A 57,671-nucleotide genomic window follows, 5' to 3' on the forward strand; every position below is an offset into this window, starting at 1 on the left:
CAGGGTCCTGGGAGAGTAGGACGCCGCCAAGCAAATAAAACACGTCGATCTATAATAGATCGGCGTGTTTTTTTATGCCTTGAAACGTTTTTTTGTTGTAGTTACTGAAATTTCGTCATGATTGACTACGCGCTTTATCACTCTTACTTAACGTAGATTAGAGAAGATTTTCGTCTATAGTTCGAAAGAACTTGTGTTTGTCAAGTTGATTTGAGTCTAAATACGAACGTTCTAAATTGACGTTATACAATTGTTCGTGTTTTTGGTTGACATGATGAAATCAGCTTGGTAAACTGAAGAGGCAGTGAAGGAATCGGTGAAATATCGGCTAAATAACCGTTGAGAAGGGTATACCAACAAATGTGTTATTACGAATATTGCCAATTTGAATATACAATCACGGCCACTACTTGTGGCTTTTAAAAAAGCCGAAGAGCATTAGCCTGTCAGGGTGTTTTTTATCGTTCAACCTGCACCTGGGCTTTTTTGTTTGAGCATTATATTTTTACAAAATGCTATTTATAAGTTCTTGAAAGTCTCATCCATTCAGGATCAATCCATTTGTCAAGGAAGATGGTTTGCTTTAAAAAGTGGCTTAGGTTTATAAAAAGCTTTCTTAGGGCGGAAATGCTCAAACTTAGAAGGGAGTTACGGCAATGTCGATTTTGGTTGGCGTTATTATGGGGAGTAAATCGGATTGGGATACGATGAAGCTTGCATGCGGCGTACTTGACGAACTGGAAATTCCTTATGAGAAAAAGGTGGTATCGGCGCATCGTACTCCTGATTTAATGTTTGAATATGCGGAAAAGGCTGCCGAGCGCGGAATTAAGGTGATCATCGCTGGGGCTGGAGGAGCGGCTCATCTTCCGGGTATGGTTGCGGCGAAAACAGTACTCCCGGTTATTGGGGTTCCCGTGAAGTCTTCGACTTTGAATGGCCTCGATTCACTGCTCTCCATTGTACAGATGCCAGCGGGGATTCCGGTAGCAACCGTTGCAATCGGCAACGCTGGAGCATCGAATGCGGGACTGCTGGCCGCACAGATGGTCGGTGCTTATGACCCTAAGGTACAGAAGCGTGTGGCCGAACGACGCGAGCGGATTCGTAAAGAAGTGATCGAGAACGGTGAACTGACGTAAATAAGGCTTTTTGAAAGCTCATCAGTAGTACAGTCAAGATTAGAAAGCGGCAGCAGCCGTATTTTACGATAGAACGTTCTTTTCGGACGGAGACAAACATACGAAAAGGCGGTGGATGGCAAAGTGGCAGCGACAGAAGCTGATATATCAAAGAAGGATAAGGGGACGGAGCAAACGGTCATGAAGTCACAACAAACGCAAAATACCGATAACCGTGTCATTGCTCCTGGAGCCACGATCGGTGTGCTCGGAGGAGGCCAGCTAGGACGTATGATGGCGTTAGCCGGCCGTGCGATGGGCTACCGCTTTGTGACGCTGGATCCGACACCCGATGCGCCCTGCTCTCATATTGCTGACCGCCAAATCGTGGCGGAATACAGCGATGCGCAGGCGGCGAGGCAGCTGGCGGAGCTGTCCGACGTCATTACGTACGAGTTCGAGAATGTGAGCTCGGAGGTGGCGGCGATGCTGATGGAGCAGTCCTATGTACCGCAAGGCAGCGAGCTGCTGCACACGACCCAGCATCGGCTGAGAGAGAAGCGAGCGATTGAGGCGGCTGGAGTGCCGGTTGCGCCCTATGCCGAGATCAAGACCCTCAGCGACTTGGAGCACGCGATTCAGCGCTTTGGTACTCCTTGCGTATTGAAAACGGCTATGGGCGGTTACGATGGCAAGGGCCAGTTCGTCATTCGCCAGCCGGAACAAGCAGGACAAGCGTTTGAAACACTTGGTTCGGGCAAGGTTGAGCTCGTGCTTGAGCAATTCATTCATTTTCATAAAGAGATATCGGTTATAGCCGCAAGAGGTACCGATGGGTCAATCCGGACGTTCCCGCCTGCGGAGAACATACATGTAAACAATATTTTGCATCTCTCCATTGTCCCGGCAAGGATTCCGCAGGAGGTGGCGGCGGAAGCGCAAAAGCTGGCTGAAGCGATCGCTTCGTCAATGAATGCGGTGGGATTGCTGGCGGTGGAAATGTTTTTGACGCCGGAAAACAAGCTTTATGTGAACGAGCTGGCGCCGAGGCCGCATAACTCGGGCCACTACACGCAGGACGCGTGTACAGTATCGCAGTTCGAGCAGCATATCCGCGCGGTATGCGGGCTGCCGCTGCCGAAGCCGACGCTGCTTACGCCCGTTGTGATGGTAAACGTGCTGGGCGAGCATATGCAGCCGCTGCTGAATTGGTTTACGAATGGCGGCGAGCGCGAGCTGCCGGAAGGCCTGCGGGTAAACCTGCATTTGTACGGCAAAGAGGAAGCGAAGACGGGCCGCAAGATGGGCCATCTCAATATTACCTGCGACGACGTAGAAACGGCGCTGCAATGGGTACAACAATTAGGCGTATGGGAGGCGTGACGACGTATGATCGAGCGTTACAGCCGGCCGGAAATGGCCGCGATTTGGACAGAGGACAATAAATTTAAAGCATGGCTGGAAGTAGAAATTTGCTCCTGTGAAGCATGGGCGGAGCTTGGAGTTATTCCGAAGGAAGACGTACAAAAGCTGCGCGCGAATGCCGGGTTTAACATTGACCGTATTTATGAAATTGAGCAGGAAACCCGCCATGACGTAATTGCGTTTACGCGCGCGGTATCCGAAACGCTTGGGGAAGAACGCAAATGGGTGCACTACGGTTTGACTTCTACCGACGTCGTGGACACTGCACTGGGCTATCTGCTGCTGCAGGCAAACAGCATTTTGAAGAAGGATTTGCAGCGCTTTATTGATATTTTGCGCAGGCAAGCGATTCAATATAAAAATACGGCGATGATGGGCCGCACACATGGCGTCCATGCCGAGCCGACCACCTTCGGCTTGAAGCTGGCGCTTTGGTATGAAGAGATGAAGCGCAACCTCGAGCGCTTCGAGCATGCTGCGAACGGCGTCCAATTCGGCAAAATCAGCGGTGCGGTAGGCACCTACGCCAATATCGAGCCGTTCGTGGAGCAGTTCGTGTGCGACAAGCTGGGCATCGGCGCAGCGCCGATTTCGACGCAGACGCTGCAGCGCGACCGTCATGCGGAATATATGGCGACGCTGGCGCTGATCGCGACGTCGCTGGATAAATTTGCGACCGAGATTCGCGCGCTCCAGAAGAGCGAAATGCGCGAGGTGGAGGAGCCGTTCGCGAAGGGGCAGAAAGGCTCGTCCGCGATGCCTCACAAGCGCAACCCGATCGGCTGCGAAAACATCAGCGGCTTGGCGCGCGTCATTCGCGGCCACATGGTTTCGGCTTACGAAAATGTGCCGCTCTGGCATGAACGCGATATCTCCCACTCCTCTGTGGAACGGATCATTTTACCGGATGCAACGATCCTTCTGAACTACATGCTGAACCGTCTGGGCAACATTATCGGCAATTTGACGGTGTTCCCGGAAAACATGAAGCGCAACATGGAGCGCACGTTCGGTGTGCCGTTCTCGGGCCGAGTCATGACTAAGCTGATTGACAAAGGCTTCTCGCGTGAGCAGGCGTACGACACAGTGCAGCCGCGTGCAATGCAGGCATGGGAAACACAGAAGCATTTTAAAGAAATCGTGCTTGAGACTTCGGAAATTACGAGCGTCCTGAGCCGTGAGGAAATTGAGGATTGCTTTAATCCGAGCTGGCATCTCAAGCATGTCGATACGATTTTCCAAAAGCTTGGCCTGAATGAGGAAGGAGCCGCGCAATGACCGCACTGTACACGGCGTCCCATTTGGTAAAGGCGCCGCTTTTGTATAAAGGCAAGGTTCGGGAGCTGTACGATCTGGGAGAGCATTTTTTGATCGTCGTGACGGACCGCATTTCGGCTTTCGACTATGTGCTGAAGCCGCCTGTTCCGGATAAAGGGAATGTGCTCAACTTGCTCAGCCGCTACTGGTTTGAGATGACGAAGGACGTTCAGCCGAACCACGTTGTGCATACGGAGGTTGATCAGCTGGGCGATCTTGTAACGGAACCGGAGCTGCTGCGCCATCGCATCATGGTGACCCGTAAGGCCGAACGTATCGACATTGAATGTGTTGTCCGCGGATATATCACGGGCGGCGGTTGGAGACAATACCAACAGACAGGCGAGGTCAATGGTATTCCGCTTCCGGCGGGACTTCGCAAAAACGAACGGCTGCCAGAACCGATTTTCACACCTGCGGCGAAGAACGATGTGGGGCACGACGAGGACATTTCTTTTGAAAAAATGAAAGAGCTGGTCGGGGAAAAGGTTGCGGAAGAGCTAAAGGCGCGGTCGCTTCGTTTATACGAGCTGGGGCGCGCGTACTGCGAGGAACGCGGTATTTTGCTGGCGGATTGCAAGTTTGAATTCGGATTTTTAAACGGTGAAATTATTTTAATTGATGAAATGTTAACGCCGGATTCGTCGCGCTTTTGGGCGAAGGAGAATTACGGATTGGACATCGAGATCGACAGCATGGACAAGGAGCCGGTGCGGACATACTTGTCCGGAACGGATTGGGATAAAAATAGCGAGCCGGAGGCGCTGCCTGCCGAAGTGGTGGAAGCGACCTCGAGACGTTACATTGACATTTTGCGCAGGTTAACAAATGAGGGCGTTAAAGGGTAATTAGGTTAACTAGCGGTACGGTAATCCGAAAAACGATACGGGAGAGGTCCCGGAGGAGGATTTTTTAACATGTGGAAGGCAACGGTTTACGTGACAATTAAGCAAAACGTATTGGACCCGCAAGGAAGCGCGGTTCGCGGCTCGCTTCATGCGATGGGCTTCGACGAAGTGGAGAGCGTGCGCATCGGCAAGTACATGGAGCTTAAGCTTGACGCAGGAAGCCGGGAAGCAGCGGAAGAGCGCGTGAAAACGATGTGCGAAAAGCTGCTGGCAAACACGGTTGTTGAAGATTACCGTTACGAGCTGGAGGAAGTCTAATGAATACGGCGGTTATCGTATTCCCCGGCTCGAACTGCGATATCGACTGCGCGAAAGCGATCGAAACGACAGTCGGCGGAAATGTTGAGTATGTATGGCACACTTCGACGGACTTATCCAAATATGATCTGATTATGCTTCCGGGCGGCTTCTCTTACGGGGATTACCTTCGCACCGGCGCCATTGCGCAGTTTGCTCCTGTGATGCAGGAGATTGTGAAGGCGGCCGATGCGGGCAAGTTCGTGCTCGGTATCTGCAACGGGTTCCAGATTTTGCTGGAGTCGGGACTGCTGCCAGGCGCAATGCTTCGTAACGTGTCGTTGAAGTTCCGCTGTCATCCTTCGCTTCTTAAGGTTGTAAATCATCAAACGCCTTACACAACGGGTTATTCCGAAGGCGAGCTTATCAATATTCCGATCGCTCACGGCGAAGGAAATTACTACTGTGATGCAGAGACGCTTGCGAAGCTGCAGGCGAACAATCAAATTGTGTTTACGTATGAAACGAATCCGAACGGATCGGTATCGGATATCGCGGGAATTGTGAATGAACGCGGTAATGTGCTTGGCATGATGCCGCATCCGGAGCGCGCGGTAAGCGAGCTGCTCGGTTCCGTAGACGGCGTGCGGATGTTTACGTCGATTTTGAGCGCATGGAGGGAAAAACATGGCGCAGCAGTCTAATAACGTTGCAGCGGCTCCGAAAGAACCGACAGCGGAGCAAATTAAAGAGCAAAAAATTTACCGCCAATTCGGCGTTACGGATGAAGAGTACGAAAAGGTTTGCGAGTTTTTGGGCAACCGTCTTCCAAACTATACAGAAATCGGCGTATTCAGCGTCATGTGGTCCGAGCACTGCTCGTACAAAAATTCCAAGCCGGTGCTGCGCAAGTTCCCGACAAGCGGTCCTCGCGTATTGATGGGTCCGGGCGAAGGCGCGGGCATCGTCGATATCGGCGACGGACAAGCGGTTGTATTTAAAATCGAGAGCCATAACCACCCTTCGGCGATCGAGCCGTTCCAAGGCGCGGCGACAGGCGTAGGCGGCATTATCCGCGATATTTTCTCGATGGGCGCGCGTCCGGTGGCTGTGCTGAACTCGCTGCGTTTCGGTTCTCTTACCAATGAGCGGGTACGTTATTTGTTTGAGCATGTGGTATCAGGGATCGCAGGCTACGGCAACTGTATCGGCATCCCGACGGTCGGCGGCGAAGTAATGTTCGACCAAAGCTATGAGGGCAACCCGCTGGTTAACGCAATGTGCGTCGGCTTGATCGACCACAAGGACATTCAGCGCGGTGTGGCGAGCGGGATCGGCAATCCGGTGCTGTATGTCGGACCACCGACAGGCCGCGACGGAATTCACGGCGCGACGTTCGCGTCCGAGGAGCTGACGGAAGAATCCGAGGCGAAGCGTCCGGCGGTTCAGGTTGGCGACCCGTTCATGGAGAAGCTTGTGATGGAAGCTTGTCTTGAGCTGATTAAGAGCGGCATCGTGGTCGGTATTCAGGATATGGGCGCAGCAGGCCTTACTTGTTCGTCCGCAGAGATGGCGAGCAAAGGCGGCACAGGCATTGAGCTGAACCTTGATCATGTTCCGCAGCGTGAAGTCGGCATGACGCCTTATGAAATGATGCTTTCGGAATCGCAGGAGCGGATGCTGTTTGTCGTGAAGCCGGAGCATGAGGAGCAGGCGCGTGAAATTTTCACCCGCTGGGGTCTCATCTGCGCGAATGTCGGCCGGGTTACGGATGACGGCAGACTTCGCTTGATCCATAACGGCGAGCTGGCGGCGGACATGCCGATCGATGCGCTTACGGAAGCGTGCCCGATCTATAACAAGCCGAATGCGGAGCCGCAGTACTACCGCGAAAATGCCTCGGTGGACACAACGCGTTATGCTGAAGTGACCGATCTGAACGGCGCGCTGGATAAGGTACTGGCTAGCCCGACGGTAGCAAGCAAAGAGTGGGTTTACAACCAATACGACTATATGGTTCGTACGAATACGTATGTGCCTCCGGGCTCAGACGCGGCGGTAGTCGGCGTGGAAGGAACGCGTAAGGCGCTGGCCATGACGACGGATTGCAACGGACGTTTTGTATATCTTGACCCGGAAATGGGCGGACGAATCGCAGTGGCGGAAGCAGCACGTAATATTGTGTGCTCCGGCGGTGAGCCGCTGGCGATTACGGACAACCTGAACTTCGGTTCGCCGGAGAAGCCGGAAATTTTCTGGCAGCTGGAAAAATCGGTGGACGGTATGGCGGAAGCGTGCCGTGAGCTGAATACGCCGGTCATCGGCGGTAACGTCAGCTTGTACAACGAGCGCGCGCGCGGCGCCATTTACCCGACGCCGGTTGTCGGGATGGTTGGTCTGGTGCATGACCTAGACCACATTACGACGCAGGGCTTTAAGCAGGAAGGCGACGTGATCGTTGTGCTTGGCGATACGAAAGCGGAGCTTGGCGGCAGCGAATTCCAATATGTCGTTCACGGCGTAACGGAAGGACGTCCGCCGGTGGTTGACCTTGCGGTAGAGAAGAAGCTGCTCGCAGCCGTATTGAAGGCGATCCAAAGCGGCCTTGTAAAATCGGCGCATGACGTTGCTGAAGGCGGCCTTGCGGTTGCTCTGGCGGAAAGCTGTATTTCCGGCCGTGTCGGCGCATCGGTGGATTTGAATGCTAGCGGACTTCGCAACGATATTTTCTTGTTCAGCGAAAGCCAGTCCCGCATCGTGTTGAGCGCATCGCCGGAGAAGGTCGATCAGCTGCTTGCGCTGCTGGCGGAGCACGGCATACCTGCCGTCAAAGCCGGTACGGTAAGAGGCAGCGAGCTAAACATTGCAGTAAACGGTAAATCTGTCATCCAGTCCTCTGTGGAACACCTCACGAAAACTTGGAAGGATGCGATCCCATGTCTGATGAAGGCGTAAAGCTGTGGACGGGGCCATTTTACAACGCAGGACATAACCCCAGCGACGAGCTGTGGTTCGATAAATTAAAGGAAGAATGCGGGGTTTTCGGGGTGTATGGGCATCCCGAAGCCTCTTCCTTATCTTATTACGGGCTTCATGCGCTGCAGCACCGCGGCCAGGAAAGCGCCGGAATGTGCACCGTTGCCGACGATGGAGAGTTCAACTACCACCGCGGCATGGGGCTTGTGAAGGAAGTGTTTGCCGGCGATCAGCTGGCGCAGCTGAAGGGCTCGGTGTCGATCGGCCACGTGCGCTATTCGACTTCCGGGGAAAGCAAGTTGGCTAATGCGCAGCCGCTCGTGTTTAAGTACCGGGAAGGCGATCTCGCCATTGCGACAAACGGAAATATCGTGAACGCAGGCCAAATCCGCAAGGAGCTGGAGAGGCAGGGCTCGATTTTCCAAACGTCAAGTGATACCGAGGTTGTGGCGCATTTGATCGCCCGCTCGCCTTACGACGATATTACGGAATCGGTGAAGCATGCGCTGAAGCAGGTAACGGGAGCGTTCGCCTTCTTGATTATCACGAACGACAAAATGGTGGCGGCGCTTGATCCGCACGGTTTGCGTCCGTTTGTGATGGGGCGTCTCGGCGATGCGTATTTGTTCGCCTCGGAAACATGCGCGTTCGACGCCGTTGGCGGCGAGTATGTGCGCGACGTGCTGCCGGGCGAGGTGCTCACCTTCGAGGGCGGCAAGCTCGTCCGCGAAGAGAAGTACATTGAAGGACAGCGCCGCGCGGTATGCGCGATGGAATACATTTATTTTGCGCGTCCGGACAGCGACATGGACCAAATCAATATCCACACGGCACGGAAACGGATGGGCAAGCGTCTGGCGCAGGAAATGTTCGTGGATGCCGATGTGGTGACGGGCGTGCCGGATTCCAGTATTTCGGCTGCGATCGGCTATGCCGAGCAGACCGGCATTCCCTATGAGCTTGGCCTGATCAAGAACCGTTATACGGGCCGTACCTTTATTCAGCCGAGCCAGGAACTCCGCGAGCAGGGCGTAAAGATGAAGCTGAGCGCGGTGCGGAAAGTGGTGGAAGGCAAGCGCGTCGTCATGATCGACGACTCGATCGTACGCGGCACAACGTCGCGGCGGATTGTTAATCTGCTGCGCGAAGCGGGAGCGGTCGAGGTGCATGTGATGATTACGTCGCCGCCGTTTGCGAACCCTTGCTTCTACGGAATTGATACGCCGACGCGGGAGGAGCTGGTCGCTTCCTCGAAGTCGGTCGAGGAAATCCGGCAGATGATTAATGCGGATTCGCTGCATTTTCTATCGAAGGAAGGGCTGCTCGATTCGATCGGGCGCGATGGCGCGGGTCAGGAGAATCGCGGGCACTGCACGGCCTGCTTCGATAATGTGTACCCGACGGAGACGGAGTTTAACGGGGAAGAGGCGGCTGCCGGCTGTGGAATGGGCTGCGGCTAAGCCGACACGGTAGATTGTAACGACGAAGAAAAAAATCAGCAGGAGAGCCGGAAGCGGCTCTTTCCTGCATCTTACATAATCTTATTATTTTGAAGGTCAAAGGGGAGTGGAACGCGGTGGCTGACGCATACAAGCAAGCAGGGGTCGACATTACAGCGGGCAATGAAGCAGTGGAGCGGATGAAAAAGCACGTGAAGAAAACGTTCCGTCCGGAAGTGCTGACCGGCCTTGGCGGCTTTGGCGGCCTTTTTGGGCTGAATAAGGACAAATACGAGGAGCCTGTGCTCGTTTCCGGAACGGACGGCGTAGGAACGAAGCTGAAGCTGGCGTTTGCCGCCGATATCCATAACACGATCGGCATCGACGCGGTGGCGATGTGCGTGAACGACATCGTCGTTTCCGGCGCGGAGCCGCTCTTCTTCCTTGATTACCTCGCCTGCGGCAAAGTGGTGCCGGAGAAGATCGAAGCGATCGTCAAAGGCATTGCCGACGGCTGCGAGCAGTCCGGCTGTGCATTGATCGGCGGCGAAACAGCGGAGATGCCGGGCATGTACCAGGACGGCGAATACGACATCGCAGGCTTTACGGTTGGCATCGTCGATAAGAAGAAGATTATCGACGGCTCCTCGATCCGTCCGGGCGACGCGATCATCGGTCTTGCGTCGAGCGGCTTCCACAGCAACGGCTACTCGCTCGTACGCAAGCGCCTGCTGGAGGATTACAAGCTGGAGCTGAACCGCAGCTATCCGGAGCTGCTGCAGACGGATAAAACGCTCGGCGAGGTTCTGCTGACGCCGACGAAGCTTTACGTACGCTCGGTGCTCAAGCTGATCGAAAGCTTCGAGCTGAAGGGCCTGGCCCATATTACAGGCGGCGGCTTCCTTGAAAACATTCCGCGCGTGCTTCCGGCGAATGTTAACGCACAGATTGAATTCGGCAGCTGGCCGATTTTGCCGGTATTTGACCTGATCCGCCAAGGTGGGGACTACGGTCAGACCGATATTTCGTACCATGACCTGTTCCGCACGTTTAACATGGGTATCGGTATGGTAATTGTCGTTCCGGCGGAGCAGGCGGACGCGGTCATTGCAAAGGCGAACGAGCTTGGCGAGCAGGCATATCGTCTCGGCACGATTACGGAAGGGACGCAGGTTGTCGACATGCAAGGAGTTCAGCTATGAGCTTGAGCCAGTCCGTGTATCGCATCGCGGTTTTTGCTTCCGGGGGCGGCACAAATTTTCAGGCGATCGTCGATGCGGTAAAGGTAAAGGAGCTGGACGTCAGCATTGAGCTGCTCGTCTGCGACAAGCCGTCCGCACAGGTGATCGAGCGGGCGAAGCAGGCCGGTGTGCCGACGTTCGTGTTTAAGCCGAAGGATTACGACTCGCGGGAAGCGTATGAACGTGAGATTGTGGCGAAAATGCAGGAGCTGCAGATCGACCTCGTCGTGCTGGCCGGGTATATGCGCCTTGTTACAGACACGCTGCTGAAGCCGTTTGAAAACCGGATCATTAACATTCATCCGGCGCTGCTGCCTTCGTTTCCGGGGACCAAAGGCATTGCCGACGCGTTCGATTACGGCGTGAAGGTGACTGGGGTCACGATTCATTTTGTCGACGGCGGGATGGACAGCGGACCGATTATTGCGCAGCGGACAGTGCCGATATACGATAACGATTCGCTGGATACGCTCAGTGAACGGATTCATGAGACGGAGCGGGAAATGTATCCGAGGGTCATCGGCTGGTTCCGCGAGGGACGCGTGAAGCTGGAGGGACGCCGGGTTACGGTTGATTTTGAACAGGATAAACGACAGATCGGGTTTGTGAATTAATTATATTGGGAGGGGATTAAACGTGGCGGTCAAAAGAGCGTTGATCAGCGTGTCCGACAAAACAGGCATCGTTGATTTTGCAAAATCGCTGGCTGAGCTTGGGTTTGAAGTGATTTCCACAGGGGGAACGAAGTCGCTTTTGGAAAAGGAAGGGGTACCGGTTATCGGCATTTCCGATGTAACGGGCTTCCCGGAAATTCTCGACGGCCGGGTAAAAACGCTTCATCCAAAGGTGCACGCAGGCCTCTTGTCCGTGCGTGACGACGCGGAGCATGTCGGACAAATGAAGGATCTGGAGCTCGAATATATCGATCTCGTGGCGGTAAATCTGTATCCGTTCCAGCAAACGATTGCGAAGCCGGATGTAGAATACGATGAGGCGATTGAAAATATCGATATCGGCGGCCCTTCGATGCTGCGTTCCGCTGCGAAAAACCACAAGTTTGTTACGGTGGTAACGGATGCGGCGGACTATCCGGCGGTGCTGGAGCAGCTGAAGGCAAACGGCGACACCACGCTAGAGCTTCGTAAGCAGCTTGCAGCGAAGGTGTTCCGTCATACAGCGGCGTATGACGCGCTGATCGGCGACTATTTGACGAAGCAAACCGGCGGGGAGCAGCTGCCGGAGCGTTATACGATCACGTTTGAAAAAATCCAAGAGCTGCGCTACGGGGAAAACCCGCATCAGGCCGCGGCATTTTATAAGAAGCCTCTGGCGGCAAGCGGCAGCATCACAACAGCCGAGCAGCTGCACGGCAAGGAGCTTTCCTACAACAACATTAACGACGCGAATGCAGCGCTGCAAATCGTACGCGAGTTTGACGAGCCTTCGGTTGTCGCGGTGAAGCATATGAACCCGTGCGGCGTCGGCATTGGCGAATCGATTTTCGATGCGTACCGCAAGGCATATGAAGCCGATCCGACTTCGATTTTCGGCGGCATTGTAGCAGCCAACCGTGTGATTGACGGCGAAACAGCGAAGCTGCTTAACGAGATTTTCCTTGAAATCGTGCTTGCACCGGATTTTTCCGAGGAAGCGCTGACGATTTTGAAGCAGAAGAAAAATATCCGTCTGCTTCGTTTGGGCGACATTCCGCTCGTCGGCAAAAACCCGCAGCATGTGGTGACCTCCGTCGAAGGAGGCCTGCTGGTGCAGGAAAGCGACACACTTCAAATTACCCCTTCTGAGCTGAAAACGGTGACGGACCGCGCTCCGACCGAGGAAGAGCTGAAGCAGCTGCTTTTTGCATGGAAGGTTGTTAAGCATGTGAAATCGAATGCGATAACGCTGGCCCGCGATAACATGACGATCGGCGTAGGAGCGGGGCAAATGAACCGTGTCGGCGCTGCGCGCATTGCGATTGAGCAGGCTGGCGACAAGGCGAAGGGCGCGGTGCTTGCATCCGATGCGTTCTTCCCGATGGGCGATACGGTGGAGCTGGCGGCGAAGGCCGGCATAACGGCGATCATTCAGCCGGGCGGCTCGATCAAGGACGAGGAATCGATTAAAGCGGCGAATGAGCACGGTATTGCAATGGTGTTCACCGGCGTGCGTCATTTTAAACACTAATGGGTAAAGGGAGAGGGGATCTAACCGTGCGCGTATTGGTAATCGGTCGAGGCGGGAGAGAGCATGCGATCATTTGGTCCTTGCTGAAGTCATCCAACGTGGAGAAGGTGTACTGCGCACCCGGCAATGCAGGAATCGGGCAATTGGCGGAAAATGTTCCTCTTAACGAGCATCAGTTTCAGGAGCTGGCGGAGTTTGCGGTCGATCATGCGATCGATTTGGTCGTTGTAGGTCCGGAGGATCCGTTGTTCGCAGGCATCGTCGATTACATGGAAGCGAAGCAAATTCCGGTATTCGGTCCGCGGAAGAATGCGGCTGAAATTGAAGGCAGCAAGGTGTTTACGAAGGACCTGCTGCATAAGTATGCGATTCCGACGGCGGCGTACGAGACGTTCGAATCGTATGATGAGGCGCTCGCGTATGTGCGCAAGCAGGGCGCGCCGATTGTCATTAAGGCCGACGGCTTGGCGGCCGGCAAAGGTGTAACGGTAGCGGCGACGCTTGAAGAAGCGGAGGAAGCGCTGCGCGTCATTATGGTCGACAAGCAGTTCGGCGACGCGGGCAATCAGGTCGTGGTCGAGGAGTTCTTGACCGGCCAGGAGCTGTCGATCTTGGCATTCGTCGACGGCGAGACGGTGCGCCCGATGGCGGCGGCACAGGACCATAAGCCGGCATATGACGGCGACCGCGGTCCGAACACGGGCGGCATGGGCACGTATTCGCCGGTGCCGCAGTTCTCGCAGGAGCTGATCGACGAGGCGGTTCGCACGATTATTGAGCCGACAGCGAAGGCGATGGTGCAGGAAGGCCGTCCGTTCCGCGGCGTACTGTTCGCGGGACTGATGATGACGCCGCAGGGGCCGAAGACAATCGAGTTCAACTGCCGCTTTGGCGATCCGGAAACGCAGGTCGTACTGGCAAGGCTGGAGACGGATTTGATCGATATCATGATGGCGACGGTAAACGGGCGCTTGGCCGATATGGATATTCAGTGGAGCGATAGTGCGGCGGTTTGTGTCGTGCTGTCGGCCGGAGGGTATCCGGGTCCGTATAAGAAGGGCGATGTTATTACTGGACTGGACGAGGTTCAGGAGTCCATCGTGTTCCACGCCGGCACCGCGCTGAACGCGAACGGCGAGGTAGTGACGAACGGCGGACGCCTGCTGGGTGTTACAGCCGTTGGCGCAACGTTCCAGGAAGCGCGCGCGAAGGCGTATGCGGATGTAGACCGGATCCGATACGAGGGCAAGCACTACCGCACGGATATCGGCGCGAAGGCACTGTAAAGCGGGAAGCCTGCCTATGTGGAGGCGGACGATGCCCGTGTGGCGGAAGGGATGCGCTACTCTTCGTTTTCGGACGGAGGATTTGAACTGTTATAAAGCAGTTGGTTACGGTTGACGATCACGAAATATACGGCAAAAATCGTCCCGGTGATGAGGACAATGCCTATTCGATGTTGTAAAACGAATTGCATCAGCTCTTCCATCATGTTGAACCTCCTATCAAGGTGCTTTTGTAATGAAAATCATGATTAAAATATAGATTATCCAGTATGCGGAAAAGCTATGTAATCCGGAACAGGATTGCGACTGATAGCGGCTAAATGAACGTTAAAAAAGCCTTGAATCCGATGGGAATGAGGGACACCCGGCGGATCAAGGCTTTTTTTCATTGGCAGAGAAGCTTCATGCCTAATCAAGCAGCTTCAGGTTTTGTGCTGTGAAAACGGCTTGTGTGCGTGAGGTGACGCCGAGCTTATCGTACAGGCGGGATAAATACACTCTTATCGTTCCCTCGGATAAACCAAGCTCTCGAGCAATTTGCTTGTTGGCTGCACCCTGCTGCAAATAACGGAGGATGCTTCGTTCACTGTCGCTCAAGGGCTCAATGATTTCGGAAGGCAAGCTGGCTTCCGATTTGTTGCTGCGAGGAAACGATTCGATCAGCATACGGACATACTCCTCAGCTCTATCAAAAGGCATAACCTCACCGTTATTTTTTACTAGCGCTCTAAAATAAACAGATAAAAGCTCCTTCATCTTTGCGCCTTCGTCAACAAAGCTTCGAATATATCCGTTTGTTTCGCCGATCACAAGCGCCTCATGAAGAAAAGCGAATGCTCTCGAGCGTTGTCCGCGCTGATATTCGAACAAAGCCTGCAGGTTCGATATTTCTACTAAACTTGACCAAAGCTGCTCTCTCAGCGATTGGGGTTTAAGCAGTTCGAGCAGGCGCAGGGCCTCGGATTCTTTATGCTGTTTACCGAGCAAACGCGCAAGGGTGACATAAACATATTCTTGATTAAAGGTAGGCTTATCCGCGGGGGATACACCTAGCCTGGAAAATTGCTTTTTTGCTGCAGAGAGTCGATTTTCACGCAATAACAATCTAGTTTTGAAGGCAATCAAATAGGAAAGCCAATGGGGCTCGGAGCCATGATCTAGGGCAGATATTGCTTGATCAACCCGATCGTGTGCCAGCTCAGTACGCTCTTCCGTTAGATCCAGCAAAGCTCCGGTGATTGCCGCCGGAATCCATAATCCGTCGATAGGCTTGGTCACAACGACTCTTTCGATTTGCAGCAAAAGCTCTCGGCTTTCCTCGAGCCGATTCCACTCGTAAAACCCCTCGCATAACGACTGGATGACATATAAGTTGATCAGCGAATCCTGCCAGCCGTGGGACTGGAGCACACCGCTAAACATCCGGCCGATGGACTCGGTATCTTGAGATAGACTGCCTTTAAGACCAAGCGGAGTTCGTCTGACGAGCGGCTCGGTAATATTATAGTTAAAATTGTAGTAAATCGGATCTTCCGGCAGCATTTGATCCAGAATTCCCTCGATGAACGCAAACCATTTTTTGAAGTCACCGGTTAAAAACATGAGATTGGATCGAACAAAGAGAAGACCGCTTTGCAGCTGCTTCCTTCTGTCGATTTGTTCCACGGAGCCGAGAGCATGCTCGATGGTATCCAGTCTTCCCTCGGCCTGCTGCCACGCCCCCGTCTGAACGAGAATAAAAGCATACAGCAGGGAAAGCTCGGGGGTAAAAGTAAACTCCGAAGGAAAGCACTGGAACCAATGCAGCAGTGTTCTTAGTTCCCCCTGTTTAAGCACGGTCGGAATGCAGCGCTCCAAATACACCTGCATCAAATCAAAATCCCGCGCCTCATATGCGTGGTGAAGCGCCTCATCCATGAATCCCCGCTCGGCGAAGCATTGACTGGCCAAACGATTCGTTTGCAGCCATTGCTCAGGATCCTTTTTCTTAAACAATCCCTGCAGAAACTGCGAAAACAAGTGGTGGTATCGGAACCAGCAATCCTTATCGTCAAGCGGAATCAAAAATAAATTCATTGTTTTTACGGCATCCAGCAATTGATGGCTTTTTGACCCTTTCGTGACTGCATCACACATATAAGAATCCATCCGTTGCAGGATAGAGGTTTTTATTAAAAAATCGCAAATGTCAGCCGGAAGTTTAGTGAAAACCTCATGGAATAAAAAGTCGGTCACATTTCGCTGATCCCCGCTAAATTGTTGGATATACCGCTCATAATCGATTTCGGAACGAAGGGAGAGCGTGACGAGCTGTAATCCGGTAATCCATCCCTCCGTACGCAAACGAAGCTGTTCGATGTGTCGATCAGACAGCCTACTATCTACCGAATCGCGGCAAAACAGCTCCGTTTCATCCTGGTTGAATTGCAGCTGCAGCATACCGATGTCATTGCGTTCATTCTGGGCCCTCCATTTGATCGTCGGAAAGGGAGGCTCGTTACGGGACGAAAGAATGATGTGTGCAGTGGGCGGCAGGTAATCGATGAAATAGGAGAGACTATCGTGAATTTGTTGCTCATGAATGCTGTGATAGTCATCTATAATGATCGTTACAGTTTCGGATTGGGAAAAGAGTTCGTTTACAAGAGAATCGAGAAACGAATAGATTGATAGGCTCGGGAGCAAATGGGAAAGGCTGAGTATACGTTCGCGGGTAGTCTTGGGAACAACCTCTGCTAAGGAATGGACGAAATAACGCCAAAACCGGATGGAGTCGTTATCCATCTCATCTAAGGATAGCCAGGCGCAGCGCCGCTTCTCCGTATGCGCCCATTGGGCCAGAAGCGTTGTTTTGCCGAATCCGGCAGGAGCATAGACCAAAGTGAGCCGGCCTTTTATACCGGCTGTAATGGAGTCGATAAGACGTTCCCGCGGGATCTGGGTCTCTTTAGGCACAGGAATTGTAATTTTGGTCTTGAGTAAGACAGGGCTTGTCGATTCTATCATGGTTACCTCGCGGGAGCATGAATTTTTGCTGATGAATCTTTCTATGTATTCCATTATATAAAACTATGGAGCAATTAACATTTGTCAATTCATAGAAATGACATTTTTTTTTATGATTGGCTGGGGGGAAACCCGATTTTTATAGGGAGGTTATCAAATTGACAGCAAAATTATGCCAAAGGCTGATTATACTCACAGCAGTCATGCTGGTGTGCACGCTTGCCGGCTGGAATCGTCAGGCTCATGCAGCCGTAATGATGGAGGCACTGCCGGAATCAGCCAATATGCCTGAAACTCTGGAAAGTCCATACGCGAGTTTGTACTTTTTGGGCAACGATATATTGGTTACCGGCGGACTTAAAAACATGTATGGGTTTGCTTCCCATTCCTATGTCTTTCATCCGTCCACTCAGACATGGAGCGGCGGTGCCGCAGCTTTGCAGCTGGGGTATCACAGACAGTCCATGCTGAACGACGGAAGAGTGTTTGTAACCGGCGGGCAGTATTATGATCCGGCGCCGGCTTCGGGCATTTCGAATACTTATAACAATCGCTCACGGATCTACAATCCTGCTACGAACAGTTGGACGGATGCGGCAAATATCCCAAAAGCAGCAATGTTCGACAATAGTCAAAGCACGCTGAAGGACGGTCGAGTGATGATCGTAGGCGGTTCCACTGAGATGGGGAGATATGGGGAAATTTACAACAATGCGTATATCTACACCCCCTCGACGGATAGCTGGCAGGAAGTGGCGCCTCTGCCTAATGGAGTTTACGGTGCGGCACAGAGCACCTTAAACGATGGACGCGTTCTTGTAACCGGGGGAGAAGGTGGTCCATTTAATGAAGCATACATTTATGATCCCTCGAAAAATACATGGACGAAGACAGCTGACTTTCGTTTTTCGGAGCTCCTGGTCAGACATACGCAGGTGACACTGCCCAATGGCAAAGTACTGCTGATGTCGCCCACACACTTTTTTCTGTATGACCCCGAAACCGATACATGGAAAAAGGATTCAGCAATTCCAGTCAACTTAAAAGAGCGCCCGAGCCTGGTACCGGTTGGCGATAAAGTCTATGTGTTTGGCGGGTATGAGAATCTAAATTATAAGTGGAGCAACAAAGTATATAAGCTTACGATTGACTTTGACGATCCAACCGCTCCGGTGATCCATGGGGCGAATCAGGGATGGAGTACATCCGACGCTGCGATTACGTTTACACCGGGAACAGATGTGGGCTCGGGAGTAAAACATGTGGAGTATATGCTCTCAGGGGCAACGACAAAAGGTTGGACTACGTATCAGCCGGGTGAAACGATTTCCATTACGAATTCGGGGCAAACCAGTGTCAGTGCCCGGACCGTTGATAACTCCGGCAACATAAGTCCTTTGGCTACTGGAACGGTCTCTATCGATCGTACCCCGCCGACTGCTCCTGTCATTAGCCGCTCAGCAGAGTCCTGGGCCGCGAAGCATGTCACTTTTACTATATCTGCAAGCGATCCGGGAGCCTCTGGATTAAATTATACGGAATTCAGCTTGTCGGGAGCGACTACTCTTGGCTGGACAAGATATACGGGAACTACAACGATTAGTGCGGAGGGTCAGACGACGATCCGGGCACGGGCAGTCGATAAAGCGGGCAATGTGAGCAGTGAAAGTACAGCAGTCATTTCGATTGATAAAACTTTGCCTACGGTCCCCTCTTTAACCTCTTCTACAACGAGCTGGAGTAAAGAGAATGTATCCGTTACCGTAGCACCAGGTACGGACAGCGGAGGCTCCGGAGTGAATCGGACAGAATACCGATTGATTGGGGCGTCAACCTTAAACTGGACGACTTACAGTGGACCGATCACGGTAAGCGCAGAGGGATATACCACAGTCTACGCTCGAACGATAGACAACGCGGGCAACATAAGTACGGCCAGCTCTATTGCGGTGATGATCGATAAAACACAGCCTGCCGTTCCTAGCGTAATCCCGGAGGTAACGACTTGGACTTCCGCTCCCAACGTCAACGTGACGCTGGACACAGGCCCTGATTCGGGCTCCGGCATGAATCGGTTAGAATACAGTTTGAGCGGAGCGACAACCAAGGGCTGGACCGTTTACTCGGTTCCATTCCCGGTATCCGCCGAGGGTCAGACAACGGTGAATGCCCGGGTCATCGACAATGCGGGTAATGTCAGTGCAGTATCATCCGGCACGGTGAAAATAGATCGGACGGCTCCTGCCGCACCGGGAATGAGTCCTTCCGGCGGAGAATGGACGTCGTCGAACATTACTGTGACTCTGTCCCCGGGAGGCGATGCGGCATCGGGAGCATCGCGTGTGGAATACAGCATGTCAGGAGCAACTACGGAGGACTGGAAGACTTATACCGGGCCGATTTCGATTACAGCGGAAGGGAACACAACATTGTCGGCGCGTACGGTGGATCATGCGGGGAACGTCAGCGCATCCGCCGATGCGAATTATTTAATCGACAAAACGCTGCCGTCCATGCCTACAATTGGCGCGGGAACAACGGATTGGACTTCCGCCTCCAGCGTGCCATTCACAATTACACCCGGTAATGACTCTGGCTCCGGTATAAACCGGACGGAATACAGCTTGTCCGGTGCGTCGACTGCAGGCTGGACTGCTCGTCTAACAGGAGAAGTGACCGTAGAGGGTGTAACGACGATCAGCGCAAGAACAATCGATCATGCCGGAAACAGCAGCCTCGTTCGTACAGCCGTCATATCCATCGACCGAACGGCGCCAGCGCAGCCGATGATTACACCGGAGACGACGGGAACGACGTCTGCTGCAGCTGTTTCCGTATCCATAGATGGGGGATCGGATGGCGGATCGGGCTTTAAGCAAATAGAATACAGCCTATCTGGGGCCAGCACGCTTGGATGGACGCCGTACAGCGCTCCGATTTCCATCACCTCGGAAGGGCTCACCACAGTAAATGCCAGGGCGGTTGACCTTGTGGGCAACGTCAGCTCCGTTTCCATGGCAGTGGTGCAAATCGACCGTACCGCGCCTGCGGTTCCGGTTATCGTAACGCCGGTTCAAGGCGGGACTACGGGGAATAACAAGCCGGCTATTCAAGGGACGGCGGAAGCGGGAAGCAGCGTCACGCTTCGGCTGGACGGTAATTTGCTTTCTCCGCTGGCCGCTGGCGGCGGGCAGTGGTCTTATACGCCGTCTTCCGCATTGGCGGATGGCGTGCATACGGTCACGGCTTTTGCCAAGGATACCGCAGGCAATGAAAGTCCGGTAACTGCGAGCGTATCCTTTACGGTGGATACGACGGCGCCGGCCGCCCCGGCGATCCACTCACCGGCGAACGGCGCTGTATTGAACAAGGCAAAGCCGGTTCTTACGGGGCAGGCGGAAGCTCTTTCGGTCGTGAAGCTTTATATTGATGCTTCGTTAATGGGTACGGCCGCTGCCGATGGCAGTGGAGCTTGGAGCTTCGTATTGACCACTCCGTTGGCGGATGGGGCGCATACGTTGAAAGCAGAAGCGGAGGATGCGGCAGGAAATGTGGGTCCGTTGTCATCCGAGGTTACGTGGAAGCAGGATACCGTGGCGCCGGGAGCCCCTCTCGTGCTGACACCGCAGAGCGGGAGCTTCACATACGAAACCCGTCCGGTCATATCGGGTACCGCTGAAGCGGGGGCTGCCGTTTCCATCCGTCTGGATGGCAACGATCTGGCGGTGGTCACTGCTGACGGAAGCGGGAATTGGTTGTATACACCGGCTGCCGCGCTGGCCGATGGAGTTTATAACATTGAAGCGGACGCAAAGGATGCGGCGGGCAATGTAAGTCCGGCGTCGGGGGCCGTTCGTTTTACGGTGGATACAGCGGCTCCGGCGGCTCCGACGATTACTAGTCCCGCGAAGGCGGCGCAGCTGAATCTAGATCAGCCGACGATTCACGGACTTGCCGAGGCGGGCGCTGCTGTCCGTATTACGCTGGATGGCGCAGAGGCTGCTGGAACGGTGATGGCTGACGACAGTGGCAGCTGGAGCTTTACGCCGAGCAGCGCACTGACGGATGGCCTACATACCGTCAAGGCGGCGGCTGTAGATGCGGCGGGCAATGTGGGACCGGCTTCGGAGGGTGTGGCGTTTACGGTTGATACGACAGCGCCTGCAGCTCCGGTAGTGGTTTCCCCGGCGAAGGATACCGCAACGGCGATGGCCGAGCTTTCCATCTCGGGAACCTCGGAAGCAAGTGTAACGGTGAGCGTATACCTGGACGGTACTCTTGCGAATAAGGTGCAGGCGAACGGAAGCGGCGCGTGGAGCTTCACGCCTACCGGTGTGCTGAATGTCGGCCCGCATACCGTTCAAGTGCAGGCTGTGGATGCGGCGGGCAATGCGAGCGAGCTTACAGATGAGCATTCGTTCCGCATCGTGTCCGATAATGCCGGACTTGGCATGCTTAAGCTGAGCGGCATCGAGCTGAACGAAACGGTAACAAGCTCGACATACTCCTACACGGCGAAGGTCCCGTATTCGTTGTCGAGCACTGTGATTACTGCAGCGGCGCTGGATCCGAATGCATCGGTACGTATTTTGCAGGACGGTCAAGGTGTGACAGGTCCAGTCGGTCTGCTTGTCGGCAAGCAAACCTTCACGGTTGAAGTGACGGCGCAGGACGGGAAAACCGTTGGGCGTTATACGGTAATGGTCGAGCGAAGTCCTTCAAGTGTTGTCAGCTTGAGTGAACTTACGGTTAGTCCGGCTGCGCTGCTTCCGGCTTTTGATGAAGGGATCACGGAATATACCGCCACGGTGGCGAACAGTGTATACAGAGCAACGATCAGCGCAAGAGCAACCAGTGCTGAGGCAAGGATCGAAATAAACGGCACTCCTTTTGCCGGACCGGAAGGAGCGCTGCCCGTCGACTTATCGGTGGGAAGCAATCCGATTACGATCCTTGTAACCGCGCAGGACGGCGTATCGACGCAGAAGTACGAGGTCGATTTGAATCGGGCGCCGAGCTCGAATGTGCTGCTGAACGGATTGGACTTGTCTGCGGGAGCGGTTGAGCCTGCGTTTGACAGCGGCATCGTTCGCTACAAAACGAAGGTTAACTACGGAACGGCCAGCACGACGGTAACGGCGTCCGTCTACGACCCGAATGCGACCTTGGCCGTAAACGGTGTTCCGCTGCTAAACGGGCAGCCGTCCCAGCCGATTGCGCTGGAAGTAGGCGTCAATCCAATATCCGTCACGGTAACGGCGCAGGATCGCGTGACCACTCAAAGCTATGTGGTCGAGGTCACCCGAAAGCCGATCCCTGATGTGACCTTAACCGGCCTTGAGCTGACCGATGGCAGACTGGCCCCTGCTTTTACCAGCGGTGTCACATCGTATACGGCATGGGTCAGCTACGAGACGGAGCAAACGACAGTAACGGCTGCGGTTTACGATCCGGCAGAGGTGCGGCTTAGCATAAACGGGAAGGCGGCGGTAAGCGATCAAGCGGTTGAGCCGATCCCCCTTCAGGTTGGCGCGAATACGATCAACCTGACAGTTACGGCTCTGGATGGAACAGCGGAGAAGACGTATACCGTTGTGGTGAACCGGATGGATGACTCCGACGACGATTCATCCGATTCCCCGATCGAGGTGCCGCTGCCTGAGGAGGCTGCTCAACCTGAACCGGTTCGCCCCGAAGCACCAAAGCCTGAACCGGCGAAGCAGCCGAAGGGAGAGCTAGGATTTAGGGGATGCGAGCAGGATTCCGGTACGCAGGACTCCGCGGCATCGTCCGGCGCTTTTGCCGATATGCAGGGGCATTGGGCGGAAGATGTAGTTGTCGAAGCCAAGGAATGCGGCATCGTCAGTGGTTACGTCGACGGCACATTCCAGCCGGATGAAGCGATAACGCGTGTTCAGTTCATCGTAATGCTGATGAATGCAGCAAAGAGCGGGGCGGACAATGGATCTCCTGCATCAGCAGCCCCAACGTTTACAGATGCGGAAAGCATCCCAGACTGGGCGATGGATAAGGTAGCCGCGGCAAAAGCATTAGGCATCGTAGGCGGATACGAGGACGGCACGCTGCGTCCGAACGATTATGTAACGCGGGCCGAGATGATTACGCTGGCCGCTAAAGCTGCGGGGCTTGAACCGGCTGCAGCGGAAACGGAGGATGAAACATTCTCCGATATCGGTGTGATTCCGCAGTGGGCCGCAGGCTATGCGGAGGCTGCGCGGCAGCAGGGCTTTGTGCAGGGGCGTGAGCAGGGCGACTTTGCACCGCTGGATCGCACAACACGTGCGGAAGCAGCAGCGCTGCTGCTTCGCATGATTCAATCTCCATAAGGTAAGAGGGAACGAGGCAGACGAATTTATACCCCTCATAGAGGGAAAGAATCCAGTCCTCCTGAATAAAAAAATGGACCATCACGAACTCACGTGATCGGTCCATTTTTTTATCCTTGAACGTTACCCGAGCATTAACAACTCTCGAACCTCCTGCTCGGACAAGGAGGATAGCGTCTCCTGCCCCGGCTGTATAACCTCTTCAATCAGATGCTTCTTGCGCTGCTGCAGCGCGTACATCTTGTCTTCGACAGTTCCTTCGGCGACGAGGCGAATAACGTGCACGACCTTTTTCTGCCCCATACGGTGGGCACGGTCGGCGGCCTGCTGCTCCACGGCAGGGTTCCACCATAAGTCGTACAAAATGACCGTATCGGCGCCGGTCAGGTTGAGCCCCGTCCCGCCCGCCTTTAGCGAGATGAGGAACAGGTCGCGCTGCCCCTCATTAAACTTGGCGCACAGCTCCACCCGCTCGGCCGCTGGGGTGCTGCCGTCAAGATAAAAGAACGGGATGCCCTGCGAGCCAAGCTCGCGTCCGATTAAGCCCAGCATCTCGGTAAACTGCGAGAACACGAGCATGCGTTTTCCCGCGCTGCGGCAGTCGTCAATGAGCTCCAGCAGCTGCTGAAACTTGCCTGAGCTCCCTCTATAACCTTCGACGAAAAGAGCGGGATGGCAGCAAATTTGGCGCAGCCGGGTTAAACCGGCGAGGATGCGGATGCGGTTTTTCTCAAAGCCCTTGTCCTCAATATGCTTTAACGTCTCCTGCTGCAGCTTGACCAAATAAGCGGCGTACAGCTTTTTTTGCTCGGGCAGCAGCTCGGAGGACTGGAGCGTTTCGATTTTTTCCGGCAGCTCCTGCAGCACGTCGGATTTCACACGGCGCAGCAGGAAGGGGCGGACCCGCCGGGCGATCGTCTCGCGAGACATTTCCTGATACGCCCTGCGGCTCGGAAACAGCTCGGGGAACACGGCGTCATAGATCGACCACAGCTCCTCGAGCGAATTTTCCAACGGCGTGCCGGTCAGCGCAAACCGATAACGGGCGGCGATCGTTTTTACCGCTTGCGCCGTTTGGGTGGTGTAGTTTTTGAACGCCTGCGCCTCGTCCAAAAACAGCGTGTGAAACTCGTGTTTCGCGTACAGCTCCATATCCTTCCGCAGCAGCGGGTACGAGGTGATCCACACGTCAGCACCAGCAGCGTCACCGGTACCGGCATCAGCCGTCGAGCGGGACATCATTCGCATACGCTCCGCCTTCGAGCCGTCGATAATGACTGCGCGAACCTCCGGTGCAAATTTGGCAAGCTCATTGCGCCAGTTATAAATAAGGGACGCGGGAGAAACGATCAGGGCCGGCTGACCCAAGCTGCGGATGTCCTCAAGCACAGAGACGAGGAAGGCAATGCTCTGCAGCGTCTTGCCAAGCCCCATATCATCGGCCAAAATGCCGCCGAAGCGGTAATGCGCTAACGTTTTCATCCACTGGTAGCCGTACGCCTGGTAATCGCGAAGCACGGGAGCGAGGCTTTCCGGAACCGGAAAGTTGAGGTGATCCGGGTTGCGCATATGCTCCAGCAGCTGGCGCAGGGAGCGTCCCAGCTTGACCGAACGGCCATGGCGGTCCGCCTCGATTCCGTGTACGCCGCGGGCAAGCGGCAGACGCAGCCCCGTACCCTTGAGATCGGCGGAACGAACGCCAACCTCGTTGAGAAAACGGATCATCTCCTGCAGCTCCTCACGCTCGAGCGGCATAAGCGCTCCGCTGGGCAGCCGGTAATACTTCCGCTTCTCCTCGAGCGCCTTTAATACTTGCCGGATATCCTTCTCGGAGATGCCCTCCATTTCAAAACGAAACTCCAGCCAATCCGTCCGTTCATCGACATCGACCTTGACGACCGGGGAAACCGGACCGCTGAACAGCCGCGCCTTCACCGCGCTGGTGGCATGGATGTCAAGCAGCTTCTCCAGCTCCGGGACGACGTATGATAAAAATTCGAATTCTTCTTCCTCGCTTACAAGGGTATATCCGGCTTCATTTTGAATAAATCCGCTCCCGGCCATAAGCTGCAAAATGCGCGCTTCCCGTTCGCCGTCACGGATCAAAATCCGGTCCGAAGCGGTTCGGCCGGAAATTCCCGCCGCTTCCTCCAGCGGATTGATCACGATGCTGCCGTAGTGGAACTCGAGCCCCGCCAGCAGCCGATCTTTGACGCGGTCGAGATACAGCTTGGCTTGCAGCTGCAGCTGCGTGATCCGCTCGGAAATCGTACCCGCGATTTGCACAGCGCCGAGCTGCATTAAGCCGGGGACGACCTTTTCGACGTAGGGCTCGATTTGCTCGGGCGGAATCAGCAGGTGCCGGCTGCGGGACGAATGAAGCAGGCGCTGGATCTCGCCAAGCCTGCGGCAGTGCTCATCGCCAAGGCGCAGCACCTTTCCTTCATGGAGCACGACGCCGTAAAGCTCCAGTATGGTGATGTTCTCAAGGCCGTCCACCTCCAAGCGGTACGAGCCGCCGGGCGCTTCATCGACGGTGAACTGAAGCGGTACTGCTTCCTCGGAAAGCTGCAGCCCATGGTACGAATGGCCGTGCTGCTCGAGCGTCACCGACGGCGCCTCCAGAAGCAGCGGCAGCAGCCGCTCCCAAAAAATCGGCGGGACCAGCAATGTCCTGCTGTTGGCGCTGCTCCTTGAAAAAGAGCCGAGCATATACGATGCATTCGCCGTTTCCTTATATAAGGCTTCGTTGCGCTGAATGTGGATGAGAAGCTGAAGCACGGCGTCCGTTTTGGCATCGAAGCTGTGCAGCTGCGGGTCGTACGTAAACTGCTTGGAAAACACCTGGGGCTCCTTGCGATCCATCCGCTCCAGAAACTCTTTTACATTTTGCACAATATAGAGACGTTTGGGGCCGAGCTTTAAAGCGATGCCGAGCATATGCTTCTGAACTCCGTAAGGGACCGTTTGCAGGATGATTTCCGTTTCCAGCACGGTTCTCGTATCGTACACCGACCGGTTCCCGGTTGGGCGCGCAGGCTTGTCCGCAAACAAACCGAGCACGCTGCTCGCCATTTGCCGCTCTTTATAGGATAATCCGCCGTGATTGGCGGGCGCGTTCTGCCTCAGAGGATCATCGGATACGACCTTTTCTGAAAAAGCATCGGCGCTTGCGTCGGCATGGGTCGTATTCCAATCCTCTTGTTCCAGCTCCCGTTCACGAATCTCGAGCAGCACGGCAGCAATATGCTTGCAGGGATCCTCGTACTGTTCATAAGCCGGACAGCTGCATTCTGCGTACAATTCTCCATTACGCTGCGGATGAACGCTTACGAAATAGCTTCGTTTCCCTTGAACCTCAGCCTCGTAAACCGCAGACTTTTCGTTGAACTCAAGGAAGGTGACTCGCTTCTGCTGAAAATAAACCTCCCCTTTTTCAAACGAAAACAAGCCGCAAAACCTTCTTATTTTTTCTTCACTCCATGGGAAGCTGTTCGCCATCGATTAGAACCTGCCTTTTTTCCTGTAAAAATGGGATCGTCCGAGTTGTTCGTTTCTTCTATGATACCAGAAAAATAGGAGGGGAGACGGGAGGAGAACGTAACAAAAAAAGGCAGCCAGTTGTTGCCGGCGTACCTTTTTCACGTTTATGCAAGGGGAAAGCTCTATTGGTTTAGTTCTGTAAGGATCAGTTCATTGACTCGGGAGCTGAAAATAAGGCCGATATGCGATACACCGGAAATCTGGATGTTATTTGCGCCGATCAATCGCGAAAGGCTGTTGGTCACGATCGTATCACTTGTCGAATAAATGGACGTCACGTCTACTCCATCCGGAGCAACGCTCGTTGTAAGGCGATTTGCGCCTCCAAGAGTAATCAGCTTGTCTACTTTGGAAGCTCCGCCCCGGTTTAGGATGTAATACAAGCTGTTTGCTCCGCCCATGCTGTGTGCGATAATGTTTACTTCACTGTGGCCAGTCTTGGCCAGGACTTCGTCGACGAAACGGTCGATTGCAGCGGAATTTAACCATTGGTTCCCCTGCTTGCTAGGGAGATCAATGGCGTACAGTTCATTGCTTGTCCAGCCTTGTCTTTGCAAGAATGCTTTAATATAGGCAAAATTGCTGTCCGAGCCGCCAAGTCCATGAACGAAAATGACGGGCGTACGGGTTGTCGCGGCAGCAGAAGCTTCATCGGCTGCGACCTTCGGAAGAGGGGAAATAACAAAAACCGATAAGAACATCAAGCATGCCAACAAGGTACTAACCAATTTACTTTTTCTCATCTTCCTCATCTCCATAAATTGTATTTTAAGCCTATTACATTATAATTTTATGGTAAATGATAGAAAAGAAACGAAAGTATTGCTTTACTGTAACTTATGTCGCTATTTTAACGTGTTGGATGAGACGGTTTTGCATGAGTATTTCGCTCTATGCTGGTAGGAAACATGGATGATCTGGCAGGTGATAGAGTTGCAGAACCTTAGAACCATTGCAGAAGGACCGTCCAATGCGGGTCGTATGTTTCAAAAGAAGACATAGATGCATTTCTATATCTTCTATTTTTTAAAAAATCGAAATGAAAGGAACTCTTGGAATGAATAATTTGATTAAATTCCCCTACGAAAATGTAAAGATTGTCAGAAGCATCGAATTTAAAAATAAAAACCAAGGAATTAAAAAAAACCAGGTATCTCGAACTTTTGATATAAGCTATAATCGCAATTCATTTGTTGGATTCATTGAACCAGTTGACATACCTACGACAAATTTGTGTTTACGTAACTATTTATTTCTAAGTGGCACCCAAATTTCACCGGATCAACTAGGTGAGCTTTATTTTAGTGAGTATAGAGTGAACTACAAGGGTTTTATAATAGAGGAGTTAATCATTCAAGAGGGTAATGAATTGCGAAGTAATACGTATCTTGAAGTGTCACAAAATAATTTAAACTTAAAAAATTTATCGCTGGTCCAACTACCAACTGAATTAAAAGAAAAAATTAATGCTCAATTCATTGATACAGCTAGCGATCATTATCAAGAATATTGCAAAGGTAAGGAAGGATATTTTCTATGGTCATGTTTAGATGAGAACACAAATCATTTATATTTAACCATTACTGAGTTTGAAAACAAGACCCGTCCAGCTTTTGGAGATGATGAAGTATTTGTTTTTTGGGATATCTATCATCTGGGGTCGAAATTAAGGGATTTCGGGAGAAATCAGATTATCCGTATCAAACTCGATTTTTTATTAGACAATGTAAATAGCTTTCCTAATGGTTTGTATATCTATCATGAAAAAGAAAGATGGTTTGCAGCGCTTACCCACGAGGAAATAGATTCAGGTGGCCGCAATGTTATCTTTACTATGGCTTCATATCAATAGTTAAGGTGGATATGAACTACAAGAACAGTGTACCGAGAAATTGGCGCCAACCATCGATCCGTGATGATTGGCGTTTTTGTACATCTGTGGAAGAGTTGCATTTTGAGAAGAGGCGGGGTATATTGTAATGAAGTAACTAACTTAAAGTAAGTTAATTGCGTGAGATAGTAGTCGGGACATAAATCGAGTTCACAAGATACAAGTAAACTAAAATAGATACAAGTAAAGTTCAAACGAAATTGAAAAGAGGGAAAGCCGATGACGCCATCTTCAAAAATGCCCAGCCTATTTATCGCGCATGGCGCGCCGCTGCTGGCGATTCAGCAAAACGAGTACACCGATTTTTTAAACGGGCTGCCGCGGATGCTGCCTTCGCGCCCGAAGGCGATTGTGTTGTTTTCGGCGCATTGGGAGCAGCCGGTTCAGCAGATCAGCCGGGTGAACGGCACGTATGAGACGATTTACGATTTTGGCGGATTTCCGCCCGAAATGTATGAGATGCAATACCCGGCTGTCGATGTGCCGGTAATGGCGGAGCGGATTCACACTTTATTGAAGGAACAGGGAGTAGATGCTGCGTTCGATGAGCAGAGGGGACTTGATCACGGGGCATGGGTCGTCCTGCGGCTGATGTATCCGGAGGCGGACATTCCGGTGGTGGCGATGTCGGTGAATCCGGGGCTTACGCCTGAGCAGCAGTATGCGGTCGGTCGGGCGCTGGAGGCGCTGCGGAGCGAAGAGATGCTGATGATCGCGAGCGGCGGTACGGTGCACAACCTGCGGCGGATCAACTGGCAGGGGGGCACGGAGAGCTGGGCGGTCGAGTTCGACGATTGGCTGGCGAATCGGCTTCAGCAGTGGGATTTGGAGCAGCTGTTCCGGTACGAGGAGCTGGCGCCGCACGCGTCGGATGCGGTTCCGCCGTATGGCCGGGAGCATTTTATTCCGTTGTTTTACGCGATGGGAGCTGCAGATAGTGCAAGACAAGCGTCGCTGCTGCACCGCAGCTATCAGTACGGGTCGCTTAGTCACAGTGTATGGCGATTTGGAGTATAAATGGAGTATAGACTTTGAAGCATAAATATTTATATTCGTTAATAAAGTTCTCTGTAAGACGAAAACATACTATTTTGCTTGGCCGAATCATACTATAATGAATGTTGCTAAAGTACAAGCATTCGGGAGGCACAAATATGTACGATATGTTAATGGGCGGCGTCGCTTCATCGCTGGCAACTGGCCTTGGCGCGCTGCCGGTGTTCTTCTTTAAAACAGTGTCACACCGTTGGAAAGATATTTTATTGGCTTTTACGGCCGGCGTCATGGTGGCTGCATCCACATACGGATTGATTCCGTCCGCACTAAAGCTTTCAAACATGCTGGTGCTGACGATCGGAGTACTGCTCGGCACACTCGTACTCACTCTGCTGGAAAAGATCGTTCCGCACGTCGATCCAGAGCATAACTCGGAGGGGCAGCAACGGCTGCTTGAGCAAAATGGATTTGGCGTTGAATTGGGCGGCAAGGCGCTGCTTTTTCTCGCCGCGATGACTTTGCATAACATCCCTGAGGGCCTGTCAGTTGGGGTCGGATACTCCAGCAGCGATGAGACGCTGGGGCCGATTGTGGCGATTTCGATGGGGCTGCAAAATGCGCCGGAGGGCTTTCTGACGGCATTGTTTCTCGTGACGCAGGGCGTAAAGCGCTGGCCGGCATTTTTATTCGCATTCATTACCGGCGTGCTGGAGCTGCTCAGCTGTATTGTCGGGTATCATCTAACAGCCTTCGTGTCCGGCTTAATTCCGTATGGGCTTGCGTTTGCCGGGGGCGCGATGCTGTTTATCGTATATAAGGAATTGATTCCGGAAAGCCATGGTCACGGGCACGAAAGACCGGCGACGTTCGGCTTTATTCTCGGTCTGCTGCTGATGATAGGCTTGTCAGAATGGCTTGGATAAACCTGGGCAAAAAGGGTGGACAAATGGCTCTCCTTCCGTCAAACTTATAGAACACATGAGATGATGGAGAGGACGGGGAAGGTCATGGGTTGGGAAAAACGTCTTTTTGCGTTAACTGCATCTACGGCTGTACTGCTGTCCGGCTGCGGTCTCTCGGGGAAAGAGCCCGCTGCTAAGCCGGTCGTTGCGGAGCAAGCTCCGCCGGATTCCAAGGTCGTTGAAACGGTGAAGGAGCCCGTGTTTCGCTTTCCGCTGACGGGGCTGGCCGCCGAGAAGGAAGTGAAGGATCGGCCGGTCGCGGTGATGGTGGAGAACTCGCCTGCCGCACGGCCGCAATCTGGTCTGCATCAGGCCGATGTCGTATACGAGGTGCTGGCGGAAGGCGAGATCACGCGGTTTGTGGCGATCTATCAAAGCAGCCCGGCGGAGCGGATCGGGCCGGTGCGCAGTATTCGCCCGTATTTGGTCAAGCTGGGCGACGGGCATGATGCGCTGCTGGTGCATGCAGGCTGGAGCCCGGATGCGATGGAGCTGATGCAGCGCAATAAGCTGAATCATTTCGACCAGGTGTATGGCGATGATAAGTATTATTGGCGGGACAGCTCACGCAAAGCGCCGCATAATTTGTATACGAGCATAGCGAAAATTCGCGAGGGCGCGGAGGATAAGAAGTTTCGCGCCGAATGGAAGGGCGGCGCGCTGGCCTTTATGAGCAACGCCGAGGCGGTTGCGGCGGGGCTGTATGTGGCGCCGGCGGAAGCGGGCGGAGGCGCGGGCAAAGCCGCCGGACAAGCCGGCAGCAAGGGCGAGGCGGCGCCCGGCGCGAGCGTGGCGGCTTCGGCGTCGCCGAGCGGCACGGCCGGCGGCGGTGCCGGGGCAAGCGGCGCTGCGTCCGGCAGCGGGAAGGCTGCCGCCGATGGAGCGGCCGTGCCTGCCGGGGCGTCAGCCGGGAAAGAGGCTGCGGCATCTGTGCGCGCCGAATACATACGCGGCTACGACGTGGAGTACAAGTACAACGAGAGCACGAAGCGCTATGAGCGCTATATGGAAGGCGAGCCGCATCAGGACAAGGATACCGGCGAGACGCTGACGGCGGCCAATGTGCTGATCGTAGAGGCGGAGCATCAAATCCTGGACGATGTGGGCCGCCGCGATGTCAACATAGACGGTCCGGGCCAAGGCTACTACGCAGCCGGAGGCATGATCCGGCCCATCGAGTGGAAGCGTACCGGAGGCATCATCACAGCCTACGAGAACGGGAAGCCGGTTAAGCTGCTTTCCGGCCAAACATGGGTGCAGATCGTTCCCGTAGGCTCGAAGGTCGAGTGGTCAAAATAGCGCTAGCGCTCATGGGAGCTTAGCGACAAACAGAAAAGCATGGTCGGCGGACAAGCCCGTGAAGGGCTAGCCTTGCCAACCATGCTTTTTTTTCAATTTCATCATTAGACTTGCACGTTACACCTTAAACTTAGACATCGCTTCCTTCAGACGGAGTGAGCTTTCCTTCGTTTCCTCAAGGATTTTAACAACCTCACCTGTGTTGCCCTGTACAACGGAACCCTTCTGGGCAATGTCCTGTGTGCCTTCCGCCGATTCATTGATGGCAACGGAAATCTCGTTCATCGCCTTGACGATGCTGTCGATCGAATAGTCCAGCTCCTGCGCCGTACGATTAAAATCCGTAACCAGATCTTTCACATACTCCGCGTCCTGATAGTACTGCTCGCCGTTTTCAACCATGGCGCTGTAGTCGGTAATGACCTTCGTTTCAATAAAGTTCAAAACGGATTCCGAATTTTGCTTTAAATTGTTTACAGCAAGAATGACGGTTTCCGTTACCTTTTGAATTTCGGTAACTGTATTTCTTGAGTTTTCGGCAAGCTTGCCGATCTCACCGGCAACAACGGCAAAGCCTCTTCCGGCCTCGCCTGCCCTAGCGGCTTCGATGGAAGCGTTCAGCGCAAGCAGGTTTGTCTGCTTCGTAATTTCTAAAATCGAATGGGTCAGCACGTGGATTTTTTCCACGGCTTGCGATTGCTCAATCGCTTCGCGCAGTCCGCGATTTACATTTTGCCGGATTTCATCGGCCGATTGCTTGGATATCGCGGCATTCTGCTTCATATTCAGCGCCCGCTTGCTGATTTCTTCCGATGAAGCGGCTCCGCCTTCGGCTTTGACGGCAATCGATTTTACCGTTTGGCCAATTTCCGTTACGGTCGCATTGATTTCTTCCGTGGAAGCAGCGGCCTGCTGCATGCCCGCCGACATTTCCTCGGTAGTGACGGAGACGTCGCCGATCTGCACATTCAAATTCGAAATATGCTTATTCGATAACGTTACGCTTTCATCCAAACGGCTCGATTCCTCAGCGACAGACGCTACAATGCTTTGGACCGATTTCTGCATCGTATGGATGGAAGTCATCAGCATGCCGGTCTCATCCTTCTTGCGCATCAGCTTGTCCGAAATCTGATGAGAGAAGTCGCCGCCGGCTACAATTTCAAGATGCTCCGCCGCTATGCGGACAGGTCTTGTAATGTTGCGGGCCAGGAAAAAGATAACAAGCGCAGAGAGCAGGATGCTAGCCGCAATGACCATCATCAAGCCTTGTTTCAGCTTCTGTACGCTGGATAAAAAGGCGTCAGTGGAAGCAAAGGTTATAAGGTACATACTATATTTTTCGCTTTTTACAAAGGATGCCGTGTTATGAATGCCGTCAAGTGTGAACGAGCCGGTACCCGTAGGAGCCGCTTGGACCTGCTGGAAAAACGCAGCAAGATCACCTTCGGACTTGCTAAGATCCATCTGTAAAATTTGGTCGTTGTTTTCGGATGCGATAATAATCCCGTTCTTGTTTACGATCCATGTTTTCAGACCCAGCTTGGATTCGGTTTGAACAAGCTGCTTGGTAAGCGTGTTGAGATCAATCGGGATATAAAATTTGGACATCCCTTCCTTGGTATCCGGATGTAATACCTTTGAGGAAACGGTAATAACCGGCCGGCCTGTAGCGGGAGAGGCCATAGGGTCACCATAGATCAGTCCGGACGGAGTCTCAGCAGGAGCGGCCGGTGCAGGCGGCTTTTCTTCCTTAGCTTTCTCCGGTTTTGCATCAGCAGGCTTATCCTTTGGAGTTACGGATTTACCGCCAATCCCGTCGAGTAAGATTTTTCCGTCATTCCCCATGAAAAAAATGTTTTCATATAATCCTTCGGCGTTCGCGTATTGCTGCGCCAGGTTATCGGAGATGCGCTGGCTTTGCTGCGGTTCTACTTTTTTCTTGTCTGTCAGTTCCGTAAAGTAATCGACAATGAACGGTTCCTTTGAGAAGGATTGAACCTGTCTGCCTATACCGCTCAGGGCTAGGTCAAGCTGGTTCTTTTTTTCATGAGCAATGCTGCTTAGGGAATCCTTCACTTCCTTTTCTACTGCTCGCGACGATGAATAGGAGGAATAAACGAGACTGACGATCATCGGTATGACCATGCATAAGAGTGATACGAGTAAGATTTTGGAGAACAAGCTTTTCAACTGGAAAAAGGATAGAACTGCACTGCGCTTTTTCATTGTAGGCTCCTCACTTATTGAGTATTGGATAAAACCTTCATCGGACTAAGTATGGGTCTGATCGTCGTAAACGACAGATAAAGGATATTCTAATAACAACCTATCAAAAAATGTCGAATAGTGTCTATTCAAGTTGAAACGCGTCGATTTATGGTTGAAAGCGCTTGACAGATTGGCGGAAGAAGGATATGGAGCAACGAAGGGAGAGTAGGAGGGGAATGACGCTCTTGATCACAGTGTGAGTTTATGTACAAAAGTAAATTGTAAATGCTGTTAAACTACAGAATGGGAAAACAAAAAAGGAGATGGAACGATTCCATCCCCCGGAGTAAGCTACTGCAATAGCTGCAGCGTAATGTGATCAGCGTCTGCGGCGGCGTGTGCTTCTTCTGCGGCTGGCCGAGCTGCGGTACGGGCCATAAACGCCGCTGCGTCTTCTTCTCCGGCGTCTCCGCTTGCGGCGTCGCGGTTTGTAATCCTCGAAATCATCGAGGTCGCTGTCGTTTGTTTTGGCCGCTTTTCCAAGGAAGGAGCCGAACAGCAGCTTTGCCATCGGGGCCATTTGCTGCGCCATTTGCATAAATTTCTGGACCTTCCCGATGTTCGCCATCACACCTTCGATGCCGCCCATTTTATCGATCAAGCCTTTAATATCCTTCATGTTGCCGAGGCCGCCGAGCAGTCCACCGCCGGAAGAAGTGGATTGCTGTGTCGGAGCTGCTGGCAGATAGCCCGAGTAGGTATCCTGCGGGTACCCGCCATATGGTGCACCGACGCCTGGGTAGCCTCCCGGATTGTAGGCGTTCGCCGCCGCTTGATCCGGAACGACATTATTGATTTGGGCATCGTAGTATTGGTTACGCATTGCGCTCAAGGTATTCACCCAACCTTTATCATAAGAATAGTGGAATGTAACGGTCCGTATTAGGCGTTTTCCATACTACACTCTATGTGCTGGGCAAACGTTGGGATTGGACTCCTGTCACGGTTTTGCTTGATTTTCTGGATGTATTCGTTTACGTTATATAAGTAAAGTGGTAACGCATAGAAATTTTAACGTTTCGCAAACTTAAAGGAAGGATATTGAGGCCTTCCGTCGAATTTGTAAGGGTTAGCGGAATCACTGAAATGGGGATGAATCAATTGCAACTCAAGAAATTAAACGATAAATCGATTGACCAGTTGTTTGAGGCCATTTTAACGTTGAAGGATTTAGAAGAATGCTATGTGTTCTTTGACGATCTGTGCACGGTCAACGAGATTCAGTCGCTATCCCAACGCTTGGAGGTTGCACGGATGCTGCGCAAGGGCTGCACGTACAACCAGATCGAGACGGAAACGGGCGCAAGCACGGCGACGATCTCCCGGGTGAAGCGCTGCTTGAACTATGGGAATGACGGGTACAAAATGTCGTTGGAGCGTTTGGGCCGATAACCGTTTGGTTATGATGGTAATGATATAGAAGATTCACGGGCATCCCGCAAGGTTCGAGCTTCTAGGTTCGAACGGGGCGGGATTTTTCTTGCGCGCGATGTGCTTCCGCAAATTGACTTTTACAGGGTGATTCGCTAGCATATAGGTACAAAAATCGGGATTTCGGTTTCCCCGGCGAAGGGGTTGAATTCGGTGAAGTACGGTGTGCTGGTGATTAGCCATGGCTCGCGGGACGCGGAATGGGTGCGTTTGGTTGACGAGGCAGTGGAGGCAGTGAGGCTGCCTGGCGATGTGCCGGTGTTCAGCTCGTATTTGGAGCTTGTGGACGGCAGGCTGATTCAAGACGGTATCGACGAGTTGGAACGGCAGGGAGCAACCGATCTTATCGTGGTACCTTTTTTTGTATCGTCGGGCAGTACGCATGTGGATGAAATTATGTGGGCGCTTGGGGTCACGGAAGAGCCGAAGCGGGAGACGGATTTGGAGCCGTTCCGCGTGGCGGCGAGGCTGCACCCGTGTCCGCCGATGGACGATGATCCGGATGTCGCGCAAATTTTGTGGGAAAAGCTGCAGGCGGCGTCGGTTGATCCGGCGCGCGAGCTGCTGCTTCTGGTTGGGCATGGCAGCAATGAGAAGGGGTTTCACAAGGCGTGGCGCGAGGGCATGCTGAAGCTGGCGGAGCGGGTGCGCGCGCTTGGCGGGTTCGCGAAGGCGGACATTGCGATGCTGCTGCCGAATCAGGCGCCGTGTAAGATGAAGCTGGCCGCGCGGCGGCATCCGGAGCTGACGGTGGTGGTGGCGCCGCTGTTTATCAGCGATGGGTATTTTACGAGGGCGGTGATCCCGGAGCGTCTGGCCGGGTATTCGTACCGGTACAGCGGTCAGGCGATGCTGCCGCATCCGCTGCTGAGCCGGTGGATGGAGCGGCAAATTGCCGCATATCTTGATAGTGCAGCAAGCAACGACGACACAGCGTAGGGGATGAACGATGGCGAAACGAGCTCGATTAATATATAACCCAACCTCCGGCAGGGAGGAAATGCGCAAGCGGTTACCGGAAATTTTGCAGCGGCTGGAAAAAGGCGGCTTGGAGACGTCATGCCACGCCACCGTTGGCGCGGGCGATGCGACATTGGCGGCGGCCGATGCAGTGCAGCGCGGCTTTGACGTGATCATTGCAGCCGGCGGGGACGGCACGATCTATGAGGTGATCAACGGCATGGCGGAGAAGCGGGTGCGTCCGCCGCTCGGGATTTTGCCGCTGGGGACGACGAATGATTTTGCGCGGGCGCTGGGCATTCCGCGGCACTGGGAGTATGCCTGCGACTTGATAGTGGAGCAGAATACGAAGCTGATTGACGTGGGTAAGGTGAATCAGCGGTATTTTATAAATATTGCCGGCGGCGGGTCGATGACGGAGCTGACCTACGAGGTGCCGAGCAAGCTGAAGACGATGCTTGGGCAGCTCGCTTATTATATGAAGGGACTCGAGAAGCTGCCGCGTCTGCGGCCGATTGAGCTGCTGATCCAGTCGGAGCAGGTGACGATTCACGAGGAAGTGATGATGTTTCTCGTGGCGAACAGCACCTCGGTGGCGGGCTTTGAAAAGCTGGCGCCGAATGCGCAGCTGGACGACGGGTTGTTTGACGTGTTTGTGCTGAAGAAGTGCAACCTGGCGGACTTTATTCGGATTGTGTCGCTTGCGCTGCGCGGCGAGCATTTGACCGAGACGCGGCTTGTGCATTTTCAGACGAAGTACGTGAAGGTGACATCGCCGGATTACGTGCAGATGAACCTGGACGGCGAATTCGGCGGAACGCTGCCGTGCGAGTGCACGGTGCTGGAGAAGCATATCCCGATTATCGTGGATGCGTCGGGGGAATCGAGCTATCATATTAAGCCTGGAGTGAATTTGCCGCGATGAAAAAGGATCGGAGACGCCCTGGAGCGGGCGCAAGTGCAGGAGCCGGCGGCAAGCCGGGGCGGAAGCGGTTTGGCGGCGCGGAGCGCGAGGCGCGTGGTGCAGCAAGTGCAGGTGCGGAGCGTGTGGCGGGGCGTGAGACACGTGGTGCAAGTGCAGGGGCGATGCGTGGGGCGGAGCGTGGAGTGAGTGGCCCCAACGGGGCCGGGGGGCGAGGCGCGGGTGAAGGGATGAGCCCTAGTGGGGCTCCTCGGACCGGAGCAAGGGGAGCGCGAGCTGCTCAGGCTGACAGCACGCGTTTAGCGTCTCTTCCCGTGCAGATCGGGCAGGAAGTGAGCATCGACATTGTGGGCATTAGCCATGAGGGAGAAGGGGTAGGCCGGGTTGAGGGCTATACCCTTTTTGTGTCGGGCGATGTGCTGCCCGGAGAAAAGGCTATCGTGCGGGTCGAGAAATTGAAGTCGAGCTTCGGGCATGCCCGATTGGTGCAGCGTCTCGAAGACAGCGCTGACCGCGTCGTCGCACCTTGTGCGGTGTACGAAGCGTGCGGCGGCTGCCAGCTGCAGACGATGTCTTACGAAGCGCAGCTTCGTTGGAAGCGCCAGTCCGTTGCGGATGCACTGAAGCGGATCGGCAAGTTTGAGGTTGCTTTGGCGGATGAGTGTTCAGAGGAGCAAAGGGCAGGTGGAGCCGAGATTGCTGAAAGTGCTGCTATTGCTGCTACGGATTCCACAGCTCATTCCAACAACTCCAGTGCTCGTATTCGTCATTCCGGTGATTCTGATGGAAGTGACGGAAGTGAGGGTGCAGCTAACCGGATCGGCGACCATTCCGATATCGTTGACTCCGTGAATCCAATGCTTCCTACCGATAGTAATAAAACGGAGGCAATTCTTGTGCGGCCCACACTAGGCATGAGCGATCCGTGGCGGTATCGTAACAAAGTGCATGTACCGACTGGGGTGGATCGTGAGGGGGGCTTGATCGCTGGATTTTACGAGCCCGGCTCCCATCGGATCGTGGACATGGATACCTGCTGGATCTCAGGAAGCGAAGGAGACCAGGCAGTCGCTCTCGTGAAGGAGATTGCCATAAGGCTTGGAATCAAGCCTTATCTTGAAGCGACACATACAGGCTTGCTTCGCCACGTTGTAGTGCGCTTCGGTGCGGCCAGCGGTGAAGTGATGGTCGTTCTAGTAACCAACGGACCGGAGATACCTCGTGTGGATGAATGGGTAGAGTCGATCCGGGCCGAAGTTCCCGGTATCGCGAGCATCATCCACAACATAAACACCGATCGGACCAATCTCATCTTCGGCGATGAAACGAGCGTCCTGTGGGGACGCGACGTCATCTATGATTCGATTGGCGATGTTCGTTTTGCGATCTCGGCGAGATCGTTTTATCAAGTTAATCCGGTACAGACCGAGGTGCTGTACCGGACCGCAGTCGACTACGCCGGACTTACCGGCAGCGAAACCGTCGTCGATGCCTATTGCGGCATCGGTACGATTTCGCTGTTCCTCGCCCGCAAGGCTGGGCGCGTGTACGGCGTCGAAATCGTCGGCGAGGCCGTCGCCGATGCGGAGCGTAACGCCGAGCTCAACGGCATCACGAATGCCGAGTTCGCGTTAGGCCGCGCCGAAGACGTGCTTCCGGCCTGGCGCCGCGAAGGCATCGTGCCCGACGTCATCGTCGTCGACCCGCCGCGCAAAGGCTGCGACCGCACGCTGCTCGACACGATCCTCGCCATGCGCCCCGAGCGCGTGGTGTACGTGTCGTGCAGCCCGTCGACGCTTGCGCGGGACCTGCGCATCCTCGCCGATGGCGGTTACCGCGTTGTCGAGGCGCAGCCGGTGGACATGTTCCCGCATACGGGGCACATTGAAACGGTGGCTTTGTTGGTGCGGAGTGGTACAGAGGGTTGAAAGTGTAGTGATGGTGCGGGTTTGTGGAGTGGTACAGATGAAGTGAAAGTGTGAAACAGAGACAAAGAAATAGTAGAGTTGACTGTTTGTTGACGAAACAAATAGATTAACAAGTGGGTTTTCAATGCTTATATCGGGGGTTTCATTTTGGGATAGGGGTTAGACTCTCCTCGCTTTTCGAAAACCTTGTTCGTACAGTGCCACAACGGTTTATATTAAGCGCCATGTCGTTAACTCGGAACTATCAGATGATGAAAATCGTAGACCGGAATATAAATTTCAGGAGCAGATTCTTAAAAAGATTCTATGGGTTTATAGCTTGTATAATCATTGAGGTGTTTCTGTGATGGCATACTGTAAGAAATGTTATACTGAGATGAGAAGGGATTAATATGAGTAATATGGATATAAGTAGTTGTTAACGTCACCACCAAAGTGGTTAGCTTAGTCCACCTACCAAAACTTTTTCAGCAAATAACGGTGAAAACCCAGCCCGAATGCGGGCTGGGTTTTTCTGTGGCCAGAAATTAAAACGGATGTAGTCAACAACATTACTGGTGTCCATTATTTGTTTCGTGTGTAGACTGCTTGTCTACATACATGCTGTTAAACGGGATTACCTTATTTAAACATATATGATCAGGGCGCGTGTGTGATATCTTCCCTTCTAGTAAATCATATTGCAGACGTTAAGTGAGATAAATGGACGCCTTAAGGATCCGCCTGGTAGAAAAGAAGCTAATGTTAGTCTCTTCAGGTCCTTAGTTACATCTACTGTAATTTATTGTAGAATAATGTCATAGGAATATTACAGATGAGTAGGTGACACTTTTGTTTGAAAAATTTAAAAGATCGAAAAACAATGACAATATTAGAAAGTATTTTCTAGAAGATAAACCATTACAGAAAATCAATGATGACAAATTTCAATACAGTCAAGTGGCTGAGATTCTATACGAACTTCTCAAGCAAAATAATTTTCCTACACATATAGGTTTATTTGCTCCTTGGGGATCTGGAAAAACATCTGTTATAAAACTACTTGAAAGAATACTTGAAGTGGATAAAGCGAATGGTGACAACTTCATTATCAAGGTCATTAGTGTGTGGAAGTTTGCCGACGATGCACCTTCTTTACATAGAAAAATTGTACGTGAGGTTCAAGCTGAGCTTAATGTTCACGATGAGGAAGGATTAAACAATGAATCTACAAAAAGCGAAAGTGTTACCGGTGCGGGCATTTTTTCAATACTCTTTTTAGAAAGTAAGTTATACAGGTGGTCAATAGTCGGCTTTTTGTTAATAATGCTTATTTCCATCGTTATATCTGTTTATCTTAAAAGCGCTGCTTTCACTTCTATTGCTTCAGGTTTAATCTCGGTGTCCACGATCGCATTAGTAGTTGGTGCACTAAAGATATTTATAGGTTCCTACCAACGAGGCAGCCAACTAAGTGTAAAGACAATACCCTTAACCCATGGGGATCAGTATGAGGCAAGATTCAAAGCAAGTGTAAATAAATTTCTAGAAAAAAATGACGGAAGTAAACTTGTGCTCGTCTTTGATGATCTAGATCGACTGCCTCCGAAGCAGCTACTTGCTGCGCTTAACACAATCAAAACTTTTTTACATTCTAAAGATTGCGCATTTATAATTCCATGCGATGAAGGGGTACTTAGAAACGGAATCAAAGCTGCCTTTGAGCAAAAAGATATTTTAGAGGATGCCAAGTCTGATGATAAATACGTCTCGGAGTTTATAAATAAAACATTTGATTATCAAATTCATCTTCCTATATTGGAACAAAAGAATATGAAAAGGTACGCTAAGCAGCTACTTTTAGATCAAGAGATTCAATGGTTAGAGGATTCAGATATTAATATAGATAAAGTACTTGGTATATTAATTCATAGTTCAATAAAAACACCGCGGCAGGTAAAAGCTTTATTAAACTCCTTTTCGTCAAATTGGCAACTGGCTAAAAAACGGGACCACGAATCTGGAAAAAAGTTACTGTCGGCCAATTCCTTGGCGATTGCAGTATTCACGGTACTTCAAACTGATTTTCCAGAGTATTTTATGAAGTTAATTTCTGACCCGTATTTAATAACTCGAAATGAGGAATGCAAAGATGGAAATAGTGATGGACTTAATGCATTCCTAACACGTGTTGAAAAATGTATTCCTAAGAATGATCCTAGACCATTTATCTATTTTAGTAACGAAAAGTTAAACCCGGTAACAGGAAAACCTGAATTGATAAAGATCAAGGATTATTTACTTAATGCTCAAGTAGAGGAGTTTAAGTCATCTTACGAAATTCTGAATGCACGGGATAAGGAAATATTATTTTCATCTGTTATTTCCGACTTTGATGATAATCCCGGCATAGAAGTTGAGAATTGCATCAAAACGTTAATCGAAGCGGATACCGAACTTAATGTCATCTCAGATATGGATATTCATAATTGGGATCTGCTTCTCAGAGACAATATAGATATCTTAAAGGATTTTCCTCCATCAAAAGTTTGCAGGTTGTTAACGTTTTTATCTTATGACAACACCACGTGGAGCGAGTATGGTTCAAAAATTGTTGTTTCTGAATATTCGAGTGATTTATTACGTTTATGGATTGATAACCCCGTATATATCAGTAAAATGGCAATTCCCAACTTGGCACCTAACCTTGAAGATGCATTTATCCAAAACAATGATGGATACTCATTAGCCGCATCGATTTTTGAAGCTTCGTCGGAGCATAAGATTATTAACTCTCTCGACTGGCTCAGAGTTATTAGAGAGTCACTAGATACAAATGTTGAAGCGGAATATAAACTAGCGTCTTGGCTAAGGACTTGGGCGACTAAATCAAATAACCCAATCCAAGTAGCATTAATTACTGAATTAGTTGCAGCTTATGATTTCAAAACAGAAGCTTTCCTCGAGGGTACTGGTGAATTATGGTGCGACAGCTATGTGCAAAATGACGTGGATTTAGCAGCTTTAATAATGCTGATGGATCGTGAAGAATTTTGTGGATTCACTGATACAGATTTTGAAAAGATAAATGAATATATGGCAAAATCAACGTACAAGCATATTCGTGATGTTGTAAGACCTCTCTTAGATCAGTGGTGGGAGGATGAGAAATTTGAAAAGGTAAATAAATATTTGACAACTTTCCCCAGGAGTCCAGGGGTATCAGGATTTTGCGAAACTAATTTTGATTTCAGTATAGGTGATTACACACAAGAAATTTTCTTAGATATTGTAGTGGAACGCGCAAACACTTTGGGGGGGATCCCCAATATTATTAAAAAAATCCAATCTGAATTTGATTCTGCAGTAAATCAACAAAGGGCTTCAAAAACACCAGCTGTTATAAAAACTCTTTTGCAGTCTGAAAAGTTACGTGGCTATTTAACAACGGTTAGAGAAAACCTCATGCCCATTAACGATAATTTAATTTGGCTGGGATGGTGTGAACAAGTAGTAAATGACCGGCTTGATGTTTTTCATTACCTATGGGCTGAAGATGAAGCTGCCAAAAACTGGATATTCGATTGTGTTATTACTTTAGCGAGTGTGTCGCAGAACTATTTAAACTCTGGTCGTCCTTATAATAATAATGCTTCTCGATATTTGAACATTTTTATTGAATCTTTATGTGACTCGTATAAAGACATTGATTGGGATGCTGTAGTAACTGAATGGGTAAGTTTACCGATGAAGAACAACTCCAACGTGAAGATAGATTTGTTTTCAATCTTAGATTCAACGACTAGATCTACAGTAATAGGACAGTTAAGTCGTAGGTGTAACTTAGGATGTGAAGAATTTAACGCATTGCTAATAAAATTTTTAGATGCCTCGGTTAACTCTCATCGGGAGGCAATATCTGCTCGTTGGGAAGTTATTGGAGAAGAGAATAGAAAGGTTATGCTTGAGAAATGGTCTAATAATCTTGAGAGTGAAGGAACTAAAGAAGTTATTAATTTAACTATAACTTCTGTCGAGAGCAATCCATTGGCTGATTACATGGAGGAACTGGTCGAATGGGATATCGAGGATCGTCTTAGACAAACGTTATTGACCATTTTGATTGATAAGCTACCATATGATTATGTAGTTAATTGGGTTAATGAAGCAATGGATAGTATGAATAAAAACGGATTCCATAAATGGAAGGGACATGCCATCGAAGTTGCAATTTCGTATAACAAGATTAATGTAAGGAACGTAGAAAATATGCTAGAAGTAGCATTGGGCTTGGGCAAGGACAGAGCAAGACTTGCATTGCAATTACTGCTGGCCTCTGATTTGAGTAGAATAGAAATTAGAAGATTCAGAGACAGAATAGTTGATCTTTATAATGAATATCCAGATTATGTAGACAAGTTCGGTTTTAGATTTAAGCTAAAGAAAGAAGTGAATTGATTTTTTTCAGATTTGACCTAGTAATGTGTAGTTAGGATTATACAATTTATAAAAATAAGGGTAGGGCAAAACCGTTTCGAATAGAGACGGTTTATTGTTTTTCAAGATGTTTTTGTGGGGGGGGATATTCAAAAGCTCACTCTTCCTCGTCCATCGGCAATACCCCATAACGTTCCAGCGACTTTAACGACGACTCCAGCATGCGCCGCTTCAAGTAATCTCCTTCGAGCACTCGCACCCGTTTCCCTAGAAAACGAATCTTCGAGAGCAAATACTCCAATTCATCCCCGAGAAGAGTCACTTTCACTCTGTATGTATCGGTATTCAAATCATACTCCACGTCTTTCTCGAAGCTAGAGAAGGCATATAGGATGCGCGACAGCTCCCCGTTATACTGGCGAACAAGTTCGATGACGGCTTCGCTTTTACGAGATTCGAGGAGGCTGTCCACTTTTCGAATGATCTCGTCTGCTCTGGTAGCATCGACTGCTTCAGCCGCGATAGCATGAATCTTCTTCAGTCTCGTGCTCATGAAGGCGCGATGACGGAGGTGGTACCAGAGTAGGTACCATTCCCGCTTGACCATGGAGTATTCGAGCTTGTACGGAATACCGGAGTGGTCTGCGTTGATCCGGCCGCCTTTAATCTCGTAGGTGATCCGGATGCCGCTCTTGTCCATAATGAGCCGACGCAAGGGCGGAGGAGCGGGTGGTAGATCTGCTTCTCCATGCTGCACGCTTTCTCGATGAGATGGTTGGAGACATCCATGGCCTCATCGGACGCAAGCAGCGAACGAAGCTTCCCCAAGGTATCCCCAGTGAAAGCTTCGCCTGCCGCCGGATGCTCAAGCATCGTCTTCAGCCATGCCCGTTCGTGAGAAGTAACCATGTACGTACCGGAGTCCTCCAGTCGGGAGAGGATCTGATGATTAAAGATTTTCTCGAACAGATTCATAATAGGATTGGATCTCCTTCCATTCGGTGCTCATTTCACGGCGGAAACGGGGAGGCTCGAGGATCTCGCAGCTGGAGCCGAAGCTCCGCAGCCACGGCCTGATTTCCGTCGTGCCGTTCACGATGAATTCGTACACAAACGACTGCTCATCTTCCGCCACGATCTGCCCCCATTGCCCTTGCAGCATGACCCGCGGGCAGGGGGTTGTACTACGCTGCGCTCCTTGATGAAATCCGGTTCCGAGCCCTCCGGTTTATAGAAACGTGCACGCACCGTCACCGGCGGACTCGTATCGATGAGCCAGCTGTACCGAATGCTCTCGAGTAGCTGTTGAATCTTTTCCTCGAACCACTCTTCAGCCACGGCTTCATCCTCTTCAATTTGCGTGATGCCTTCCATGTGATATTTCCGAATACCTTCCCGGCCGTGAGCAAGCAGATACCAGCGCCCGTACTGATGATCGTAGACGATCTTCAGCGGAAGGGTCTTATGCAGTTTCCCTTGTTTCTCCTTTCCGAAAAGGGGGTTCGTATTCTTGGATGCGTAGCTTGTTTCGGACTTAGGAGAGAATAGATGAACTTCACTCTCCGCCGCCCCCGGATCGCGTGGAGCAGCGTGAACAGATGCGCTTCGTCCAGAATCCGCGAGTAGTAGTGATATTTATATAGAAATGGCTCAACAGCAAGCGTCTCGGCTTGATAGCGCAGCTGATGCTTCTTCAGTCCATCGCGCAGCAGGTATCCTTGAACGGAAGGAATCTGCGTGTTGGCCATCACGTCCACGAAATCATAGAGGTCGATCAGCTCCCCTCCGTCAGCTCCCGAACGAGATCGTTCCGAAACCGATAGCGATAAGTGCGCGGGCCAGGTTCCCGCTGAATGACGCCGACCTCTTCCAAATATTTCAGATCTGAGCGAATGGTTTTCTCATCAGGCATCGGAAGGTCGGAGGACAGCCCGCCGCAGCATAGATCCAGAGGCTCCATCGCGGTCCGCGCTTGCTCGTTCATGGCTCCCAGCAGCAAAGAGATGCGTTCGCTTTCCGTTTCCTTAACGGATTTCGCACGGAACAAGAACAGCAGCATCGGATCGGAGGAGTCGTAGTAGCTGTAACGCAGGGTGTCGGCCAGCTGGCCGCTCTGCTCCTCGTTCGTCTGTTGGTGCACGGAGCTTGCGATGTCTTTGAGACGGCGGATCTTTTTGTCGAAGGTATGTACGGAAATCCCCAGACGCTCCGCGAACTGCTGCCTGCTGAACGCCCCACTGGTAAGCACGAGCATGCGAAGAAATTGAATTTCCTTATCAAAGCTTTCCTTAGCCAAAAATGATCCCCCGTTCGCGTATAGCTTGTTCTTTCATTGTAGCAGGGGAGGGAAATGGGCGAAATGGAGAAGTTTATGCCCTGTCGTAATACTTTCGCCATGTTCGTCGTTCCGGAAATAAGCGAATATGGACGACGCGTAACCACGTGCGGACGGCGAAAGATCATCGAGGCGCATGGAAGGGTTACTTCGACTTTTAATCGGCTTGTCGTTGGTTCGAGTCCAACCTCCTCCGAGAGGAGGAGTAGCTCAGTTGGTAGAGCAGCATGTGCCTTTCCGCCCCCACTTCCTCGATGATCTTACTCTCTTGCATAACGAAGCGAGGCGCTTGAAAGGGTTCCTTCGACTAAATGGGTTAGTATTGATAAGCGTCGGGTGACGCTGAGACCTTTTGGACCTTTCCTCGCTTCGATATGAAAATAAATCCGGTGAGGCGATGGGATGGGCTCCTTCGAGCTTATTCGGAACAATGGTTTACCTGGGCAATACGGCAGGTTCGACTCCTGCAGCTGCCTATCCCGCTTTTTCCTCACCGTGATCAATAAAGAAGGAGTGACGCAATCATGAGTATGGCGAAGCAACTGTTCGGTTCCATTCGACGACCGAACATATGGAATAAAGACAACTACCCTGCGTTCACACGCTCCAGCGAGGAGCAGTACATTCAGGCGCTGCTGACCAATACGATGGGGAATACCTTTTATGCAGATCAACATGAACTGCTAAACGACGCGGCGCAGCTTCATCACGAGATGGCGGAGAGTAACCCGAGTTTTATGGCTAAGGCGATCGTGTTCGCAAGAAACGAAGGCTTTATGCGACTGCAGCCGTTGTTCGGACTAGCGATCCTTTCGCTCTACCGTCCTGATTTGTTCGTAAAGATCTTCCTCCTGGTCGTGCGGTATCCAGCAGACTTGTCTGATTTCCTCAGCATTGTGAAAGGACTAGGACGCGGGCAGGGCGGACGCGCGATCAAACGTCAGGTGAACCGTTTCTTATTCGGTGTTTCCGAGTATTGGGCAATCAAGTACAACGGACGCGGATGGGGATACAGCCTGGGGGACGCGATCGCAACCGCCCATCCGAAGCCAGCTGATCTGAAGCAGCAGGCGCTGTTCCGGTATTTGCGCGGAGAGGAAGCAAACTTGGAATTGCTGCCGCAAGTCGAGGCGAGCAGATCGAGTGGATCGAACGCGGCAAGCTACCATACGAAACAGGGGAACTCGCTGTTCTGGCTGTTCGATACCGAGGTCATGGATGCGAAGCCTTCGCGCAAGGACAGCATTTTAACATAGGCTGAACGTATTCATGCTCGCGGAGGAACGGACACGGGAGCGCCTGTGCGTAAGCTGCTGCAGCAACGGGAGAAAGTAGATCAGATCATCATGATCACGGACGAGCAGCAAAATAGCGGCAGCCCGTTCCACGAGCAGCTGAAGCAGTACCGATCGAAGGTGAACCGAGACGTGAAAGCCTTCATTGTAGACATCGCTCCGTATCGCCATACGATGGTACCGGTACAAGATCAACGGACTTTCTACATCTACGGCTGGAGCGACACGGTGCTTTCATATATCGCTCAATCGGTGCAAGGGTATGCCACGCTCACGGAGCGAGTGGATGCCATGAGCCTAGAACCATAACAAGGGAGGGACCACATATGTCCGACGTAAGACAGCAGATTGAGGTGGAGTTACAGCGGATTGAGCAGGAAGAAGGCGTTAACATCTTGTCCGCTTGCGAATCGGGGAGTCGGGCATGGGGCTTCCCGTCGAAGGATAGTGATTACGACGTTCGTTACATCTATATCCGGCCGGTGGAGTGGTATTTGTCGATCTTCGAGAAGCGGGATGTGATCGAGCGGCCGATCAGCGATATGCTGGACATCAACGGTTGGGACTTGAAGAAGGCGCTGAACTTATTCCGCAAGTCGAACCCGCCGTTGCTCGAGTGGCTGCAGTCGCCGATCGTGTACTTGGAAAATGGTTCGGTCGCAGAACAAATCCGGCGTGTATCCCCTCTTACGTTCTCTCCGCGTTCGTGTATGCATCACTACCTGCATATGGCGAAGGGGAACTACCGGGAGTACTTGTAGGGAGATCAAGTGAAAATCAAAAAATACTTCTTCGTGCTTCGACCGATTCTTGCCTGCGATTGGATCGAGAAGACGATTGAAATGCGCCGATCGAATTCGATCGCCTCGTCGAAGGACTTGTGTCGGAGGAGAGCGAGCTGCGGACCGTCATCATGGAATTGCTGGCTCGCAAGAAAGCCGGCGACGAGTTAGATTACGAGCCTAGGATCAATCCGATCAACGAGTATCTTGAGGATCGGATCGGTTACTTTGAGAGGGCGGTCGCAGAGACAGTGACAGCTGCCGGCGGCCCAAATCGGGAAGGCACGCTTTCCGCTGCTGCCCACCGAATGGTCGTACGTGTGGAGGGAGTGAGATACAATGAGAGCATATCGCCTTACGCGATGTGCTCTTTAGTCTATAATAAGAAATCTATAAATTAATTTCGAAAAGAATATTAGGAATAATCAGTGGTTAAAATTACCTGGGGGTTTCTTATATTTTGTAAATAATTTCTCTTCAAATAGTAGTAGAGTTCTAGTACGATTGGTAGTATAACTAAAGTATGGGGATCCTTAGTGACGTAAAATAACCATTGGAAATGTGAACGATGCCACTCAGTCGTTGTACAATTAGTTTATAGAACAATATTATACGGAGTTGATTTAATAATGACACAACAAAAGTCGATTTTTGTTGAGTTCATAGAACAATGGAATACTGAGGCTGCAGCATTGATCTTTAAGATGGAGAGTTTGATTTATCAGGATCCAGCAAGCGCTATAGTGAAAGCTAGAGTATTTGTTGAAGTAATTCTCCAGGGAGTGTTACAGACTGAAAAAATTGAACCTCAAGGGAACTGGAGCCTACATGAAAAAATTTCATATCTAAGCAAAGGATACATAACCCGTGAAATCGAGAGCTTGCTGCATACAGTTCGAATGGCAGGCAACAAAGCCGCACACACCTTGAACTATGACGATCTTAGCGAGGCAATTAAATTACATAGATCCGTATACCTGATCTTTAAATGGTATTACGAAACGTATTTGTCGTTTCAAGCCTCCGTTCCAGAATACGAATATCCGAGACCACTATCCCAGAATTCTGAGGAACTTCAGAACCTCAAAGTGGAAGTGAAGAAAATTATGGAACTTGTTCGTGCAGAGCAATCCAACAAAAGAAATAGCGCTGTCAGTCCTGAGGAGGCATCCATTGAAGCAGAAGAATCCCTCCTTACCCTTAATCTATCAACGGGGCAAAGTTATTTATTACGGGAGATGAGACGGCTTAGAGATTCTTCGAAAGAAGCGATTGAAAATGCCAACGCATTCAGCAAGTACAAAGACTATTTGCATGTTGAGCGGAAGGTTCAGATTGATGTAGAAGATTGCTTAAGACATAGACAAGCATTACCGAATTCGAATTTGATATTGTTATGCGGAAGCGTAGGTGATGGCAAATCTCATCTTCTGGCTTATCTTAAAGAAAATAAGCCGGAACTCTTGGCGGGTTACGAAATCTTCAATGACGCTACCGAGAGCTTTTCTCCTTCCAAGGATGCAATGGAAACGCTGGATGACATTTTGAGAGACTTTTCCGACGAGCGAATCGCTTCGTCGGATAGAAAAGTAGTATTAGCAATAAATCTAGGGATATTACATAATTTTATCTCTATTAAGAGCCGTGAAGGAGTAACGTATAGTCGCCTTGAACGATTTGTAAACGAATGTGGATTGTTTTCAAGTGATACGGCAAAAGAACGTCAGCGGGATGCATTTTTTGACTTAATCAGCTTCAGCGACTATCACCCATATGAGGTAACGACACATGGAGCGGAGTCGAGTTTCTTTAGCACTATATTAGAAAGAATTTTTTCGCCAAACGATGGGAATCCGTTTTATCTAGCATTCAAGGAAGATTTATCTCGAAACGTTAAGACTATGATGCACGAAAACTATCTGTTTCTCCAAAACAACGTTGTCCAAGGGCAGATTGTAAAATTCGTCACCCAAGCTATCGTTCAGTATAAAGTTGTGATCTCGGCCAGGGCTTTTCTTAACTTTATTGCGGATATAGTGATTCCCGATGATCAGACTCCATATGACTTTATGGGGGATTTTGAGAGAATGGAGCATGCAGTTCCTACCCTCATGTTTAAAAGAAGAGAGCGTTCCTTTATTTTACGAACATTGCACGATTTAGATCCGATTCATAAGCGGAGTTCGCTTACGGATAATGTTATTATAGAACTGAATACTTCAAGCAACTGGTCCAAAATTACGGAGACGCATATATCGAACGAGGTTGCATTGAGATGGCTTAAAGCGTTTCAGCAAACGGAGGAGCATGAGTACTCTCGAGAAATTTTTTCTGCGTACTATGAATTTATTATCCGTCTAGCAGAGTTGACAAACAGGGATTTCTTTGAGAGAACGAGTTCCGATATATATAAGAAGTATTTGAAAATGTTATTTGGGGTGAATGTAGGATCTAGGCCCGAGTTAAAGGTTCTTTACGATGAGATGAAGGAAGCTATTCATCGTTGGAGAGGGACGCCTTTGAAGGATTATGTTTACATTAATAAATCTACCGATGCAATTCGTATTGCACAGAAACTGGCGTTAACTCCCCATATAGCGGATCTTAAGCAAATCTCTAAGGATAAGTTGGATACATTTCGAAATACGATCAAGGTGTCTTATTGTTTCCCTAATCAGCAAATTGTAAGTTTAGAAGTCGATTATCCTTTGTACGAGCTATTGCAAAAAGTTCTGAATGGGTATTGTCCGAATAAGAAGGACGAGGAAGATGCCGTTAATTTCGTTGAATTTATTGAAAAAATCATGAGACTTGGGGAGAAGAACAAGGAAATATTAGTCCATTTTCCTGAAGACTCTCGAATTTACAAACTTTACAAAGGTGATTTTTCCTCTTTTGTTTTCGAAAAGGAGTAGTGAATGATGAACTTGGCCTTAAACCTAGACCAGTTAAAGATAACCTATAAGAGTATTCATCCCCCTTCTAGCCCAGTTAATCCCGTTTTACCTTTTGTTACAAAGACTGTAGTTGAATTAAAGGGTGGATTTGACGAGCTTGTCGGGGAATACGTAAGACAGATTTGCGGAAATACCACTCAAGCCCAGCAAAAACAAAAAGATGAGTTGGAATTTGAAGATCCACTCATTTTACAGTTAACTAGTCAAATTGAATTTAATACGGAAGTCCAAGAAGACCTTGAACGTTTTCTGCGTCACTTCCTATTTGGAACAAATCGCAGTATGAATGTTTTCCATCCATATATTTACAATTATTTGCCCGCCCCGGAAAAGGATAGCCTACGTAAGTGCGCGGCATTTATTTCGGATGTACTTGTCGAGGGAGATCAGGCAGTAGCGGAAATCTTTAGGGATAAGCAAGCGGACGATCTTTTGACGGAGCTTATTCTTGAGAATCTAAAAGTGGTATCTGCAAGCCGAAAAGACAAAGGAAAACATCAAGGTCTACTTCCGTTCCTCTCCTCTCTCTACCGTGAAGATTTGCTTTACATGAACAAACATAGGGACTACTTTTTATCGCATTTTTCTTTACTGACCCATTTTTATGCGTTTAATTATATCTGCCAACTGTTATTTAAATTTGAACGTTTTATAGAAGCTGATTACAGTCAAGCGACTCCTCTGTATTTTGCCTTGGAGTGGGAAACGTTAAGCAAAAGACGCAAAGCTACCGAAGGATTGGGGTATCGCGCGATTAAAGAGAAGCTCCCGCATTTGTTCGTACATGTGCATACGATGACCCAACTCAGCATGCTGTCGGATACGGAGGACCAACCATTTATAACGTATGTGGAATTGGACAAACGGTTGGAATTGGATCAAGACAGAGCAAACTTTGTTGACAGCTTGAACCAATGGATTTTAGAATACGCTAAAAAATTCCCTTTAAATGGGGAGGATGAGAGCTTCCGTACGTATAACGAGCTCGGTGAGGCGATGGAGGGTCTCTTTAAGCGAGTACAGAAAGGCGTCAACCAAGAAGCAGCCGTGAAATATGGGAGGAATCTCTCGGGATTCGGGGGAAAGACCTTTATTAAAAGCAGGAGCAGCCTAGGTCAAGTTTTTAATATGACGCAGGAGATGCTGCTTCTCCTGACGGCGGTTTGCGTTAAGGATACTCGCATGCCATTAAATAAGTTGTTCGTCGAATTTGCCAAGCGGGGCGTAGATTTTGATCGACTTTCCAAGAAAGCCATCATTGAGCTATTCGATGCATTAAATATTTTGGACAAAAAAAGCGATAGTGGAGATGCACAATATGTTAAACCCATTCTTTAAAAAAATCTCAAATATGCTCCATCAGTTCTTTCAAAAAGAATTAGTATCTCCCGGAGAACGCTATTATCTTCAATTAGATCATGAAGGCGATGTTGAAGGGATGGCGGAAGCCCTTCAGACACATGCCGACAGTATTGCATTTACGTATCAACATGAGTACGGTGAATCCTATACTACTTTCGCGCTCCCGGTTAACGGTATAAATCTTGTGGTAGCGTTCACTTCTAACAACGTAAAACCAGATTTCTTGGTAACCTTGCGCAATCAGGTAGGGGAGCAAAAGGGAGTTTGGGAGAACAGTGCGTTATTAAGCATCGTATCTTCCCAGTTGGATTCGATTCAAGGGGGCAGTAGTGATTTATCCAAGGAAGGGATGCCACTACACGCACAATCGGTTGTAACTCACTTGAAACAAGAAATCGAAAAAAGCGCATTAAGCAAGGTAGAGCAACTAATTCTGTTAGACCGTATGGATCTTACACTACAGGAGCAGGTGTTTCAACAAATCACGATTTTTGATTTCGAAGAAATATTTCGTATCTTAGAGGTAGGTAGCATCCAAGATCAAGACTATAAGATGTTAGGTTTATTCAAAGATGACCAATTAGATACTTTAAAAGGTAATAAGCTGAAAGAACGAATTGAAGCGAACCGTGAATTGTTCGATTACGTAAAGAACATCCATGATTTCGGGTTGGATTTCGAGGAACTGGACAAAAAATTTACCGGTAAGGTGAGGGATCAGCTCGAAAAAGAAACATGGTCAGAAATCTCGTTTTCAGATGTCTACAATTCTAATCAAATTCAGGTAATCTCAAAGAAGGCGGAGTTAAATCTTAAAGAAATTAAGTATCACGATCACGCGCTGCTCTGGAATAGACCTGTGAAAGAAACGAAAGCAGGCGAAAGAAAAAGACATTTGCTGATTTTTAATCCGGAAGGAGCTCGGTCCGTTCAATTTTCAGTGACGTTTCAATTTGAAGGGGAAATAAAGAGTCTACATGAAAAGTTTTTTCATACGTCCAACAGCCAGGTGACGGCAAAGGTTGGAAGGACTACGATTCAAGTTGAAATTCTAGGAACGGAACAATGCGTCTTCACAAAAGTAGATTATAGACATGACAATAAAGCTACGCTCGGTGCGGAGTTGCACATTGCTGTAGTTCCGACCCACCCGTCGCTTTTGGAAAACTATCGTGCGGCATATGCCGTAGACGTGAAGAGCGGATTCATATCGCTTCAATTTGAAGGCGATCGGTTGAACTTCGGCCAAGGAACTGATGAGACGATTGTAGTCGTAAATGAAGATGGTCAAACCGTTTTAATTCCAACAGAAGGTAAATTGACCGTGCAGCCACAACCGGAGGCTTTCACTGACGAAGAAACCCTCCAGTTACAGTTACAACAATCTAATGGAGTCATCGTCCCTATAAAACTGATCAATGAACTTCCAGAGTCGATCCCGATTACAGGGGCACGGATTTGGAAGTTAAAACGTGAACACCAAAGGAGCTTTGAGTGGAAGAACAATCGGCTTATTCTTGGGAATCGTGAATACTATATGCACGGTGAAAATAAGCAGTTCTTTGAATGGGAGAATAAATGGGTTGAGGAAGGATATAGAACGGCGACCTATGTTTCTGGAAATTTAGTTCGAGGCCATATTGAACTCGATGAAGAGCTTCGTGAAGCATATAGTAGGTTCATCAACCAGTTTAGTGTCATTCGTAACATACCTAGTCTAACCCATTACTCGGACGAATTGGTTTCTAGAGCTAAAGAATACCTACAAGTATTCATCAATGTAGTTGATTCGTTCACGGAAAATAAGGAGGCAGGGAAACGAGGTAGAGATTTATTTAAGTTAGGCATTATTAAAGCGCATAATACCATATACCTCACTCCCTTTCACCCGCTTGTAGTGGCTTATCAGCTGCAGTTAAACGATTTTCTCGGAAACGAAGAAGTTGATAGCAATATTATGAATCGCTTGAGGCCGGATGCGCTTTTGCCTTTCCTTTACGATACTGATGAAGAAGAGCGCTTATATAAACCTGAACCACAGACCAAGTTGATGGAGTGGTTGGTGTATAAACCGGTAAGTCAAGTGTCAGTTGCGGATGCCAATAAATATTTAGCTAAAGTTATTGAGGATAAGTTGCATCAATTCGAAGAACATTTTGGTTACTTATTCGCGGGCGGTTCTAGAGCGCCGTTAAACATCAATTTAATTCATATTGAGAATGACGCGGAGGTGCTCCGTGGAATCATTCTGTGGATGCTTCATGTCATTGAACGCAAGGGGCTAGATGGGCTTTTTACAGTTGAATTGACGTTGTATAGAGAGAGCAAAACACCAAGCGCTTTCGATGAATTTTCCCGAATTAATACAACTGAAGAGTTGCAGGAGAAATTTGCAATCTCGCTTTCGTCAAAACAGTTCGACGCACTAGACCTTCTTAGAGTCATCCGCACGAAGCTAACTTATTACAAGCAAGTAGAAACAAATAATTATAAATATGCGCATATCTCTTTCTACAAGATGCACGCTCAAGAAAAAGATGCATTACAGCCGATGAATGAGATGATGGCCGGAGTCGCTTTAGAAGGCCTTTACTCATACGTTCCGGCTATGAAGTCGGCAGAAAATTACCGGACTGGCTTTGGTATTAAAGGGTATGGGATTGACCCAAATAATCTCTTAATGAGTGCTTCCTTCTATTTGAATGAATTGGTAGCAAACTTGAAGAATGGCGGCAATAACGTTTACCATAAGGCAGAGGCCATTTGTTCCAGGACGACGACTGCAGATGAAAAGACCCTTGAAGCCATATTTAATTCATCTTATTGGGTAACATTTATCGATTCGAATATTGATCTGGAATTTTTTTATAGTTTTAAGAATCTTGTTGTCATCCATTACAGCGATCAATATTCGACCACATCAAAGTATGATGCAATTACGGTAACGGATAAATCGGCCCAGTACTACTCCGTTATTAAGGAAGTGCTCAATAAAAAGCAGGTGGAAGTAAACCAGCAGGGGATTCTAAACACCGTTAAAGCGTTTAATACGTTTAACGGGGAATGGTTGCTTCGAATTACTGGCAGTAAGGGACATTTCACTAGAGAAAAACTTAGCATCATTTCCGCAATCAAGCTGTCACTGGCTTATTTCGATCACCCCAATATCCTCTGGGTACCGATTTCGCTAGAGGAGATCTTAAGGGTCGCAGGAGCTGTAAGCTTGAATAAATCGGAGGGCGTATTTACCGCCAAAAATTTAGGCGTAAGTGGAGCGCATAGCGACGATTTGCTTTTGGTAGGGATGGAAAACCGACAAGGCAAGCTGAAAATGCATTTTTATCCGGTTGAAGTTAAGATTGGTATCAATAATAGCACGGTGATTGGGAAGGCAAAGGATCAAGTGCAGAAAACAAAGAATATCATTATTGATGCTCTTACAAGTCTAAACCAGCCGTTTACAAGCATGTTTTACCGATATTTCTTCGCTCAGTTATTCATTACGAATGCACAAAAGCTGGATCAAAGTGAATTTTGGCTGGAGAAAGGATATCGTTTAAAAATCGAACAAATTGAAAAACTGCTAAAAGATGATTTTGAAATTTCTCATAATGTAAACTCCCTGATTGGTTCTGGAGCTGTTCTTTCGTTTGAGAAAGCTGCTTACGTTAGAAGCTCTTATATAGAGGATGACGTAACTTATTTGAAAGTACCTGAAGAAGATGGATATAACATCTTGACGAAATCCATGGAAAGCACGAGAACATGGATCCAGTACCAGAAGAACGATTTTATTAAGGAGCGTATGCTATCTTCGCTATATAGTGCTCGGCAGGATGATACTGAGGAAGTCTTTGAAGGTGATGGTATTTCAAAAACAGTTAATAGCGCGAAAGGGGATTTACTGGACGGGAACACGAAGGGTGAGGAACAACCTGAGTCGCCCCAAATCGTCTTGGTAACCCCAGAACCTTATGGTGAAGTTAATAACGGGCAACGCGTTGACGAACATGAGGAGGTACCTAAAACGACCAATGGGGGGGGCTCGACCACAACGGATGAGCAATCCGGGAAAGAAAGTGATTCTCCAACGAGCGAAGAGCCTTTGGAGGGAAACATACCAGCGCTCGTAGAAAAAATGGGACTAGAAAAGGTAAGACTGCTCATCGGTAAGGCTGAAAATAGCGATCGTCAAATCTTTTGGGAGTATGGGCATACTGATTTGGCGAATAGGCATTTGCTCATCTCAGGAAAATCTGGTCAAGGCAAGACATACTTAATTCAATGCTTATTAATAGAACTTTCAAAGAAGGGGATTTCCAGTCTGATCGTTGACTACACGGAAGGCTTTTTGCCAAACCAGTTGGAAGCGGATTTTGTTGAGCATCTCGGATCAAAGCTTACGCAGCGTGTTGTGTTTAACGAGAAATTTCCTATAAATCCATTTCGGAAGAACATTCGTAATATTGGTGGGATTACGCTCCCAGAAGGAAATACGGATGTTGCGGAACGGGTAAAAAGCATATTTTCGTCAGTGTATAACTCTCTTGGCATCCAACAATTAAACGCGATTTATGATGCAATTCTGAGAGGGCTAGAACAGCAAGGGGATCAGTTCTCGCTCCATCATTTAAGACAAGAACTTGAGAACGATGGATCCTCCTACGCGAAAACTGCATTGTCCCAAATCAGACCGTTTATTGATCGAGACCCGTTTGCTGATGACGCTCCAATCAACTGGGGCGATATTATAGACGGCAATGGCGAGATATATATTATTCAACTCACAGGTTACCAGAGAGATGTTCAGTTGGTATTAACCGAATTTGTGCTC

At 50.3% G+C, this 57,671-nt stretch carries 33 protein-coding genes and 3 pseudogenes (1 of these 36 running past the window's edge); 28 read left to right on the plus strand and 8 right to left on the minus strand.

All coding sequences use genetic code 11. The annotated features are described in order from the left end of the window. Positions 1-656: 656 nt before the first annotated feature. The 12 genes from purE (at position 657) to purD (ending at position 14,134) form a co-directional block, all read left to right on the plus strand. The gene (gene purE / locus GQS10_RS15920; protein WP_166243954.1) at positions 657-1,142 is read left to right on the plus strand and encodes a 5-(carboxyamino)imidazole ribonucleotide mutase; all 486 of its coding nucleotides are present in this window, start codon (positions 657-659) and stop codon (positions 1,140-1,142) included. A 180-nt stretch (positions 1,143-1,322) separates the two neighbouring features. Continuing rightward, the gene (gene purK, locus GQS10_RS15925) at positions 1,323-2,504 is read left to right on the plus strand and encodes a 5-(carboxyamino)imidazole ribonucleotide synthase (protein ID WP_166244109.1); all 1,182 of its coding nucleotides are present in this window, start codon (positions 1,323-1,325) and stop codon (positions 2,502-2,504) included. Between the two features lie 6 nt (positions 2,505-2,510). Continuing rightward, a complete protein-coding gene (gene purB / locus GQS10_RS15930; protein ID WP_166243956.1) occupies positions 2,511-3,824 on the plus strand; it encodes an adenylosuccinate lyase in 1,314 nt (437 codons plus the stop codon). After that, positions 3,821-4,711, plus strand: coding sequence for a phosphoribosylaminoimidazolesuccinocarboxamide synthase (locus GQS10_RS15935; RefSeq protein ID WP_166243958.1), 891 nt, complete (start codon positions 3,821-3,823; stop codon positions 4,709-4,711). Before purB ends, GQS10_RS15935 begins: the two co-directional genes overlap by 4 nt. 69 nt (positions 4,712-4,780) lie before the next feature. Beyond that, on the plus strand, positions 4,781-5,029 hold the full coding sequence (gene purS, locus GQS10_RS15940; protein WP_166243960.1) for a phosphoribosylformylglycinamidine synthase subunit PurS: 249 nt from the start codon (positions 4,781-4,783) through the stop codon (positions 5,027-5,029). Continuing rightward, positions 5,029-5,712: a phosphoribosylformylglycinamidine synthase subunit PurQ gene (purQ, locus tag GQS10_RS15945; protein ID WP_166243962.1), complete on the plus strand. Its 684-nt coding sequence runs from the start codon at positions 5,029-5,031 to the stop codon at positions 5,710-5,712. Before purS ends, purQ begins: the two co-directional genes overlap by 1 nt. Beyond that, on the plus strand, positions 5,696-7,963 hold the full coding sequence (gene purL, locus GQS10_RS15950) for a phosphoribosylformylglycinamidine synthase subunit PurL (RefSeq protein ID WP_166243964.1): 2,268 nt from the start codon (positions 5,696-5,698) through the stop codon (positions 7,961-7,963). Before purQ ends, purL begins: the two co-directional genes overlap by 17 nt. After that, on the plus strand, positions 7,945-9,444 hold the full coding sequence (gene purF, locus GQS10_RS15955; RefSeq protein WP_166243966.1) for an amidophosphoribosyltransferase: 1,500 nt from the start codon (positions 7,945-7,947) through the stop codon (positions 9,442-9,444). The genes purL and purF overlap by 19 nt, the downstream gene beginning before the upstream one ends. A gap of 116 nt (positions 9,445-9,560) precedes the next feature. Next, positions 9,561-10,625: a phosphoribosylformylglycinamidine cyclo-ligase gene (purM, locus tag GQS10_RS15960; protein WP_166243968.1), complete on the plus strand. Its 1,065-nt coding sequence runs from the start codon at positions 9,561-9,563 to the stop codon at positions 10,623-10,625. After that, entirely contained in the window at positions 10,622-11,278 is a 657-nt protein-coding gene (gene purN, locus GQS10_RS15965) for a phosphoribosylglycinamide formyltransferase (RefSeq protein WP_166243970.1), read from the plus strand. The genes purM and purN overlap by 4 nt, the downstream gene beginning before the upstream one ends. 22 nt (positions 11,279-11,300) lie before the next feature. Then, positions 11,301-12,848, plus strand: coding sequence for a bifunctional phosphoribosylaminoimidazolecarboxamide formyltransferase/IMP cyclohydrolase (gene purH, locus GQS10_RS15970; RefSeq protein WP_166243972.1), 1,548 nt, complete (start codon positions 11,301-11,303; stop codon positions 12,846-12,848). Positions 12,849-12,874: 26 nt separating this feature from the next. Continuing rightward, positions 12,875-14,134 (plus strand): phosphoribosylamine--glycine ligase, encoded by a 1,260-nt coding sequence (gene purD / locus GQS10_RS15975; protein WP_166243974.1) that lies wholly within the window; start codon positions 12,875-12,877, stop codon positions 14,132-14,134. 56 nt (positions 14,135-14,190) lie between these two features. Here purD and GQS10_RS15980 read toward each other — a convergent pair whose 3' ends face one another. Next, positions 14,191-14,340, minus strand: coding sequence for a hypothetical protein (locus GQS10_RS15980; RefSeq protein WP_207952306.1), 150 nt, complete (start codon positions 14,338-14,340; stop codon positions 14,191-14,193). A gap of 202 nt (positions 14,341-14,542) precedes the next feature. Next, entirely contained in the window at positions 14,543-17,089 is a 2,547-nt protein-coding gene (locus GQS10_RS15985) for a winged helix-turn-helix domain-containing protein (RefSeq protein ID WP_341805084.1), read from the minus strand. 209 nt (positions 17,090-17,298) lie between these two features. On the opposite strand from GQS10_RS15985, the gene GQS10_RS15990 reads away from it, so the two are divergent. Further along, a complete protein-coding gene (locus GQS10_RS15990; RefSeq protein WP_166243980.1) occupies positions 17,299-23,487 on the plus strand; it encodes an OmpL47-type beta-barrel domain-containing protein in 6,189 nt (2,062 codons plus the stop codon). A 123-nt stretch (positions 23,488-23,610) separates the two neighbouring features. Here the strand turns inward: GQS10_RS15990 and GQS10_RS15995 are convergent, their stop codons facing one another. Together GQS10_RS15995 and GQS10_RS16000 are read right to left on the minus strand one after the other, a co-directional pair. Continuing rightward, entirely contained in the window at positions 23,611-26,988 is a 3,378-nt protein-coding gene (locus tag GQS10_RS15995) for a DEAD/DEAH box helicase (RefSeq protein WP_166243982.1), read from the minus strand. Positions 26,989-27,152: 164 nt separating this feature from the next. Next, positions 27,153-27,773 (minus strand): esterase/lipase family protein, encoded by a 621-nt coding sequence (locus tag GQS10_RS16000; protein WP_279538015.1) that lies wholly within the window; start codon positions 27,771-27,773, stop codon positions 27,153-27,155. A 296-nt stretch (positions 27,774-28,069) separates the two neighbouring features. Here GQS10_RS16000 and GQS10_RS16005 point away from each other — a divergent pair, with 296 nt between their 5' ends. The 4 genes from GQS10_RS16005 (at position 28,070) to GQS10_RS16020 (ending at position 32,178) form a co-directional block, all read left to right on the plus strand. Then, positions 28,070-28,882 (plus strand): hypothetical protein, encoded by an 813-nt coding sequence (locus GQS10_RS16005; RefSeq protein WP_166243986.1) that lies wholly within the window; start codon positions 28,070-28,072, stop codon positions 28,880-28,882. A 258-nt stretch (positions 28,883-29,140) separates the two neighbouring features. Then, positions 29,141-29,938, plus strand: coding sequence for a DODA-type extradiol aromatic ring-opening family dioxygenase (locus GQS10_RS16010; protein ID WP_243735207.1), 798 nt, complete (start codon positions 29,141-29,143; stop codon positions 29,936-29,938). 137 nt (positions 29,939-30,075) lie between these two features. Then, positions 30,076-30,840 (plus strand): ZIP family metal transporter, encoded by a 765-nt coding sequence (locus GQS10_RS16015; RefSeq protein WP_166243988.1) that lies wholly within the window; start codon positions 30,076-30,078, stop codon positions 30,838-30,840. Positions 30,841-30,924: 84 nt separating this feature from the next. Beyond that, entirely contained in the window at positions 30,925-32,178 is a 1,254-nt protein-coding gene (locus GQS10_RS16020; protein ID WP_166243990.1) for a DUF3048 domain-containing protein, read from the plus strand. A gap of 117 nt (positions 32,179-32,295) precedes the next feature. Here the strand turns inward: GQS10_RS16020 and GQS10_RS16025 are convergent, their stop codons facing one another. Then, positions 32,296-34,407 (minus strand): methyl-accepting chemotaxis protein, encoded by a 2,112-nt coding sequence (locus GQS10_RS16025; RefSeq protein ID WP_166243992.1) that lies wholly within the window; start codon positions 34,405-34,407, stop codon positions 32,296-32,298. Positions 34,408-34,768: 361 nt separating this feature from the next. Then, positions 34,769-35,290, minus strand: coding sequence for a tyrosine protein kinase (locus GQS10_RS16030; RefSeq protein WP_166243994.1), 522 nt, complete (start codon positions 35,288-35,290; stop codon positions 34,769-34,771). Between the two features lie 260 nt (positions 35,291-35,550). Between GQS10_RS16030 and GQS10_RS16035 the strand changes: the two genes are divergently transcribed. From GQS10_RS16035 to GQS10_RS16055, 5 genes are all read left to right on the plus strand, one after another. Continuing rightward, entirely contained in the window at positions 35,551-35,841 is a 291-nt protein-coding gene (locus GQS10_RS16035; protein WP_166244113.1) for a YerC/YecD family TrpR-related protein, read from the plus strand. Positions 35,842-36,033: 192 nt separating this feature from the next. Beyond that, positions 36,034-36,819 carry a sirohydrochlorin chelatase gene (locus GQS10_RS16040; protein WP_341805085.1) on the plus strand — a complete coding sequence of 262 codons (786 nt, stop codon included), beginning with the start codon at positions 36,034-36,036 and terminating at the stop codon, positions 36,817-36,819. A 10-nt stretch (positions 36,820-36,829) separates the two neighbouring features. Next, positions 36,830-37,765, plus strand: a complete 936-nt coding sequence (locus GQS10_RS16045) for a diacylglycerol kinase (RefSeq protein ID WP_166243996.1) — start codon at positions 36,830-36,832, stop codon at positions 37,763-37,765. Then, entirely contained in the window at positions 37,762-39,690 is a 1,929-nt protein-coding gene (rlmD, locus tag GQS10_RS16050) for a 23S rRNA (uracil(1939)-C(5))-methyltransferase RlmD (protein ID WP_243735208.1), read from the plus strand. The genes GQS10_RS16045 and rlmD overlap by 4 nt, the downstream gene beginning before the upstream one ends. Positions 39,691-40,521: 831 nt before the next feature. Further along, positions 40,522-44,127 (plus strand): KAP family P-loop NTPase fold protein, encoded by a 3,606-nt coding sequence (locus tag GQS10_RS16055; RefSeq protein WP_166243998.1) that lies wholly within the window; start codon positions 40,522-40,524, stop codon positions 44,125-44,127. A gap of 136 nt (positions 44,128-44,263) precedes the next feature. Here GQS10_RS16055 and GQS10_RS16060 read toward each other — a convergent pair. Both GQS10_RS16060 and GQS10_RS16065 read right to left on the minus strand, forming a co-directional pair. Next, positions 44,264-45,081 (minus strand): annotated as a pseudogene (locus GQS10_RS16060) (WYL domain-containing protein). Continuing rightward, positions 45,056-46,402 (minus strand): annotated as a pseudogene (locus GQS10_RS16065) (helix-turn-helix transcriptional regulator). Before GQS10_RS16065 ends, GQS10_RS16060 begins: the two co-directional pseudogenes overlap by 26 nt. A gap of 563 nt (positions 46,403-46,965) precedes the next feature. Between GQS10_RS16065 and GQS10_RS16070 the strand changes: the two are divergent. From GQS10_RS16070 to dptH, 6 genes and pseudogenes are all read left to right on the plus strand, one after another. Further along, positions 46,966-47,697, plus strand: a complete 732-nt coding sequence (locus GQS10_RS16070; RefSeq protein ID WP_243735209.1) for a hypothetical protein — start codon at positions 46,966-46,968, stop codon at positions 47,695-47,697. Positions 47,698-47,706: 9 nt separating this feature from the next. Next, positions 47,707-48,045 (plus strand): hypothetical protein, encoded by a 339-nt coding sequence (locus GQS10_RS23240; RefSeq protein WP_481850125.1) that lies wholly within the window; start codon positions 47,707-47,709, stop codon positions 48,043-48,045. Between the two features lie 17 nt (positions 48,046-48,062). After that, positions 48,063-48,919, plus strand: a pseudogene (locus GQS10_RS16075) (nucleotidyltransferase domain-containing protein). Positions 48,920-49,147: 228 nt separating this feature from the next. Beyond that, a complete protein-coding gene (gene dptF / locus GQS10_RS16080; protein WP_166244000.1) occupies positions 49,148-51,433 on the plus strand; it encodes a DNA phosphorothioation-dependent restriction protein DptF in 2,286 nt (761 codons plus the stop codon). A 3-nt stretch (positions 51,434-51,436) separates the two neighbouring features. Then, positions 51,437-52,813 (plus strand): DNA phosphorothioation-dependent restriction protein DptG, encoded by a 1,377-nt coding sequence (gene dptG, locus GQS10_RS16085; protein WP_166244001.1) that lies wholly within the window; start codon positions 51,437-51,439, stop codon positions 52,811-52,813. Next, positions 52,794-57,671: the 5' portion of a DNA phosphorothioation-dependent restriction protein DptH gene (dptH, locus tag GQS10_RS23245; protein WP_243735211.1), read on the plus strand. It continues 432 nt past the right edge of the window; only the first 4,878 of its 5,310 coding nucleotides appear in the window; its start codon is at positions 52,794-52,796; its stop codon lies beyond the right edge, outside the window. The genes dptG and dptH overlap by 20 nt, the downstream gene beginning before the upstream one ends.

Origin of the sequence: Paenibacillus turpanensis (genome assembly GCF_011421635.1) — a bacterium.
Taxonomy (GTDB): domain Bacteria; phylum Bacillota; class Bacilli; order Paenibacillales; family YIM-B00363; genus Paenibacillus_AK; species Paenibacillus_AK turpanensis.

What these genes read in the sequence shown, in the direction of transcription:
- purE (WP_166243954.1), top strand. Translation starts at nt 657, where the DNA reads ATGTCGATTTTGGTTGGCGTTATTATGGGGAGTAAATCGGATTGGGAT.
- purK (WP_166244109.1), top strand. Translation starts at nt 1,323, where the DNA reads ATGAAGTCACAACAAACGCAAAATACCGATAACCGTGTCATTGCTCCT.
- purB (WP_166243956.1), top strand. Translation starts at nt 2,511, where the DNA reads ATGATCGAGCGTTACAGCCGGCCGGAAATGGCCGCGATTTGGACAGAG.
- GQS10_RS15935 (WP_166243958.1), top strand. Translation starts at nt 3,821, where the DNA reads ATGACCGCACTGTACACGGCGTCCCATTTGGTAAAGGCGCCGCTTTTG.
- purS (WP_166243960.1), top strand. Translation starts at nt 4,781, where the DNA reads ATGTGGAAGGCAACGGTTTACGTGACAATTAAGCAAAACGTATTGGAC.
- purQ (WP_166243962.1), top strand. Translation starts at nt 5,029, where the DNA reads ATGAATACGGCGGTTATCGTATTCCCCGGCTCGAACTGCGATATCGAC.
- purL (WP_166243964.1), top strand. Translation starts at nt 5,696, where the DNA reads ATGGCGCAGCAGTCTAATAACGTTGCAGCGGCTCCGAAAGAACCGACA.
- purF (WP_166243966.1), top strand. Translation starts at nt 7,945, where the DNA reads ATGTCTGATGAAGGCGTAAAGCTGTGGACGGGGCCATTTTACAACGCA.
- purN (WP_166243970.1), top strand. Translation starts at nt 10,622, where the DNA reads ATGAGCTTGAGCCAGTCCGTGTATCGCATCGCGGTTTTTGCTTCCGGG.
- GQS10_RS15980 (WP_207952306.1), bottom strand. Translation starts at nt 14,340, where the DNA reads ATGATGGAAGAGCTGATGCAATTCGTTTTACAACATCGAATAGGCATT.
- GQS10_RS15995 (WP_166243982.1), bottom strand. Translation starts at nt 26,988, where the DNA reads ATGGCGAACAGCTTCCCATGGAGTGAAGAAAAAATAAGAAGGTTTTGC.
- GQS10_RS16000 (WP_279538015.1), bottom strand. Translation starts at nt 27,773, where the DNA reads ATGAGAAAAAGTAAATTGGTTAGTACCTTGTTGGCATGCTTGATGTTC.
- GQS10_RS16005 (WP_166243986.1), top strand. Translation starts at nt 28,070, where the DNA reads ATGAAAGGAACTCTTGGAATGAATAATTTGATTAAATTCCCCTACGAA.
- GQS10_RS16010 (WP_243735207.1), top strand. Translation starts at nt 29,141, where the DNA reads ATGACGCCATCTTCAAAAATGCCCAGCCTATTTATCGCGCATGGCGCG.
- GQS10_RS16015 (WP_166243988.1), top strand. Translation starts at nt 30,076, where the DNA reads ATGTACGATATGTTAATGGGCGGCGTCGCTTCATCGCTGGCAACTGGC.
- GQS10_RS16020 (WP_166243990.1), top strand. Translation starts at nt 30,925, where the DNA reads ATGGGTTGGGAAAAACGTCTTTTTGCGTTAACTGCATCTACGGCTGTA.
- GQS10_RS16025 (WP_166243992.1), bottom strand. Translation starts at nt 34,407, where the DNA reads ATGAAAAAGCGCAGTGCAGTTCTATCCTTTTTCCAGTTGAAAAGCTTG.
- GQS10_RS16045 (WP_166243996.1), top strand. Translation starts at nt 36,830, where the DNA reads ATGGCGAAACGAGCTCGATTAATATATAACCCAACCTCCGGCAGGGAG.
- rlmD (WP_243735208.1), top strand. Translation starts at nt 37,762, where the DNA reads ATGAAAAAGGATCGGAGACGCCCTGGAGCGGGCGCAAGTGCAGGAGCC.
- GQS10_RS16070 (WP_243735209.1), top strand. Translation starts at nt 46,966, where the DNA reads ATGAGTATGGCGAAGCAACTGTTCGGTTCCATTCGACGACCGAACATA.
- dptF (WP_166244000.1), top strand. Translation starts at nt 49,148, where the DNA reads ATGACACAACAAAAGTCGATTTTTGTTGAGTTCATAGAACAATGGAAT.
- dptG (WP_166244001.1), top strand. Translation starts at nt 51,437, where the DNA reads ATGATGAACTTGGCCTTAAACCTAGACCAGTTAAAGATAACCTATAAG.